This is a genomic window from Maritimibacter harenae, assembly GCF_009882975.1.
Classification (GTDB): domain Bacteria; phylum Pseudomonadota; class Alphaproteobacteria; order Rhodobacterales; family Rhodobacteraceae; genus Maritimibacter; species Maritimibacter harenae.
The window spans coordinates 1-57,671 of sequence record NZ_WTUX01000003.1; the positions used below are offsets into that span (position 1 = coordinate 1).

Below are 57,671 nucleotides of genomic sequence, written 5' to 3' on the forward strand. Positions count from 1 at the left end.
CTCATGAACTCTGACTCTATCTCAAAATCCTGTCTTAGCAAGTGATTGATAACAAATGCCCCAAAGTCCCAAAGACTCCAGCAGTCCGACACCCGCCCCGATCGGACGATGAATTCGCCCTGCCCGACCATGTCGCTGGCTCTGGCACGCTCGACCGGCTGGTGGACACGGCGCGGGATTATGCGCGAGCGGCGGTCGCGGACAGCACGCGTCGCGCCTACGCGACGGACTGGGCCCATTACACGCGCTGGTGCCGTATGAAGGGCGCGGAGCCCCTGCCCCCGTCACCGGAGCTGGTCGGTCTCTACATCGCCGACCTGGCCTTGCCTGCGGGAAAGTCCCCTGCCCTCTCGGTCGCTTCCATCGAACGCCGTCTGTCCGGCCTTGCCTGGAACGCGGCGCAGCGCGGCTTCACAATCGACCGCAGCGATCGGCACATCGCCGCCGTGCTCGCCGGCATTCGACGCAGGCACTCGCGGCCGCCGGTTCAGAAAGAGGCGATCCTGGCCGAGGACATCTGCGGGATGGTCGCCACCCTGCCCTTCGACCTGCGCGGCTTGCGGGACCGCGCGATCCTGCTTCTCGGCTACGCCGGCGGGCTGCGCCGGAGCGAAATCGTGAGCCTCGACGTGCACCGTGATGACACACCGGACTCCGGCGGCTGGGTCGAGATCTTCGACGAGGGCGCGCTGCTCACCCTGAACGCCAAGACCGGCTGGCGCGAGGTCGAGATCGGGCGCGGCAGCTCGGACCAGACTTGCCCGGTGCGCGCGCTCGAACGCTGGCTCGAGTTCACACGGATCGACTTCGGCCCGGTGTTCGTGCGGACCTCTCGGGACGGGTCGCAGGCGCTCGAGGCCCGGCTGAGCGACCGGCACGTGGCGCGTCTGATCAAGCGCGCGGTACTCGACGCCGGCATCCGCGCCGACCTGCCGGAGGCCGAGCGGTTGAAGCTCTTCTCGGGCCACTCCCTGCGCGCGGGCCTTGCCAGCTCAGCCGAGGTCGACGAGCGCTTCGTTCAGAAGCATCTGGGCCATGCCTCTGCCGAGATGACACGCCGCTACCAGCGCCGCCGGGACAGGTTCCGGGTGAACCTCACCAAGGCGGCCGGGCTTTGAAACGGCAAAGGGGGCGCAAGATGCGCCCCCTCTTTTTTCGGTTTCGCGGCGAAACCTTCCCATTACTCGCTTGTGAGCATCCTTTCGATTTCCGTCGCAATGTCACGCATCAACTCCTGATCGAGTCGTGAGCCATTCATGCGGATGATCCAGTCGCGACCCTCCTGTTCCACGTGGATGCGCACCCCAGTATCGGCAATGCGCGTTCGGCTGGCGGAGCTTCGTTTGGGACGCCCGCCGCGCGCCGGATTTTCCGGTGCTGGCGCCAGCTTATCCAACGCAGCATTGAGTGCAGCCAACTCCGCCTCGGGGGTCTCCGGAGTCTGCTCAGCCAGAGCGGACCGCAGCCGTGCCTCAGCACCGGCACGCAGCGCAGAGGCAACTTTCAGCCCGTCCTTTTCGCGCAGAAACTCCGGGAAGATGAGCATGTCGCCCAACTCTTCGAAGATGAGCGCGAAGGATCGGATCTTTGAGCGCTTGCCCTTGGAAGCCGTAGCAAAGAGAGCATCGACCGCCGCCTCCGTGTTCACGAAAGCACCCTCTTTTGCCGCGAGCACCGCGATACGCCCGCGCTCGAAGTGACTGAGGTCCGCACGGACTTCGTTCTCCTCAACCATTGCGACGAACGTGCCGCCCATCGCTTCCGGATCACGGATCACCGCCTTGACAGTGTCGTAACGTTCGCCGTTCCAGAGCTCGTGGAGTGCAGCGATGGCGCGAAGACGACGATAGCCGGAAAGCAATCCGTAGCGTTTTTCACTGTCCGCGCCGCTGCGCTCGAACACTTCAATCGGGAGACGGAGTCCGTGAGCGGCGATGGAGCGTTTAAGCTCCTCAAGCTCTTCATCATCCAGCGACATCCGATCACGGATCAGCGCTGTGTCATCGATTTCCTTGATCGGGATCTCGGCGATCAGCAACCCATTTTTTTCGGCTGCTTGAAGCCGTGCCGCGTCGTCGCGATTGCGCGCGATCTCGGCCTTCTCCTCGGCCGACCGGAGGTCGGCCGCTTGCGCAGTATCTGCGGCTACCTGCGCGATTGGAGCAGTGAGCGGTCCCCTGGGCGTGGTTTCGCGGCGAAACTCTTCTTCAAAGGCGTTCATATCTTCGGGGCTCGGCGGCTGGGGCCCAAGTCTTTTTTTGGCCATTTGTTACGCCTCCTCTTTCCCGGCGTCTTCCATTTTCAGATCCCTCCACCACGATCCGAGGATCAGCGATTTGACTTCGGCCCAGGTGCCGTCGAATGTCTCGCGCCCGCGCACGTAAGTCTCACGATTAAAGTCGCGGTAATCCGTCTCGTAGATCCCCGAGACCTGCTCGCCGGCCTGGCCCACCATTGCGGTCAACTCCTGCCGGTAGGCGGTCATGAAATCCCCGAAGTAGGCTTGGATCACGTTAGCCAGGTCCGCCTGCTGCGCCGCGTCGAAGCGGGTAATGATCGCACGCACGGCATCCCATTCAAAACGCATCTCGGGCAACCCGTCCCGCCGCCTGACCCGGTTTTCGCCTTCCTCGATCGAGGCGAAGGTTGAGTAGATCATGTCGAAGAAGCGCCCCGTCGAGTCGAATTCGAGGAAGGACGCGCCGAGCGGAACGAGCAGGATGTCCGCGGCGGCGAGCGCATTGATCGTGAGGTAACCGAGGGCAGGGGGCGTATCGAGGAGAACGATGTCGTATTCGTCCAGCGTACCGCCGTCCTCCAGCGCATTCTGAAGCGCATCCCACAGCGGCCAGGACCGAAGCTGCATACGCCAGACCGGCACCTGGAACTCGGCCCAGTAGAGATTGAGCTGCGCGCCGATGAGGTCGATGTTCGGCCAGTGCGTTTCCTGGATCAGGTTTCGCGGCGAAACCTCCAGTGCTTCGGTCAGGGTTTCGTCGAAAGGGTAGGGGGCCTGACCCGCAGACTCGCGCACCTCGTTTTCCGACTTCAGCGATTTGGCGTAGTCACGGGCAATCAGGGGGAAAGCGGTCATCCATTCATCCTCGACCTGCCCCCCGAGAATCGAGGTCATCGAGCCCTGACTATCGAGGTCGATCACCAAGACTTTGTAACCGTCGAGCGCGGCGCTCATCGCCAGATGCGCCGCGGTCGAAGTCTTGCCGACGCCACCCTTGAAGTTCGCCACCGCCACGACCTTGGCCGGCAGCCCCTTGGGCCGCCAGGATTTGTAGGCTTTGCCGGCGGCCCCTTCGGTCGCGAAATGTTCGCGGATGGCGAGGACCTCTTCCAGGGTGAACCACTTGGCACCGGCTTCGCCGTCTCCCTGTGGCAGATCGGGGTTCGCTTTCAGGACCCGCCGGAAATGCGCCGGTGCCACAGGAATCAGATAGCGCGTGATCTCCCATATCGAAAATTTGCGCAGCCGCTTGTTGCCGTCCGGTGCATAGCCACGGCGGGCCAGATCATCACGCCCGCGGGTCGCGAATGCTGCTGCTTTGGCGAATCGGGCGGTTTCGATAGGGTCCGAGAGACGTTTCGCCGCGAAACCCGGATCGATGTTGAAATATGGTGGAAGGTCCTGCTTTCCGTTTCCCTTGGATGCCATGTCTGTGCCTCTTCATGTCCGCTGTTCTTCGCGATATCGCGGAAACTATCGCACATGGTGGGGCGCAAGGGAATCAATTTGGGCAGGGGGCCAGAAACCCCCAATATATTGAAAGTACACGACGTCCCCGTTTAGGTTTTCTTTAGATTCTTTAGAGTCTTTAGCACAAGAAAATCACTCTATTACAGTCGCTTACAGGATACGTGGAACCCGTTCACGGGACATCGAGGCACCGTTTACGGGAAGAAAGGCACCCGGATTCGGGATGAGCGGCCCCGATTCGCGGGTCAGGAGCCGCCTGTCGCACGAAAACAAGGGATTTTCGCCGGTTTAGGGCCTGACGCTCGACTCCGCGTCACCAGGTGGGCGTCTGTCATCCCGTATCCGGGTCCCCTTGGGCGGACCGGCGAAGTCACAGGCACCCGTCTACGGGATCACGGCAAAGGTGCCAAATGAATTCTTGATCACGGGTGCCTTATGGCGGAGACTTACGCAAAAAGAGCGAGCAGGTGACACATGGACCAGATCGAGCGGGAGCGGTTGACCGGATCGCTACGTCGTGGGGCAGTGAAGAAGCATGTGGCGGCGATCCACGTTTCTGGAAAACTGTCTCTATTACAGCGGAAATTGAGCAACGTTCTGCTGCTCAATGCCTATGACACGCTGACCACCAGCCGCCGTCACCAGATCGACGCGCGCACGCTGTGCATGATGATCGGCTACAACTCGAATGACTTCGAGACGCTCAAGGACAGCTTGCGGGGGCTGGCCGAGACGGTCGCGGAATGGCACATGCTGGACGAGGAAGGGCGCCAGGAGTGGGGCGTGTCGAGCCTTCTGTCCTATGCCAAGCTGAAGGGCGGGATCTGCGAATACGCCTATTCCGATGCGCTTGCCGAGAAGCTGCACGACCCGAAGGTCTTCGCGCTGATCAATCTCAACATACAGCGCCGGTTCACGAGCGGGCATGCGCTGGCGCTTTACGAGAATTGCTACCGCTTCGTGCGCACGGGGAGCACGGGGTGGTGGTCGCTCGACCTGTTCCGTCGTTTGATGGGTGTAGCCGACAGCGCCTATTACGAGAGCTACAAGCATCTGAACGCCAAGATCATCAAGCCGGCGGTTGCGGAGGTGAACAAGACCTCGAACATCATCGTGACCCCTGAGGTGAAGAAGATGGGCCGGCAAGTGACCGACATCCGGTTCCGGATCGAGGAGAACCCGCAACTGGCGATCCTCGACCTCGACGACGGCGAGGGACTGCGCAATGGCGCCGTCTATGCGCGGCTGCGCAAGTTGGGGGTGAGCGACCGGCTCGCCCGCCAGTGGATCACCGAGCACGGCGAGGCCTATGTCTCCCGCAAGGTCGACTATGTCTCGGGCCAGGATGGCGTGCGCAATCCGGTGAGTTACCTGACGGCTGCAATCAAGGCCGACTACGGTGGGGCAGGGCAGGGCGAAGCCGCGCCCGCGCCGTCGAGCGACCGGGCCCGCCGTCTGGCCCGGATCAAGTCGCTGGTCGACGCGCGCACGCCTACGCAGCGTGACGCCGACCGCCGGATGTTCTTGTCCCGACTGGACGGCGCCGCGCGTGACGACTTCGAGCGGCACGGCTGGATGTCCGCGCTGAATGCCGAGAGGATCGCGGAGTTCTGGGAGGAACTGGTGCCGGGGGCCTTCCAAGAGGACGAAGAGTGATCACCTGGTTGGGATTCGTGGCACGCTGATGCGCGATGAGACCAAAAGCTGCACGGGTTAGGTGCTTTCGGAATTCCCGAAAGAACCAGAACCATCCGTGTCGATAATGCAACATTATTGGACATAAGGAGGCGCAGCAGAGTGGGGCGGTTTACACATCATATTGTGGACGAAAGCGCCGTCTTGGGATAGCCTTGTGGAATGACATATGGCCGCCATGAACTCCCCGACGACCTCGTGAACCTACCCCGGATGCCGTCCTAGGTCACCTCGGCGCGGTCTGATGTCCCTGAAGATGTGGCGTTTTTGTCCGGGGCAGCGTTGAGCCACCTACATCTCGTGTTAAGCCGGGACAAACTGCCCCACACCTTGATGCGCGAGCGTCTGGCCCGTCGGGCGGCGGAGGCTTGTGTCGCCTTCTCCGGGCGTCCGGAAAAAGTCGGAGAGCTGCGTGATGCGGTGGCGGTCCTGCAGCTGGACTACAGCCCGGGGCCCGCGGGCGAAGTTTACCTGTTATGGCAGCGCGCGCCGGTCCGGCGGGCTGCAACCGCGCTGCAGGCGGTTGTGAAGGATCGGCCCGCGCGACCATGTCACGGCGCTGATCCTAGTCGAGGCGGCCTTTGGCGCAGGCGCTCGGGTGGAGCCATGTCGTGCCCCTTCTGGTGAACGGCCTGAAGCGCGGCGATTTGCCGATGGCAGGCGCGGACCTGTGGTTCGCCTGTCATCGGGCGATTGCGTCCGCAGCCTCGAGGTCACGCGCTAGTCCGCCGACTTGGCTCGTCGCGCGGCGCAGTTGAGAGAGGTCGCACCGAAGCTTCGGGCCACAGACGCCGACTAGGCCGTGTCTATGTTTCTAAACCGCGATTCCGTCGCGCCGACCGTGCTTGCGCCGCTTCGGTCCGATCGGGCGGCGCGGCGGTTCTGCGACCGGCTGGTGGAGCTTGGCGCGGTGCGCGAGCTGACCGGGCGTGACACATTCCGGCTCTACGGGGTTTGAGCGCATGAGTATGGCCAGCGAAAGTGGGAACCGGGCTCAAAGTTCCGACATGCGACCAAAAAAGCAGCCGAAGGATACAGCCGACACCGACCTGGATCGAGAGGTGGAAGACCTGCCCGCCGAGCTGCGCTGGCGCGAATGGATGCGCCGGATCGATGCCGTACTGTTCGCCTCCGCCTCGCCCGTGCCGCGCGATGACCTAGCCCGCGTGGTGGGAAACGTATCGGTCGATCTTTTGATCGAGGATCTTGTGGTTTAGCTGTCGGATCGGTCCTATTAGATTCCCTGCGTCGGTGACGCCTGGATGCTGCGGACCCGTCCGGCCTATGCGCCGGCGATCCGGGCGGCGGCCGATTTCGGCGATCCGGACCTCGGCCTGGGTGTGTACGATGTCGCGGTGCTGGCAGCTATCGCCTACCACCAGCCGGTCACGCGCGACGGGTTGAAAGAAATTTTTGGCAAGGAAATCAGTCGCGACCTGATCGGCCGCCTTCATGCGCGCGGGCTGATCGGGACCGGCTGAGGTCGCCGCGGCGCGGGGCGCCCTACACCTACGTGACGACCGATCAGTTCCTGGTCGCCTTCGATCCCAATTCGCCGCAAGACTTGCCGGATCGGGAGCAGCTCGAGGATGCCGGTTGTGCCTCGCATGAGCAGTTTACGGCTGACGCTGTTCCCGATGAAGCAGTGTCCGGCATCTAGTCGTTCAATCCAACACCCTTGTTCTTGTAGATGCGCCAAAGTCCCAAGCGCTTGATGCGATACTCGACAAGTTCAGGGGAGGTTCCAAACCATGCCGCGATTTCAGCGGCAGACTTTCCCGCGGTGACCTGCGATCTCACCTCGACCTCCGGGAGCATGGTTGCGGAAGCGAGGTAGAACGCATCGTGCTCTTCAGTACTATCGTATGTCCGGCCGAAAGCGTCGGCGACCTTTGCAATCCGGGTTAGTTTGTGTCCAAGCAGGATGTGCCAACATTCTTCCAAATACGTCACTTTCTGACGTTCAAGGGTGTGGCTGTCATTTCGGAGGATTGCCCACCGGTCCTCTGTGATGTCGAGGGGAACGCTCATTGCTGACCATTCGCGGCCGCCCGGTCCAAGCAAGAATCTGGCGCAGTTGGCATCGAGACCACGCACGTCCGAGACTGTGTAAACATCCACGCCATCTATTCGAAAATTCAGCGCGTCAAGGGGCGCATTCAGGGCAACCTCAAGGTCTCCACGCAGCCCCGTTGCCATCTCTTCCATTTCGGATTTCGCAAGTGCAATCGACCCAGCCAACTCGGAGTCTGTTTCGGCGAAGTCCTCACTGACCGGAAACCCTTTGTTGCTGTTTCGCACGAGTTGTTCAGCTGCCTGCAAGAGGCAGTGTACGGTTTTCGACTGGACGTTTTTCGCTGCGCGGAAGTGAACGAGAGCCACGCTTTCGAAAGATAGACCCGCATTTTGGGCGTCTGGGCCGAGCCACTCGATGATCCGAATCGTCGAATTGTTGTCCGGCTCACCTTCGCCACGCTCAATCCGCGCGAGTGTGGAGAAGCTAATGCCGACACGCTCCGAGAGTGCCCGAATGCTAAGCCCTTCGGATTCGCGCTTTTTCTTCAGCGCTCTGATCAAAGCCTGTTTGTCTGTCTTCATAATTTTCCGTGCTAATAGCACGCCTTGACACGGCGCACAGTCCTCCCATAGTGTGCTTCTAACACAGGTTCGCACAACATCAAGTGCCCGGTCGGCGATCGGGGCATATCGAGCAAAGGCGGTCATGATGAGAAAGAGTGTCGAGGACGACCTGAAGGCCATCGGTCTGGCTCTCGACAACGATGTCATGCCGTCAGTATTCGACCGGGGGGTCGTCAGGCCCGTAGTCTCTCCGGATGATCTGAAACTCGCGGGCCAGGAGAAAGCCGATGCACGGCAACGACCGACACGATCCGCAACCCGACCGTGGGAAAGGCCCGCCGGATGGCAAGGGACGACCGGACAACCCCGGTCGCCCCATTCCGGAACACCGCTCGTCCAGCCAGGACTACGGTCTCGCTACACGGAAGGCGTAGGGGCATGCCGGGATGCCTATCCGGGTCTCCTCGCGTTTCCTCAAGAACGGCAGATGTGGCTCTTCGCTGAGAGCGATCTGATCGAAGGCCTCGGTAGGAGAGCTGCATTTGCCATTCAACTTCCCTACACCACCAACCAGCCCGTTCGAGCATGGGGCTTTTGGACCACTGCTGTCAGCAAAACATGGATCGGGCCGAGGCATACAAATTTCCCAGATGGATCGGTTTGCGCGTTCGAGCCTCGAGACCAGACATGGCTTCCTGGCGGCTCGGTGACTGCACTTCTCGACCTTTATTGCCTTTGGGCCGTGCGGCATCTCTACCTTGAGAAGTACGGAAAATGGCCTGGCCGTCAGTCGGTGCCAATTGCCGCTGAGAGACTGCTCGAGCTCGGTGACGAAGAATTTTGCGGATGTGAACATCCGCTTGGGACCTTCGCCCGTTGCTGCAAGGCATCGGATCAAACGAAGACTTCCGGTGCTGATCTTCTGGACTTCGCAATGAAGACGCGAATGCCTCCAGACGAAGTCGTTCGCTTTGCATGGAATCCAACCAGCCCTCCAGGACTGAGAGGCCAGAACACACGCCAGACTTGAGAAGGAGAATCCAGATGGCAGGCAAGGGGAAGGCGGAAGCTACCGCAGCGCGAGATCGGGCCGCTACGTGACAAAGTCCTATGGGAAGTCCCATCCGCGGACGACGGTTAAGGAAGCGCCTGGCAAGAGCGGATTGACTGGCGGGAGCTATCGTAGCGCTAACAGCGGGCGGTTTGTCACCGCAAGGCATGAGAAGGCAATTCCTAAAACGACCCTTCGGGAGAAGTGGCCGGATCGGCAGAAAGAGGTAACTGCGTGAGCTGGGCCCTTCCATGCAAAGGGTTCTCTGGCTGACTTCGAAGTTGCGTTTTGAGCAGCAAACCATTATGTATCAAAATTAGGTCATTAAAGCGCTCTATAAAGTTAGCGACCTAATTTTGGAACACAAAACCTGATTTTATTACAGTCCCGAAATTGACACCTTAACTTTCGTGCGGCATATAGGGTCTCGGAAGTGGAACACTAAGCAATGCCAAAGAAACCTGTTGCGGTGCTCGCCAAAGAGTTGGGAGAGCGCCTCTCCGTCTACCGTCTCGCGAGAAATCTGCGACAGCAAGATGTGGCGAAGCGCAGTGGTCTATCTCGTGGTGTTATCGCCCGCATTGAAGCGGGGGATGGCGGTACGATCGACAGCTTCTTGCGGATTATGCAGGCACTCGAAGTCGAAGACCGCGTCGAGTTGCTGCTTCCGGACGCCAGCCTCAGCCCGCTTGATCCGCGAAGTGAAACAGGCCCGCGACAGCGGGCGCGTAGCAGCGGCTCCGACACGCCTACCGAAAAACCGTGGAGCTGGGGTGAGTAAGAATGGCAACTCGTGCAGATGTGCGCCTTTGGGGTCGTCGGATCGGGGCTGTGTTGTGGGACGACCGTCGCTCCATCGGCACGTTCGAATATGAGCCGTCTTTTTTGTCCTCCGGCATCGAGATAGCGCCTTTGACGATTCCACTTCGTGCTGGGCCATTTGACTTTCCGTCTCTGCCATCCGGAACGTTCCACGGATTGCCGGGGCTGCTTGCAGATAGCCTTCCGGATCGGTTTGGGAACGCGCTGATCAACCGCTGGCTTGCCGAACAGGGCCGCCCGGCGGACAGCATGGATCCCGTGGAGCGTCTTCTCTACACCGGCCGCCGCGGCATGGGCGCACTGGAGTTCGAACCCGCAACCGGGGTTCGCCGTGAAGATGGCACGCCCGTGGACATCGAACCCTTGGTGGAATTGGCAAACCGTGTTTTGAACGACCGTAAAGACCTATCCGGTGTCATGACGGGGAAGAATCAAGAGGAAGCTCTTGCGGAAATTCTTCGGGTCGGCACCTCGGCGGGTGGTGCCCGCGCCAAAGCGGTACTGGCCTGGAACGAAAAAACTGGGGAATTCCATTCCGGCCAACTCAAAGCTGGCCCGGGCTATACGCAATGGCTTTTCAAGTTCGATGGCGTCGCGAAAAGCGGCGACCATGGGCTCGCCGATCCCCAAGGGTTCGGCCGCCTAGAGTTTGCTTGCTACCGGCTTGCCACGGAGGCGGGCGTTCAGATGATGCGATGCCGTCTCCACCACGAAGGTGGTCGGGCGCACTTCATGACCCAGAGGTTCGACCGCGTCGGCGCAGCGGACGAGGGCCAGAGTGAAAAGCTTCATATGCTTTCGCTTGGCGCGCTGCGCCATTTCGACTTTAATATGCCTCGGGCTTATTCCTACGAGCAGGCACTGGAGACGATCCGGCGGCTTGGGTTAGGCAGGGAAACGCTAGAAGAGATGGTACGACGCGCATTCGTCAACGTGGTTATCCGCAACCAGGATGACCACGTGAAGAACATTGCATTTCTTATGGACAAGGCTGGGAAGTGGAGACTTGCGCCAGCCTACGACATCGTCTACGCGCACAACCCGTCCGGGAGCTGGACGAATGCCCACCAGATGACAATCAATGGAAAATCGGACGGCTTCGCCCTTGAAGACCTGCGCCACCTCGGAACGATGGCTGACCTGAAGCCACGCAAAACCGACGAGATTTTGCGCGAAGTCGAAGACGCCGCGACACGGTGGGGCGAGTTCGTTGCGGAGGCGGATGTGCCGCCAGTTCTAGCAAAGGGTGCGTGGGCCGGCTTCAGATTCTTCCACGAGTGAGGCTAGGGCGTAACCAGGGACCTTCCCCGATGTTTGACAACACCCCGAACACGCCATCGCCAGATACATCGACGGGTTCTATGACCCTGTCAGGCGGCACTTTTCGTTGGGCTACCTGAGCCCCATCGGCGTCGTCTCAGGGCGTGGTTCCAAACCTTCCCCATTTGGTCTTGACTCCTGAAATTGGTCCGAACTGAGTGCGAAATTTTGGATACATTTCTGGCGTGAGAGAAGTGTACGGATGCCGAAGAAACGATTCAGCGACGAACACATTGCCTTTTCGTTGAGGCAGGCGGAAGGGGGAACGGCGGTCGGCTAGATCTGTCGAAAGGTGGGCATTGCTGAAGTGAAGTTCTATCACTGAAAAATGGTCTATGCCCGAATGGGCGTGTCAGGGATCCGCCGTCTCAAACAGCTCGAAGATGAGAATGGTAAGCTGAAGCGCCTGGTCGCCGACCCGGCGCTGGACAAGACGATGCCTCAGGATGCGCTGCGAAAAACGTATGGTCCGCCCCGCGGTTGCAAGTTGTGTGATGAAGTGTTGGCTTGCGTAAAGGTATCCGGCTGACCTGCCCCTGAACTTTCATCCAGCCGCGACCGGAGCCCGGTTGGTGTTGGTCCGACCCGGAACCTTCTACCGCTCTTGGCGAGAGTTTTGGGACTACGATCAGGGTGACAGGCTGGTTGTGTCCCCCGATTTCGTCAGCGTGATCGGGACCTTGTTGCCGATCGCGCTGTGTGGCCGTTCCNCAGGAACCAGTGGGCATTCAGACACTCTGCCCGAAATTTGCCATTGAACGCTTCGATGTAGGCATTGTCGGTCGGCTTCCCCGGCCTGGAAAAATCGAGAGTGACCCCGCGCTGGTAAGCCCAGAGGTCCATGTCGCGGGAGACAAACTCGCTCCCCTGGTCGACCCGGATCGTCTTGGGATAACNGTCCGATCCAGCGTGGCAACCACGTCTTCGCCGCGGTAACTGAACCGAGCGCCGAGCACCGGCACGTAGCGCGAGAAGGTGTCTACCACGGTCAAGACCCGCAGCTTCTTACCGGTCGCCAACTGGTCATGCACGAAGTCCATCGCCCAAACGTCATTCGGGCCAACAGCCTCTGCGCGATCATCACGCAGCTTCGCCTTCACCCGTCGTTTGGGCGTCTTGTTCCTGAGCTGCATCCCCAACTCCCTGTAAATACGGTAAACCTTCTTGATGTTGATGTCCCATCCTTCGCGGTCCAGAAGCACATGAACGCGGCGATAACCGTAGCGCACACGCGTCTCGCAGATCTCCTTGATCCGCTTCTCGACGGCAGCCTGATCAGCGCGGCGGGATTTGTAGTGAAACGTCGAGCGATCAAACCCAATGGCCCCACAGGCCTTCCGGATCGAGANTTTTTCGCCGGATGACATCTTGCAGCATTTCCCGGTCCAGCGTCAGGTCGGCCACGATCTTCTTCAACCGGCCGTTCTCATCTTCCAACTGCTTCAACCGCGTCATCTCGGTCGGCAGCAAGCCGGCATACTTCTTCTTCCAGTTGAAGTAGGTTGCCTGGCTGATCCCAGCTTTGCGACAGATCTCAGCCACCGGCGTGCCTTCCTCGCCCTGCTTGATGATGAATGCCTTCTGCGCGTCCGAAAACTTCGATGCCTTCATGTGATTCCACTCCTCTCCCAGCCGGGAAATCGTAGCGGAAAACTCTACCTTCAAGCGGTCCAGTTTGCGGGGATCAGATCAGCCCATCCACATTGGCGCACATTACCGGATCGCTTCGAGGGCGCACTGCCACTCAATCTGACCCTTTGAGCGCAGCGCGTTGGCAGTCCATCCAGCTGGTGGACACGCGGATTTCCGCGAGTAGGGTTTTTCTGTTCTGGCGAGCTCCGTGCCTTTGTTGTTATGGTTCACTACGCGCCACGGGAGGGGCGCCCCAATGACAGACCTGAAAGAACGCCATGCACAGGTGATCAAGAGTTTGCTTCCGGTATTGGAGCGCAGAATCGAACGGGCACTTGAGAAATCGCAGCCCGAAGAGGCGAATGCGCTGCTTCGAGAGGTCAGGCACAACCAAGAAATACTCGCCGAGCTTGAGGCTGAAACCGCATTGGCAAGCTGACAAGTAGCCGTTGATGTGTGCCCCTGGCATGCCCCTCTGGCAGCATGTGTGCCCGCAGTCCCGGTAGCTCTCTGATTGCGGCCTGCACGCTACGAGGTCTCTCGCGAAACTACGAATTCCACCTTTCGATAGTGAGTAGGCCAACAATTGTTGCCGACGGGCGGGCCTGCGACGTGCAGACTCGGGGCGATTCTTACGCTCATTTTGGAGGTCCCGGAATTACAGAAGCTCGTCCCCGCGGCGCGCGCACCCGATGCGCTGCACAATTTCACCAGCTTGCTTTGAGCAATGCCAAATCTTCGGATCTACCGCACAACGTCGCGTGGTTCCCGTTCGGCAATCCCTTGCCCGGTGATGCCGTCGATGGGACCGCGTCATGAGTGATCTGAACCAACAACACGCGAGAGTTTTGGAGAACTTGATTCCGCAACTCGAACGCAGGATCGAGCAGGCGCGCGAAGAATCCAGGCACGCCGAGGCGGAAGAGCTCCGCCGAGAAGTGATGCACCATCGCCAAGTCTTGGCCAGCCTTCAGTCGAAGCCAGCACATGGCGACGATAATCTGGAAACCTGATCTCATCGGAACCGGCCTGAGGGTCACCGCATTGCCCTTCGGGAGGACATGGCTCCATATGTCCTCCGGTCCGCTCAATAGCACGCGTTTCCCTTCGCGTGGGAGCAGATGGCAACACTGCGCATCGGCCGCTTCCATGCGAATCGATGCTCTTTTTGCGCTAGGGAGCGCAACCATCGTCCCGCTGCGCTTGAGGGCGTCCTAAGTACAGGATAATTGCGCTGCTGACATAGCGGTTTCGCACATCCCAGTATTTTGTAGTGTTGGACTATGGATCGCTGACAGAGGCCGCCAATGCGATGCACCTGAGCCAGTCGGCACTGAGCTATACTCTCGGGCGCCTGCGCGAGTCATTCGGTGATGCGCTTTTCGTGCAGCAAGGTCGGGGTTTTGTGCCGACTGGGCGGTGTATCATGCTGGTGCCGCAAGTGCGCAGGCTCCTGGAAGATTTCGAGAAGCTGCTAAAACCGCGCGATTTCGATCCGGCGACGTCGGATCGGGTCATTCGGATCTGCTGCAATTACTACGAACGCGCCGTGCTGCTGCCCGCGTTGATCCAGCGCATTCGGCGCAGCGGCGCCAATCTCAGGATCGAGATTTCCACGGCAGACACGAACGGACATCTGACGCTACTGGACGGGCATGCAGACATCCTGTTGTCCCCGATTGTTGCGGATGAATCGGGGCTCATGGTGCGTCGTCTCTTCGCGGAAGAATTCGTCTGCTTCCTCAAGGCCGACGATCCGCGCCGAGATCGGCTTGATATGGCGTGCTATCTTCCCGCCGATCAGGTGGTCGTGGATTATGAAGGGTGGCAGTCGTTCTATCTCACGCGGCTTGCGCAAATGGGACACCAAACAACCCGGGTCGTGTCGCTGCCCTCATTCGGGGCGGTGCGCGAGCTGATTTCGATCGGTGGGTTCCTCATCACAGTGCCGTCACGCGCGGCCCACCTGTTCGAGCCGGAGTGTGCTTCCCGGCCATTGCCATTCGACGCGGCATTTGAGTTGCAGCTGTTCTGGCCTGAAAGGGATCAGGCGGACCCGTTCTCGATCTGGCTGCGCAACCTTGTCGTCGAAAGCTGCATGGCCATTGCGGCGTGAGCGAACCTAGCGGCCAAGGTCACCGCGCCGTCGATCGGTCTTGTAGGGGGCGGGTGCGACCGTCGCCGAAATCAGCCTTTGCGGCGTACCGGGGCTGCCCCAGAGGATATTAACCTTCGTGCCCGGCTGCGCCACTTCGGGCGCGACGAAGGCGAGCGAGAGCACCTTTCGGAAGTAGTAGCTGTAGCCCGGCGTCGAGGAGATACCGACGAAACGACCGTCGATCTGCACCTCGTCGGCCCACGTCACCCAGCGCGTCGGATGGGGAATTTCAATTTGGTCATAGGGCGTCGTTTCGCCAAAGAGCGAGTTGTAGATTTCGGTCACGTCGTGCGGGTCGAACTCCAGTGTCACGCGTTGCCGGTTCGGGTTCTCGGCCTCGTGTTCCAGCGCGGCACGGCCCGTGAAGTCGTGGTCGAAGCGGATGCTTTTGCCCCAGCCGAGATCATAGGGCGACATGAACAGGTCGCTGATGTCGTCGGGGTCGTAGCTGCCGCGCAGCACCGGCGGGATTTTCCATCCCGTGAACCGTTTGAGGAAGGCTTGGTAGCCCTCCATCCCCGGACCATGCGAGGCGGGGAGGTAATGCCAGCCGCCGGTTGGAAAGGCCGCTTCCAGATGGTTTATCATCGCGGTTCGGCGCCCGAGTTGGCGGATGCCGAACGCCTCACCGGCTTCGAGGATCGCGGCGCGCACCACCTCGGCGTCCTCGGCCGCGCCGTGGAATTCGAACCCAATCTCTCCAGCCATACCCTGTCGTACGGCAAAGGTCTGACGCCCCGCTATCCGGAATTCGCCAAAATGCATGAACTTGATGTCCGTCATTTCGGCCCCCGTCACCTTTTGGCACAGGGCCAGCGCGTTTGGTCCGGACACCTGAAATTGAAAGGTGTCGATGATGCGCGAGGTCGCATCGTAGTGGCCGCTTTCGAGGATGTAGGCAGTCCAGCGCGCGGGCGTCGACTGGACGCGGTATGTGTCTTCGGACATCCGCATCAGCACGCCCTCGGCGACCACTTTGCCTGCCTCCGTGCACTGAACGACATGCTTGGCCTGCCCGATCGCGAATTTGCCGAAGCCGTTGACCGAGGTATCCTGAAACACCTTGAGCGCGTCAGGCCCGGAAACTTCGAGGTCGACGAGAAAGGACCAGTCGCCCAGATAGCAGGTGGACTTCCACGACATCTGTTCATCGCGCCAGTCGGTATATTCCGGGCCGCCCCACCCCCGATGATAGTCCGGAGTAGCCGCGCGGAGTCGTTCGACGTCTTTACGTGTCATCTCATTGTTCCTTTGCCTGTGCGGTGCGGATCATGTCGGCCGCTTTTTCGGCTATCATAACCACGACGGCATTGGGTGGGCCGCTGACGATCTCGGGCATGATCGAGGCATCGACCACCCGTAGAGCCTGCGTGCCCCGTACCCGAAGTTCGCCGTCCACGACGCCATCGGGGTCGTCCGCTGGAGCCATCTTGCAGGTGCCGACGGGATGATGTGCCGTCGAGGCATGAGCGCGGATATGCGCGTCAATTTCTACGTCGGTCTGAACTTCGGTGCCGGGCAGTGTCTCGCGTTCGACAAACGGCGCGACGGCGGGGTGTTCAGTCAGGCGCCGGACCAGCCGGAAGCCCGAGCGAAGCGCCTTCCAGTCGCGTTCAGAGGTTAGGAAGTTCTGGAATATCTTTGGTGCCGTCTTCGGGTCGGGTGAGACCGTTTGGACGCGACCGCGGCTTTCGGGTTTCATCAGAAGGACGCGGTACCCGAAGCCATCCTTTTGCGGTTTCGCAAGATATTGCTGCGGCGCGAGCGGCGCTGCGCGAAACAGGATGGTCAGGTCGCAGCTTTCCCCGGACACTTCGGAGCGGACGAATGCCTTGGTTCCCATCGGCAGCGAGGTGGCCATTCCGGTGCCCTTGATCAGCGCCTCGCCGACCATTCTTACGAAGCGGTCGAAGCGCAGGGATTTCAGGAAGGGGCCGGTTTCCTTGCGGTCATATTCGAGACCGATCGTCATGTGGTCGTGCAGGTTCTTGCCTACACCCGGCACGTCGGCCACAGGGTCGATCCCGATGGCCTTCAATTCGGCGGGATCCCCGATGCCGGAGAGCGCCAGCAAATGCGGGGAGTTGATTGCACCGCCAGCCAGGATGACCTCACGCCGGGCGCGCGCCTCGGTCACGCTGCCGCGCCGGTCATAGCGCACGCCTATGGCGCGGGTGCCTTCAAACAGAACACGTTCGGCCAAAGCCCGTGTCACCACTTTCAGGTTGGGGCGTTTCATAGCGGGTTTCAGATAAGCGACCGAGGTGCTGCAGCGTAGACCGTTCTTGATCGTCCATTGGGGTATGGCGAAGCCTTCCTGACGCTCGCCATTGTAGTCTTCGTTGAAGGGGAATTGGAGCCCTTTGCCCGCTTCCATCCAACCCTCAACCAGCGGGTCTGTGAGGCCGTTGCGCCGGGTGATCAGCGGGCCTTCGCCTCCGCGCAGGTGGTTGGGGCCGTCTTCCCATGTCTCGGACTTTCGAAAGTAGGGCAACACATCCGCAAAGGACCATCCCGGCAAGCCAGCCTCGGCCCAATCGTCGTAGTCTTTCGGATGGCCACGACCATAGGCCATGCCGTTGGTCGAGGACGATCCGCCGATGACTTTACCTCGCGTGCATTCGATGCTGCGCCCGTTCAGCTCCGGCTCTGGCTCGGTGTCGTAGCCCCAGTCGAAATATCGGCGCGAGAAGATTCGGCCCCAGGCAAGAGGGATCTTGATATAGGGGCTGTTATCCCATCCCCCGGCTTCAAGAAGCAGCACCGAAACATCCGGATCCTCGGTCAGACGATTGGCGAGCACGCAACCCGCCGAACCGGCGCCCACCACAATATAGTCGAAAGTGTCTTCCATTCTCGTTCCTGTCTTCTGTCCCCATTTGAGGGCGAGGTGCCGTTGTTCGGCCGGTCCTTTGAAGGGTGGGTGAGGGCCTCCGGCCGGCCCCGTCTTATGTTTCTTGATCGCCGGCGCCGGATACTGCCTGTGTGCGCGTCACACGGAACATATCTTGGGCTCCGTGTGCGCGGGCGTTCATTCCTTTCACATGCGCGCCGCAGAACATGTTTGAGCCAATGCGCTCCATGGCCATTTCCCCATCTCCTCCACTTGGGAGTAATTCCGTTGAGTAGGCTTACATTCCGATGAGTGATTTGCAACCCTGTTTTGATCGCTAGCGGACAGGCGCGGCGAAGTGGATATGATTTCAGAAAGTGATTCCGTTCAATGGGATTGAGTGCGCCAGCAAAGACCCATAGTGTGGGGCAATGACACGGGCGAACCTCTAGTTCGCGCCGGGGCGGTGATCCGGCTCGCATAAGGTCGGCAACAGTGAAGGATAGGCGATGAAAGACGATTTGCTTGGACCGGTCGTGCGCGCGTTTCGCGTCGTGAATGCCATGGCTGAGGCCGGCGAGGATCTGTCGGGAAAACAGCTATCCGATCAGCTGGAGCTGCCGCCCAGCACCGTCCATCGACTATTGCAACTGCTCGCCAAGCTGGACATCGTCGAGCAGAATCCAGACGACCACAAGTATCGCCCCGGTTCGCAGCTTTTGCGGATCGCCTTTTCCATCGTCCGGCGCTCGGACGTGGCGAGTATGGGCGACAAGTACCTGCGTGGCATCGTCGATGAACTGAACGCGACCTGCGTCTTGTGGATGCTGATTCCTGAGGCCGATCTGGTCGTGACGGCGGGGGTTGCCCGGTCGAGTCATCCGCTCGATTTCGTCGACATCGCCTTTGCGCCGCGTGGATTGGCATGGGGCGCGGTGGGTCGGGCGGTGCTCGCCCATCTTCCTGACAGTGTCGTTGAGCGTGTAGCCCAGAATGCCGGACCGTCGCCGACCGGCAAGGCGCTGGAACCGCTCGACGAATTCAAGGCGAACCTCGCCCAGATCCGGGAACAGGGATATGCCTTTTCCGAGGGTCATACGATCTCGGAGGCCGTGGGCGTGGCGGTACCGATCTTTGGTCACAACGGCACGGTTGTTGCATGTTATGCCGCAACGCTGCCGATGAGCCGCTTCAAGCCGGCAATGAAAAAAAAGATGGTCGAGGTGGTAACTGCAGGGGCCAGGAAACTATCGCTCGATCTGGGGTACAGTGGGACGTCGGCCGCGGCAAAGTGATGCGCCCATGGCCAAACAGGCCGGGATGATCCCGGCCCGTTTTCCTTTAGCAGCCAGCGAAGGCGTCATTCCGCGGAAATCGTCCCGATCCTGTCAAACCGGGTAGTGCCGATCCAATATGCGTCGCCGACCTCAACGGCCGTTGTGCCGGAGCCGAAATCCTCGTCATCGTAGGAGATGACTTCGGTCATCTCCATGCTTTCGGGGTCGATACGCAGGACCTTGAAAGGCACGGGGCAGGCCGGTGCCGGGCTTCCCATGCATCCGGCATATTCGACCGTTTCCGCGACCCATTGGCCGGTAGCGAGGATTTCGCCGTTCTCAGCCCAGTGCAGGTTGTCGGTCAGAACCCCGGTGTCGATGACCATCGGCTCGACGCTCGACCCTTCGCCGCGCGGGATACGGTGCAAGCGGCGCGCGGCCCATTCCGCAACGTAGTATGCGTCACCCTCCGGCGAGACGAGCACGCCGTTGGGGCCCGACATGGTGGTGCCTTCGACCTCGGACCAACCGGCGTCGGCATGCCATTCATAGACGTATCCGGTGTCGTTCACGCCCAGCAGATCCTCGACCCATTTCTCGTTGCGCGTATCGGTGAACTTGGTCGTTGCGATGCCGCCTTCGGGCAGCACGGCCACGGCATTCAGGTTCGACCCTTCGGGCGCTACGATACAGCCCGCCCATGTCAGGGTCGGTGCGGCGCCGTCGGACAACGCGATGTCGATCACTTCGACCGTCTCGCGTCCACCATGGTTGATGGCGTAAAGCCGTGGTGTCTCGCCCGAGGTGTCCAGCGTCATGCCGTGACCCCGGAAGTCCGCCGAAGACGGCTTGCCCGGGCAATCCGAAAAGGTCGCGTCCGCGGCCGTTTCCATATCGTCAGGCCCGACCGGCTGCCACATTCTGTTGGCGCTGTTGATCAGGTAGAACATGCCCTCGGTATCGCCCGGTCCACCGATGCGGCTGGACAGGACCCAAGTGTCATCCAGTTTGACGAGGTCTTCGGCATTGGTCGGTCCGCACAGCAGGTGGGGATCGCCGCCGCAGGCGTCGGGCATCGCCTTCTGTGCCCAGAGGGGGGCGGAAATCAGCGTCGCCGCCCCAGCTAACACTGCATTGTGGAATATGATCTTGCGTTTCATATGAACCTCCCTGTGTATGAAACGAAGCGCGCCGCACTGTGCGCGGTCTTTCCCGCGACTTCAGGTCACGGCGAAATAGTCGAATATCGTGTGGTCCTCACGCCGATCGGCGGTGCCGATGACCACGGTCCGAGTTAGCCAGTCGTGCGGTCCCTCGGGCGCGTCGAAAATCGGATGCAGTCGGAAATAGTATTCGGAGGGATCTAACACCTCGTTGGCGCGCAGGCGTTCGTTCACATCGGCCGTGGCGTGGCGATACCCCATGTTGTTGATGTAGATATACGTCCCATCCTCGGCTTGAAGCACATAATGCGCGTTAAGATTTACCGTCTCGTCGCGGCGAAACAGCGGGTAGTCGCCGCCGGTTCCGCCCAGAACCCTGCCAGTCAGCCGTGGACCCGTGATCTCGCCATGGTCGATGCCTGTGAAGCCGCGGCCAACACCGGCGGGCCCCGGGCCGAACCGCTGCCGTTCCTTCATGAAGATCGTCATCCGGAAGATGAATTCGAGGCCGGGGGCTCGGAGGTCGTGGGGCATCGAGGTGGTCATGGAGTATCCTTTCGTTTCGGGTCCCGCCCGGCGAAACCGGGCGGAAAAATGCGGGTCACGACAGGGCTTGTGTGAGGGTCGCGACGTTATCCAGTGTTTCGAGCGTTTCGATCAGCCTGATGATTTCGTCGATATCGCGGGTCTCGGCGCCACGAGCCGCATAGGCGGCACAGGCGCGGAACTTGGTCTCCAGCGCGTCCAGTGACATCGGGTTCGAAGGGTGACCGAGAGGATTGACGACCTCGCCGGAGAGGGTGGTTCCGTCCGTCATCGTCAGCGTGACCGCGCCACGGGTCGATTGCCGATGAGTCCAGTCGTGGCGCACGTTGTAGCGTGTCGCTTCGGCCAGACGCAGGACCGACGGGTCGTTCAATGCGTCCTCGGCGAAATCTTCGAGGCCCACGCGCCCTTTGGTCAGAGCGACGCCCAGCGTGAAGGGGATCGAGAATTTGGCGGCAGGCCCGGCCTCGGGGCGGTTACGCTGGTCGCGAGGTTCAATGATCGTCACGAAAAAGGGGCTGACGTCGACATGAACTTCGTCGATGTCGTCGGCGCTGAATTGATGTTCGCTGTGTAGGGTCAGGGCAGCATCAACGAAGGCATGGCTGCCACGGCAGGAGGGCCAGGGTTTGAAGCTGACGCGGGTGCCTTCGAAGACCTCGCCCAATCCCTTGAGGATTGCCGCAGTGTCGAAACGTCCGCCCGCGAAGAGCGCGTAGTATCCGGCTGGCCCGTCGAAGACGTTTTCGAAGCCGTTGACGCCGTCGCGCGCGAGGATCGCCGCCGTAACGCCGGCCTGCGCGTTGTAGGCATCACGGGTCGCGCGGAAATGCGACTTGCGGAACAGCTGCACTGCGCCACTGCCGTTTACCTGATTGAAGGTCAGGGAGAACGCCTGCTCGACCTGCTCTGCCGTCAGGCCGAGCAGCCTCGCTGATGCGGCGGTCGCACCATAGGCGCCGATCAGCGGTGTCACCAGAAACCCATGCTCCGATTCCGGACTTTCGTCAAACCCGAGCGCGATGCGGCAGGTGATATCGGCGCCGAGGGCGACGGCGTTCAGCACCTCGGCCCCGGATGCGCCGATCATCTCGCCCACGGCCAATGCGGCGGGCACGACGGCCGCGTGCGGATGAACCAGCGTTTCGTCGTGGGTGTCTTCGTAGTCGAGCGCATGGGCCAGCGCACCATTGGCGAAAGCGGCCAGCGTGACGGGCGCCTTGAAGCCATGGCCGATGACGCTGGCATGATGCCCGCCGGCGGCGCGCGCCAGTTCGACGAAAGGCGTGGCATCCGTGGCCAGAGATCCGGCGGCGAGCATTACGCCGGTCTGATCGAGAATACTCTGCTTGGTATGCAGCGCGTCATCCGGGGAAATCGCGCCGCCGGATGCAACATGTTCGCTGAGGATTTTGGTGAGATCCAAGCTGCGTGTCCCTTCGCCAAAGGCTCGTTCATCCGAGCTGTCCGCTGAGTGAAATCAAATCCCATTCAGTAGGAACATGTCAACATTTGTTCGTTGTTCGCGTTCGAGAATCTCCTACAAACAACGGAGAATGCGGGGTGATAGAGGACAACGCCGCTGCGGCTGTCCGTGGCGGTTCAACCTTCAATTCGTCGATAGCCTTTCCGCGAAACGCCTAGCGCCGTGTCACGGGGCGCGCGGAGGGTGAGGTCGGGGATGCGCCCGTTGTCGGATGCGGATAGTGGAACGGCACCCAGATGCGCCCAAGCTGCGGGTCGATGGGATGCGACGGTTCGGTCGGTGGCATCGCGTCATCGACCGGGATGCTGTCGTACCAGATATCGCCCGTCGTCGGGATGACGGCGTAGAAGGTAGCGGCCCACCAGACGGACTTGAGTTTCCACACTCCGCCATCCTTGACGAAGGTGTTTTCGTATACGCCTTCGGCCCAGCGAAGCCGCTCGTGGTGATCGCCCTTGCTCATCTGGATCAGCGCGCGGGCCCGGCAGGCGGCCGTGCCATCCCCGGCGAGCGTGATCACCGGCTGCAATTGCAGGTGGTTGGCCACCTGGTTCTTCTCAAGCCCCCAGATGCCAGCACCCATTGAGTCCGCGAGGAATGCGCGCATCGCATCCTTGCCGACGTATTTCCCGCGCTGTCCGATTTCGATGCTGGGCGCTTCATCGGTGAACAGATCGATGATCTCGTCCCACATGCGATTGTCGAGGTAATAGCCGTAGATGTATTCAAGCTGCGTGATCGCGTCCTTGTCGCGAAGCGAAGTGACTTCGGCTTCGAGCGCCACGATACGGTCGAGCAGGTCTGCGGTGTCGATCATGGTCTGGCCACCCATCGCGCGATCAAAGCTTCTGGACAAAGGGTTGCGGCGCGTCTTCACCGTAGTTCATCCAGACCGCCTTTTTGTGAAGGTAGTCATAGACGTGGTCCTTTCCGTTCTCGCTCCCAAGGCCCGAGCGCTTGTAACCGCCGAGCGGGGTCATGTAGCTGGCCGCGCGATACATGTTGACCCAGACCTGCCCCGCCTGAAGCGCATGGGAGAAGCGGAAAGCCCGCTGCATGTTCTGGGTCCAGACCCCCGAGGCGAGGCCATAGAGCGTGTCGTTTGCGATCGAGAGCGCGTGATCGTCGTCATCGAAGGGTATAATGGACAAGAGCGGTCCGAAGATCTCTTCCTGTGCGATACGCATGTCGTTTTTTACGCCTGTATAGATGGTCGGCTGCACGAACTGGCCATCTCCGTCGAGCGGCGTGCCGCCCACGACGCATTCTGCGCCATCGGATCGAGCGATGTCGAAGTAACTAAGAACCCGTTCGTATTGAGGGCGCGTGGCGATTGGCCCCATGTGGGTATCGGGGGCCATTGGATCGCCCAGTTTGATGCTCTTGGCAAAATCTACGAGCCTTTCGACGACCTGATCGTGGATGGAACGCTGGACCAGAAGCCGTGAACCGGCCACGCAGCTTTGCCCGCTGGCCGCGAATATGCCCGAGACCGCACCGAGGATCGCATTGTCGAGGTCGGCATCCTCGAAAATGATGTTCGGGGACTTTCCGCCCAGTTCGAGCACGGTCTTCTTGAATGTCTTGGCGGCGACTTCGTTGATCCGCTGACCGGTCGATGTGCCGCCGGTGAAGGCGACGCAGCCCACGTCAGGGTGCCCGACGAAGTAGTCGCCGATCTCGTGTCCAAACCCGCTGATCACGTTCAGGACGCCCTTGGGAAAGCCAGCGCGCTCGAACAGTTCGGCCAGCGCGAGGGTCGAGGCTGAGGTGAATTCGGACGGCTTCACGACCACGGTGCACCCCGCGGCCAGCGCAGCGCCGATCTTGCCCGCCGCGATCAAAAGCGGAGAGTTCCACGGCGTGATCACCGCGACGACGCCGATTGGTTCAAGCCGCGTGTAATTGTGGATGTTCGGCTTTTCGACCGGGATCACGGCGCCCTCGATCTTATCCGCCATGCCGCCGTAGTAGTAATAGAACTGTGCAGTATAGCGGATTTGCAGGCTGGTCTCGTTCAAGAGCTTGCCGTTGTCGCGCGTTTCGATTTCGGCGAGCCGATCCGCCTCTTCCACGATGAGATCGCCGAGTTTGCGCAGGAGTGCGCCGCGCTGACTGGCCGACATCGCGGGCCAGTCGCCGGTCGTCAGAGCCGACTTCGCCGCAGCGACGGCAGCATCGACATCAGCGGTGGTGCCATGCGGGATAGAGGCCCAGGAGCGGCCAGTAAAAGGATTGTCCGAATCGAAGCGTTTGCCGCCGTCGGCCTCGACCCAGTTCCCGCCCACGAACATCTTGTAGTTCGCATTCATCCTTGGCCACTCCCGTTCTTCAGTTCTATTCACTGGGATTGTGTGCCATTCAATGGTATGGAGTGTCAACCTCCCGAAAGTGCCGCACCGCGTCGCGCCGAGCAGAAAGGAACGCCCATGAGAGGGACTAGCGACATAACCATAGATCGGCTGGGCGATGTGTGCCGTATCGCGATCAATCGCCCCTCGAGCCGGAACGCGCTGCGCCGGGAGACCTTTGAGGCCTTGCGCTCGGCGCTCGCGGACCTCGCCGAAGAAGGCGCTGCGCGGGCCCTCATACTGACGGGAACGGGCGATGCGTTCTGTGCTGGGGCGGATTTGTCCGACCCGATGATGGGCGCTGACCTTGCGCCCGAAGATCGGGCTGCCGCTTGTGAGGCGGCGCTTGGCGGGCTGATGAACGGACTTGTTCGCGATCTGCGCGATGCGCCATTTCCGATTATAGGCGCGGTGAACGGCATCGCGGCAGGTGGCGGGGTCGGATTGGCGCTGGCCGCCGATTTAACGATTGCCGCGACCGGGGCCGATTTCATCATGACCTTCACGCCCAAGCTCGGCCTCGTACCCGACCTTGGCCTTAGCTGGCACCTGGCCCATCGACTGGGACGCAGCCGCGCAATGGGTTTGGTTCTGACCGGCGCGCGCCTGTCTGCGACGGAAGCAAAAGATCTCGGGCTGATCTGGTCCGTAGTAGATGCCGATGGGCTGGAGGCGCAGGCGCTGGAGCTGGCTCAAACCCTCGCCGCCGGGCCGACAGGCGCGCAGGTCACCGCGCGGCGACTTCTGGATGGGGCCATCACCCGGGATCTGGATGCGCAACTGGATGCGGAGGCGGCGGCGCAGGCATCGCTGGTCGGGTCGGATGACGCAATCGAGGCGCTGACGGCCTTTGCCGAGCGGCGTCCCCCCAATTTCAGAAAATCTTCCCCCGGATAGGCCGCTGTGAAGTAGTTGACATTCTAGTAAATGGGAATGTATTCTATTGAGTGGAATAATTTCTGCGCCAGCTTTGATGGAGGCTCGTCGATGGAATTCCAGATTTCGCAAGGGCTGCGCCGCGCCGCGCAGGTGAATCCGGCAGGCATCGCAACGATCTGCGGCGACAGGCGCAAGACTTGGGCGGAAACCTATGATCGCGTGACGCGGTTGGCGGCGGGCTTTGTCGCCATGGGTGTGGCCCCCGGCGACCGTGTGGCGATCCTGTCGGAAAACACCGATCTGTTCTTCGAAGCCTATTACGCAATCTGGTGGTGCGGTGCCGTTGCGACGCCCATCAACATGCGCCTCGCCCCGGCTGAAGTGGCCTACCGGCTCGAAGATGCGGGGGTTCGGCTCCTGATGTTTGATGATGCCCATGTCGATCTGGTCGCCGAGCTTCCGTCGGACCTCATGACAGGCATTGCCACGATCCGGCTCGCCGCGGCGCCGATGGACGGGGTCGCGACTTCGGATTCGCTGATCGCGTCCCACGCGCCGGCACCGGATGCGGGGGCGGGTGGCGATGATCTGGCATTCATCGTGTACACCGGTGGAAGCACCGGGCGCGCCAAGGGCGTAATGCTGACCCACACGAATATCTGCGTAAACGGACTCTCGGCACAGCAGACCATCGGTTATGAGCGCAGCAGCGTGTTCCTGCATGCGGGGCCGATGTCGCACCTTGCAGATGGGATGTCCGTCTTCGGGGTCACGTTGGCGACGGGAACGCACGTCTTTTCCCCGCGGTTCACGGTCGACGGGTGCCTCGGTCTGATCGCTGAACACCGGGTGACGCACCTGTGCGTGGTGCCCACGATGGTCGCCATGCTGGTCGAAGGGGCCGAGAACAGTGCGCGAGACCTGTCCAGCCTGACGCAGATTCAGTTCGGCTCGTCGCCTATGCCGGACGGGACGCTCAAGCGGGCGGTGGCGCTTTGGCCGGACATACTGTTCCTGCACGGCTATGGCATGACGGAAACGTCACCGCTGATCACGATGCACCCGCTCGAGACCCGCCGCCCGGATGTGGCAGGAGATCTGTTGAGGTCCTGCGGGCAGGCAGTGCCACATCTCGACTTGCGGATCGTGGACGACACCGGGGCCGATCTGCCACCGGGCGAGATCGGCGAATTGGTCGTGCGCGGACCGACCGTGATGAAGGGCTACTGGAACTTGCCGGACGTGACGGCAAGAGCGCTGCGCGACGGTTGGATGCATACCGAGGATGCCGCCTACATGGACGAGAACGGGTACGTTTACGTGGTGGACCGGCTCAAGGACATGATCATCTCGGGTGGCGAGAACATCTATTCGACCGAGGTCGAGAATGCCCTGTCCGAGATCGAGGATGTCGCGCAAGTCGCGGTGATCGGCCTGCCGCATGACAAATGGGGCGAGGTCGTTCACGCCGTGATAACGCCCGCACCCGGTGCGACGCCGGATGAGGCGTCGGTGATCGCGGCCTGCAAGGCCCGCATCGCAAGCTACAAATGCCCCAAGTCGGTGACGTTCAGAACCGACCCGATGCCGCTCACCAACGCCGGTAAGATCGACAAGAAGGTGCTGCGTGAAGGCGCGAAGCGATGAGGGGGTCGTCCGACGCCCCGAAACCTCCAATACGTGCAGCCTGCCAGCCATGACCAGAAGGAGAAGGCCTTGAGCGACGCCTATATTTTCGATGCGGTGCGCACGCCGCGCGGCAAGGGGCGCCCCGATGGTGCATTGCACAGTCTGACGCCGATCGACCTCGGCGCGCAGGTTTTGCGCGCACTCGATGCGCGGACCGGATTTTCGAAGGCCGACCCAGAGGATGTGGTCTTCGGCTGCGGCGACGGGGTCAACGATCAGGGTGCGAATATTGCCCGCTCGTCGGTTCTGCTGGCCGGGTTGCCTGACAGCATTCCGGGGTCGACCGTAAGCCGCTTTTGTTCGTCGGGCCTCGATGCGGTGAACATCGCGGCATCGAAGGTGATGTCGGGTCAGGCCGACGTGATGGTCGCCGGCGGGGTCGAGATGATGTCGATCATCCCCATTGCCGGAACCGGAGGGCCGAATGGCTCTGACGCCTTTTTCAACAACCTGTCGTTCAACGCGCCACTTGGCATCGCTGCCGACTTGCTCGCGACCCTTCGCGGCCACACGCGTGAGGCGGTCGATGCCTATGCCGCCGAGTCTCAAGCGCGCGCAGCCCGTGCGTGGCAAGAGGATCGCTTTGCTAAATCGGTTTGTCCAGTCATCGACATTAACGATGACGTCGTGCTGGACCGAGACGAGTATATGCGCCCCGGCACATCGGCTCAGGATCTCGCCGTACTGCGCCCGGCCTTCGAGGCTTTCGGGCAAAAGGGTGGCTACGAGGCGATCGTGCGCCAGCGCTATCCGGAAGTGCTGAACCTGTCGCACATCCACACCGCTGGCAATTCGTCAGGTATCGTGGACGGCGCGGCAGCGATGCTGATCGGCACGCGGGAGGCGGGCGAAAAGCTTGGTCTTGCGCCGCGCGCTGTGATCCGCAGCCATGCATCGGTCGCGATGGACCCCTGCTTGATGCTTGCTTCGCCAGTGGATGCGACACAGCGCGCTCTCGCTCGAGTTGGTAAGACGCTGGCCGACGTGGACCTTTTCGAAGTGAACGAAGCCTTCGCCTCGGTTGTGCTCGATTTTCTCGCGCGAACGGGTGTCAGCCATGAGCGGGTGAACGTGAACGGTGGTGGCGTCGCGATGGGCCATCCCATTGGCGCGACCGGGGTCATCCTCGTGAACACATTGATCGACGAAATGGAAAGGTCCGGCGCGACCAGCGGTCTGGCCACCCTTTGCGTGGGACTGGGCATGGGCGTTGCGACCTATATCGAACGTGCGGAGCATTAACATGATCGAATGTGATATCGGAACAGACGGCATCGCCATCCTGACCGTCGCGACACCTGGCCCGGTCAATGCCCTGTCCAGAGCGTTCAACGTGGCGTTCGATGAGGCGGTGGAGGCGGTCCTGGCCGACGACTTGGTTCGGGCCGTCATCGTCACCTCGTCCAAGAACGACTTTGCCATCGGGGGCGATCTGGACGAGTTGCGAGCTGCGATGACGCCTGCCGCCGTGGCTCAAATCGTCGATCCGTTCAATGCCGCCCTGAGGCGGCTTGAGACTTGCGGGAAACCGGTCGTCGCGGCCATGACCGGTTCGGCGCTAGGCGGGGGCTATGAGCTCGCGCTGGCCTGTAATCACCGCATCGCCGCCGACCGCCCCCGCGCGGTCTTTGGCCTTCCCGAAGCGGGGCTCGGTCTCATGCCCGGCGCAGGTGGCACGCAAAGATTGCCGCGGCTGATCGGGATCGCGCCCGCGGCCGATCTGATGCTCCGCGGGCGGGTTTTGTCCGGGGCCGACGCGCTCAAGGCCGGTCTGATCGACGAGTTGGTTGCACCTGAGGACTTGATCCCGGCCGCGCGCCGCTGGCTGGACAGTGCGCCCGAGCCGACCCAGCCGTGGGATCGGCACGGCTTTTCCGCCCCCGGCGACGATCCGAATTCCCGGCCCGGCCGCATGTTCTTTGCCGCGCAATGGGCCAAGGTCCGGGCGAGGTCCGCCGGAACCAACGCGGCTGCCATGGCCATCCTGCATGTGTTGCATCACGGTATGGAACGGCGGCTCGACCCCGCGCTGATCGTCGAACGTCGGCAGTTCTTGCGGATTGCCGCATCGCTGGAGGCCAAGAATACGGTTCGGTCCCTGTTCTACGGCTTGCGCGCTGCTGCGCCGAAACCCGAAACCGCGGTTGGGCACGATCTGCGCAAGCTCGGTGTGGTTGGTGGCGGTGCGATGGGGTGCGGCATTGCATTTTCGGCGGCGCGTGCCGGGTACGACGTGGCTCTGATCGATGTTTCGGACGAGCAGGCGCGGGCTGCTCTTGCGCGCATCGGCAAGATCGGTGCGCGACAGGTGGAACGCGGACACCTGACGCATGGAGAGTGCGACACGTTGCTTGCCAGGATCAGCACGGGCGTTGACTACGCCGCGTTGAGCGACGCCGATCTCGCGGTCGAAGCGGTGTTCGAGCAGCCCGCGCTGAAACGCGACGTTATCGCGCGGATGGCTGCTGCGCTACCTGCAGGGGCAACGATTGCCTCCAACACCTCGACCATTCCGATTGCGCAACTGGCTCGTGATCTGGACGACCCCGGACGCATGGTGGGCATGCACTTCTTCGCACCGGTCGAAACCATGAAGCTGCTCGAAATCATTCATGGCCCCGACAGCACCGCCCGTGCCCGAGCGGATGCGCAGACACTGGCCAAGGACCTGCGCAAAGCGGTAATCGTGGTAAACGATGGCCTCGGGTTCTACACCAGCCGGCTCGTGTCGAGCCTATCGAGCGAGGCGATGACGATGGTCGCGGAAGGTATCGCGCCGCAGATCGCGGATCGAATGATGACCAACGCGGGCTTTGCCATCGGGCCGATGTCGCTGGCCGATCTGACCACCCTTCCGCTGCTGCGCGACATCATGCTGTCGATGAGCGGCGAAGGTCGCCCGGTGTCGATGACCGGCTCTCGCGCCGTCGAGGCGCTGGAGGCTATGGTCGCCGCCGGTCGCATCGGCAAGGCAAGCGGCGCGGGGATTTATGACTACGACCCCGCCAACGGCCAGCGGCTCTGGCCCGGGCTTGGTGGCCTGTTTGTGCCCGCGACGCTCGCCCCCGAGTTGATTGCGCAGCGGCTCTTGAACACCCAGACGCTGGAAGCGGTGCGCGCCCTTGAGGATGGGACGGTCACCGATCCGTTGACGGCGGATATGGCTGCGGTGACAGGCTGGGCCTATCCTGCACATCTGGGCGGCCCGTTTGCATATGTCGACACGGTTGGCGCAGCGACCTTTGTTCGGGAGTGCGACACGCTCGCGGATCGGTTCGGCGAACGCTTTGCCGTGCCCGGGACGCTACGCGACATGGCGCGGTCCTCGGCACGGTTTCACACGATCTGAGCGCTGGTCGCCGGATCGGCGGCCAGCAAATACCGAAGTTGAGAGGAGACGGGAAATGAAAGCTGCAATCGTCGATCCGATGGGATTGGAGAACCTTCACATCGTGGATCTGCCGGAACCACAGGCGGGGCCGGGAGAAGTCGTCGTTGCGATGAAGGCGGCGAGCCTGAACTTCCGCGACCTGCTTGCAGTCAAGGGCGGCTACGGTTCAATGCAAAAGCAGGAAAAGCTGATCCCGCTCTCGGACGGCGCGGGCGAAGTGATCGCGGTTGGCCCCGGCGTCAGTGCGTGGAAGGCCGGAGACCGGGTCTTGGGCTGCTTTTTCCCTGACTGGCAGGCCGGTCCGCTGCGCCGAGAGGCGGTGGGCACCGATCTGGGAGGCGGCTATGACGGGGTTGCGGTCGAGAAGCGGGTGTTTCGGTCAGATGCGCTCGTGCCGCTGCCCGACGATCTGAGCTTTGTCGAAGGGGCCGCGCTGCCGTGCGCGGCGGCGACAGCCTGGAATGCCGTCATCGAAAAAGGCGGTGTGGGTCCGGGCGACAGGGTCCTCATCCAAGGCACGGGCGGGGTGTCGCTTTTTGCGCTTCAATTCGCCAAGATGGCGGGGGCCGAGGTGTTTGCAATTTCCTCCAGCGCCGAAAAGCTCGCCCTGATGCAGGCGCAGGGCGCTCAGCATCTGGTGAACTACAAGGACGAACCGGAGTGGGGCAAAGCTGTCATGAAACTGAGCCGCGGGCGCGGCATGACACATGCCATCGAAATCGGTGGAGCGGAAACGCTGAAGCAAACGATGCGTTCGATGGCGCCTGGCGGTTTCATCGCCATGATCGGTATGGTGACAGGACCCAAGGCCGAGATGAACCTGCCGATCATCGCGATGCAGGAATTCAAGCTGGAAGGCGCGACCGCAGGGAGCCGGCTTTCCCTTCAGCGTCTCGTGGATGCGATGGCCGCGAACGGGGTCAAGCCGGTGATCGAGGACAAACGGTTCGGTCTCGACGATCTGAAGGCCGGATTGGAGTACCTTGCTCGCGGCGAACATGTGGGCAAGGTCTGCATAGATATTGGATGAATGATGTCCAGCGACACGCCACAGCCTGACAATCCCGATCACGCGTTGGTTCTCAACTTTATCGCCGGGTCGGGTGAGCCAGTGCCACTGGACACGAGTCCCCTGCTCCAAGCGCTGAACGGGGTCCTTCTGGTGCATGATCCCGACACGCTCAGCCTCACTTTCGAGTTCGCGCCCGGCCCGTTGTTTCGTCAAGGGGCGGGGTTCGTGCAAGGGGGGGCGATTGCCGCGATGCTGGACTTTGCGATGGCCTTTGCCGGAATGGCGGTTATCCCGCCGGACAAAAGCGTGACGACTACCGCGATGACTTCCAGCTTTCATGCAGGGGCACGCGCGGAGCGTTACATCGTCATCGGGCGGATCGACAAGCCGGGGCGGCGCTTCCTGTTCGCCTCGGCGACAATTGAGGCGGAGGGGCGCGTCATCGCGCAGGCCACGTCGGGGCTGCTTGTAATTTAGGGCAGGTTGCTGAAATCGGGCCGCTTCTTGGCAAAGAAAGCGCGCAGGCCCTCGGCGGCTTCAGGGGAGTCGCCAATCGCGATCGCTGACTTGAGTGCTTGTGCGGTCGCCTCGGTTTCCGGAATGTGAAGTGCGGCACGCATTTCGTTCTTGATCGTGGCGAGCGTCGCCTTCGGCCCCATGGCAAGTTTGCGCGCCAGTGCGCGCGCCGCGTCCAGCGCTTCGCCCTGCGCTGTGCGACGGGACAGAAGGCCCCAGTTCATCGCCGTCTCGGCATCAATCTCGCGCCCCGTGAGGATCAGGTCCAAGGCCCGGTCATAGCCGATCCTGCGCGGCAAGCGGACGGTGCCGCCCAAGGCCGGGAACACGCCGAGGCGTACCTCGGGAAAGGAAAAGCGGGCACTTTCCGAGGCCACAATGAAATCGCAGCACAGAACCAGCTCGGCCCCGCCGCCCATCGCTAGCCCTTCAACCGCCGCGATGGTCGGTATCGCCTGCGCGGCCAAGCGTTCGAACGCCACCGACTGCGCGGAGAGCAGCGCGCCCGGCCCATTGCTCGCGCCGCGTAGCTCCGCCAGTTCCGCAACATCCGACCCGGCGGAAAAGCCACCATTTGCCCCTGTCACGATGATGACTCGGCAGTCTGCGAGTGCGGCGTCGCCAAGTTTTTCTGCAAGAGCGCGTGCCATGTCGCTGTCGATCGCGTTCATCGGCGGACGGTTCAATTCAAGGGTCATGACGCCCTCGTCAATCGTCGTTTCAATCATTCGGGTCAGCCTCTCCTGACGTGCCCTTTGCCAGGGTGATTTTTTGAGTGTTCCGTTGAACGGAATGTGTTGCCACTGAGCGGATTATTATGCAAGACTTCCGTCGAAGCAAGACAGATACTGGGCGACTCGCTGCCCGGGCGAGGGAGAGATACATGTCGAAATCGACCATCATCACATGCGCTGTCACCGGAGCGGGCGACACGCCGGGAAAGAACCCGGCGGTGCCAGTGACGCCTGAGGAAATCGCGACCTCCTCCATCGACGCGGCCAAGGCTGGGGCCGCGATCCTGCATATCCATGTGCGTGATCCCGAGACCGGCCGGGCCACGGGCGATCCGGCGCTGTTTCGCGAGGTGGTCGAACGGATTCGCGACAGCGGATGCGACGCGATCCTGAACCTCACCACGGGCGAGGGCGGGATGCTGGAGATCGGTGTACGGACCTTTGGCGGCAATATCCTTGCCGAGGAGGTGAGCACGCCCGAACAACGCTTTGCCCATGTGGCCGACACCCAGCCCGAGATGTGTACCATCGACATGGGGACGATGAATGTGGGCCACAACATATTTGTAAACACCACCGCCGATGTGACCCGGCTGGCCGAGTTGAGCCTCGAGGCCGGGGTCATGCCGGAGCTTGAGGTCTTTGACGCGGGCCAGATACAATTTTCGAAAGAGCTTCTTGCCGCGGGAAAGGTAAAGGGGCCGGCCTTTTTTCAGTTGTGTCTTGGCGTGCCAGGCGGTAGCCCGGCGACGGCTGAAACGCTGGTCTACATGAAGTCGCTTTTGCCGCCGGACAGCGAATGGGCGGCCTTCGGCCTCGGGCCGCAGCAGTTCCCGATGGTGGCGCAATGCGTCATCTCTGGCGGTCACGCGCGGGTCGGGTTGGAGGACAACCTGTATCTGGAAAGCGGCAAGCTGGCCCCATCGAACGCGGCCATGGTCGAGAAGGCCGGTCAGATCATCACGCTTTTGGGCAACAATGTCGCGTCGCCCGAAGAGGCCCGCGCCATCTTGTCCATGACGGCCGTCTAGGGGCAGGCGATGTCGTCCACGGCACAGACTGCCATTGGGCCCGAGCGCAAGGCGGTGATCGTCGGCGGGGCGGGCGGGATCGGTTTCGCCTTTGCCCGCTTGCTCTATGCATCCGGGGCGACCGTCGCGCTACTGGATCTTGATGCCCAGCGGCTTGAGCAGGCCGCGTCCGACCTTGGCTCGGTCGGCGACGGTCAGATCTTGATGCGTGCGCTCGACATTTCGGACCCCGAGGCGGTTCAGGCGGCGCGGGACGCAATAACGGCGCAAATCGGCCCGCCCGATCTGCTGGTAAACGCAGCCGGGCTTCTGATCCGCGGCGTTCCCGTGGCCGAGATCCCGCATGAGGCATGGCGCCGTGTTCTGGACGTCAATCTGCTTGGGGTCGTGAACGCGGTGCGGAGCTTCTTGCCGGACCTGAAGCAGGCAGAAGGGCCGGCGCATATCATAACCGTCGCTTCGATTTCCGGGTTCTTTGCAGGGGACCGCCGAATCGGTGCCTATGCCACCTCGAAATTCGCGGTCGTCGGCTACAGTGAGGCGCTCGCCGAAGAACTGACCGGGTCGAACGTCACCATCACCCTCGTGGCGCCAGGTCAGGTCGCGACCGATTTCTACCGGAACTCGGCCCCGGCGACCCAAAGATTCGGTATGGCGGGCCGTATGACGGAAACGCCGGAAGACATACGCAACGGTATGGACCCCGCGCGCGTCGCATCGCTGGCGCTGGACGCTGCCAGTCGTGGTCAGCTCTACGCCATGACCCACGCGGACCTGCGTCCCCTCGTCGAAGCGCGACAGGCAAGAGTGCTCTCGGGGTTCGAGGGGCGTTCATGATCGGCTCCACCCACCAAATCACCAGGCCCTTACCGGATAATGATTGCACGAACAGGTCCGCCCGGATACTGTTTAGTAGAATTAAATTCCATTTAATGGAAGTTCGCAGAGGGGGAGCTTTGTGACGCGAGAGTCAGCGAAAGGTGGGCATCCCGCCGCCGTCTTGTACGAGAGGCTGTCGGCGAGCCTGTATTGGATTGCCGGCGTCGTCCTCGTCGTGATGGTCTTGCATATCTTTGCGAATGCCATTTCGCGCTGGGTCCTAGGGTCGGAATTGCCGGGTACGCTTGAAATCACAAGGTATTTCTACATGGTCGCGCTGATCTTTCTGCCGCTGCCTCTCGTCACCCTGATGAACCGGCACCTTGAAGCCGACGTGGTCGCAAGCATGATGTCGCCGCGGGTCAACCGTATGCTCACGATCTGTGCCAACTTCATTATGGCTGTGTTTTGCGCGATGCTTGCTTGGTTCATGTTGCTTCAGGCGATCGACAAGACGGCTGATGGTGCGACAGCGATGATTGCGCGTGGGTTCATGGCTGTCTGGCCCGGCTACTGGCCGCTTCCCATCGCCCTGTCGCTTATGTCGATCCAGTCCCTCGTGATCGGGTTCGTCCGGATCGCGCGCCCGGCGCCGACCGACGAGAGCCAAAACGACGCACATAAGGACCGTTCCAAATGACTGCCGTTGCAATTGGCTTCATCTGCGTCGCGGCGGCGATTTTCCTGATGCTCCTGCGGGTGCCGATTGGCGTCGCGCTTGGTGCGCCTTCGATTCTCGGCATTTATTTTGCCGCAGGGTGGCGCCCACTGGTCGCGACCTTGTCCTCGGCCCCATATGAATTCGCGGCGAGCTGGGAGCTGTCGGCGGTGCCGATGTTCATCCTGATGGGCTCTACCGCGTTCGCCACGGGCATGACGGACTCGCTGTTTCAGGCCGCTCGTATGTGGTTCGGGCGGCTTCCCGGTGGTCTTGCCATCGCGTCGAACTGGGCCTGCGCGGGGTTTTCGGCGGCGTCGGGCTCCAGCCTTGCAACGACGCTGACCATGGGGCAGATCGCCATCCCGGTGATGCGCCGTTACGGCTATGATCCGGGTCTGGCAACCGGCGTCGTCGCGGCGGCGGGTACGCTCGGATCGCTAATCCCGCCCAGTATCCTGCTCGTCATCTATGGCATCTTCGCGGGGGTCTCGATTCCCAAGTTGTTCCTGGCCGCCATCATACCGGGCCTTTTGACCGCAGGAGTTTATACCGCGACGATCCTTATGCGGTGCAAGCTGAAGCCCTCGCTCGCGCCGGTGCCGGAAGAGACCTATACGATGGGGGAAAAGCTGCGCGCCCTTGCTGGCGTCTGGCCGCTGCCCCTGATCGTGGTCCTCGTAATTGGCAGCATGTATGCCGGGATCGCCACCGCGACGGAAGCCGGTGCAATGGGCGTATTTATCACCGCCGTTATCGCGCTCGTCCGGCGCCAGATGAACCTGCGGGTGGTGAAAGAGGCGATCATCGCGACGCTGAACGCGAGCACATCGATCTTTTTCGTGGCCATCGGCGCGGTCCTCATGACCCGGCTCATGGCCTATACGGGGGTGCCGAATTTCCTGGCCTCGTCGCTGGGAACGAACGTGTCGCCCGCGACATTGCTTATCGCGACGCTAGTGCTTTACCTCGTGCTCGGCATGTTCATCGACAGTATCGGCATGGTGCTGTTGACGCTCCCCGTGCTTCTTCCGATCTTCAATGCTGCGGGGCTGGACTTGATCTGGTTCGGTATCCTGTTGGTCAAGTTTGTCGAGATCGGGCTGATCACGCCCCCCGTCGGCATGAACGTGTTTGCGGTCAGATCCATCACCCCGGATCTTCCCGTTCTAACGATTTTCAAAGGCGCAGGCTGGTTCTTTTTGGCCGAGCTGTTCGTGTTGGTCATCCTGATGATCTTCCCGTCCATCTCCCTGTTCCTTGTACAGTGAATCCAAACCAGAGGAGGAAAAACAATGCTTAAACAGTCACTTACAGTCCTGACCTTAACGGCGGCTTTGGGAACCGCTGCATCCGCATCCGCCCAGGAGATCACGTTCAACTCTTGGCTGCCGCCGCAGGAGCCGATCAACTCTGTTGGAATGGTGCCCTTCTGGGAGCGCGTCTCTGAGGCCACAAATGGCGAGGTGACCGGCAAAATGTTCTTTGCGGGTCAGCTCATGGGCCAAGGCGAGACCTTTGATGGAGTGAGCGATCAGGCCGTCGGCGGCGGACAGGTCATCGCGGCCTTTGCGCCGAACAAGGTGCCACACCTAGCAACCATCGAACAATTCCGCGCGATCAGCCCCGATCCACGCGCAACCGCGGCGGCGATGACGGAAACTGCGCTGCTCGACTGCCCCGAATGCCTTGAAGAGGCAGCCGAGAATGATCTCGTACCGTTGGGGGGCCATTCGAACCCGACGTATTACCTGATGTGTTCGACCGAAGTGGAATCGGTCGAGGATCTCAACGGGTTGCGCCTCCGTGCGCCGAGCCGCTTCGACCAGCAGGTCGCGACCAGCTTTGGAATGTCGCCAGTGAGCATTCCCTTCCCGGAGCTTGCGACTGGATTCCAGCGCGGCGTGGTTGATTGCGCGATGCTGTCGCGTCTCTGGCTCGACGTTTTCAAGTTCGGCGAAGTAGTCAAGACCATCGTCGACGGCACATTTGGCGCCTCGGCCTATCCGATGATGGTCAGTTTCAACAAGGAAGTGTGGGATGGCCTGTCTGACGACGCCCGAGCGGCGATAAAGGGTAACATGCCTCAGGTCATCGCGGCCGCGACGATCACAATGATGCAAGCCGACGCACCGGCTGTAGAGAATGCCAAAGCCAATGGCATGAAGATCGTCGATCTCGGGGGCGAGTTCCAGACCGCGTTTGACGCTTATGTCGGGAGCGAAGAGGAAAGCATCCGCAACGCATTCGAACCGTTGGGGGTTGAAAACTTCGACGCGCTGCTGGCCAGCTATCAAGAGAACTACAGCAAATGGGAAGGTCTGCTTGCAGACGTCGGTGAAGACATCGACGCGTTTGCCGGGCTTCTTAAATCCGAGATCTACGACAACCTATCGTACTGATCTCTCCTCCCGGTGCGGTGCGGCCCTAGGCTGCGCCGCACCAAATTATTCTCGCATCGGACCCGTGACATGGACGACCAGACCTTATTGAACCATGCCGCCTGTGAACAGGTGCTGCATCGGTTCGTGGACCGGCTCGACGCTCGCGATGTCGAGGGCGTGATCTCGCTGACCCAACCCGATATGATCTGGATTGCGGAAGCGCGATTCGAAGGACACGACGCCATCCGTGCCAGACTGCATGGGCGGCCCGAAGCGCTGCGGACATTTCATATCCTGAGCAGTATCGTAATCGACTTTCCAGAATCGCACGTCGCAGTGTCACGTTCGCATTTGACAGTCTACGCCAACGATCCTGATGAAGGCGAGCAAAGTGCCATGCAGTTGCGGGTTGGCGCGATTTATCACGATCGCCTCACGCGCCGCGGCGGGCTTTGGCGCATCTCGGAAAAGAGCATCGAACTCGTCGGCAACTGGCCTTGAGCCGGGCCAGCCGCGTACCGCTCCCTATGACCTGAGGATTTCCACAAGCTCCCGCAGCAGGGCCCGGCGGCGTGTAGCCTCGCGCCAGACGACATAGACGCCGAGCGCCGGCACGGGTGGCGACAGCGCGATCTGGCGAAGTCCCGCGGTTTGCCCCGTTTCGGACACCGTTGCTTCAAACATGCAGACAAAGCCGGTATTGCGGGACGCGCTGCTGAGGATCAATCCGAACTCGTCCGTTTCTAGCGCTATTGGTCCGGGAGCAACGCCGATCTCGATCAGGGCGATGTCGATTTCGCGACGCAAGGGATGCTCCTGCGTCAGGTGTATTGCGGGCGTCTGAACGAGGTCTTGGGGGCGAACGATGCCAGGGGCCGCGAGTGGGTGCGACTGACCCACGAAGATGGCCAAAGGCTCGGTCGCGATCCGTTCTAATAGCGGATGGTCGACCGGCCGGGCGCCGTAGAAGAACGCCATATCCGCCTGCCGCGATTCGACTTGTTCGATCAGCCCTGAAATCGTGTGGTTCGCGGTGTCGATCATTAGCGTGCGATCCGGGTGGCGCGCGCGCAGGTCTTCGATGGCGTTCGCCGCGCCGCGCAGTAGAAACGGCGGCGCGATCACGCGAAGGAGACGCTCTGGTCCCTCGGAAAACGTGCTTTCGAAATCATGATACTCACCCAGCAGACTTCGCCCGCGCACAAAGGCTTCGCGGCCGGCTTCAGTCAGAACCGGGCGACTGCCAGCGCGGCGTTCGAAAAGTAGCACGCCGAGACGATCTTCCATCGCGCGGATATGCTCGCTCACCACGACCTGCGATAATCCCATCGCTTGTGCACATGCGCGAAAGCTGCCGTGTTCGACGGCCCCGACGAATATTTCAAGCTGGCGTAGCGTCGTCTTCATGCGTCACCGATAGGGCTTAACCTATCGGTTGATAGTCAATTGCTGCCTTCCGAACAAGGGGGCCGACTTCTTACCTTCCGAGCCACGAATGGGAGGATCAACGATGCCAACAATGCGAAACACCGAACTTTGCTGTGCCCAAGGAGGCCTCGCATGAGTTTCGATCAGACCAAGTCAAAGCTTGTCGGGCTCGATGCCGGTGCGAACGGGGCCGCGCCCGACGCGCTGCACATCGGGACGGACAATCGCCCGTTCGCGGATGATTTCGGAGCCGAGGGGATCAGCCTTCAGCTTCTCCAAGCGGACGTCGAGGCGGGCACCTTCGCCGTGCGCATCCGATTTCAGCCGGGCGTTCAGTTACCGCCACATCACCACACGGGGCTCGTCTACGCGGTCACCCTCTCGGGCGAATGGTCCTATCTCGAATATCCGGAGTCACCTGCCAGCACCGCAGGTTCGTTCCTGTACGAGCCGCCCGGCTCGATCCACACGCTTAAGGTTGCCGACCACAACGAGGGCATCACAGATGTGGTCTTCGTGGTGCATGGCGCGATGCTGATCCTGGATGAGGCCGGGAACGTCGAAGCCGTGCTCGACGCGGCCAGTCACCTGCGGGACTGGCCCGTAGCGCTGCGAGAGCAGGGCAAGACCGTTCCGGCCGTCATCGGCGGAAGCCAAATCGGCTATATCGAGCCGAATTGAGCGCGCCCGACATGACGGATTCGATTAACGCAAGCATGGCGGCGCTGGAAGAGCGACTCGCCCGTGTCGAGGACATCGGCGAGATCGAGCGGCTCCACTACCAGTATGGCTACTACCTCGACAATCGCATGTGGGGCGAGGTGGCGGAAACGTTCTGCGACGATTCCCCTTCGATCGAGATCGGTCAGCGCGGGCTTTATGTCGGCAAGGACAGAGTGCGCCGTTTCCTGACCGAGGTGCTGGGCGGCGGGCGTTGGGGCCTGCTGCAAGACGAGATCATCAACCACATCCAATTGCAGCTTGTCACCACGCTAGCAGACGACCGGATGAGCGCCGAGGTGCGATCCCGTGCGCTGGTCCAAGGCAATTCGCCTCCGGGATCTGGCAAGATGCTGCTGGCCGAGGGTATCTATGAGAACCGGTTCGTCCGCGAAAGCGGGCACTGGAAGATCAAGCATGTCGGTTGGGTGCCCACCTATTACTTCGAAGTCGCAGGCTTCGACGGCGCCGTGTTCGACAGCGGCCCGGAAAGCACAGCCTTTCCGCCTGATCGTTCCGCACCGCCCCGGGACGCCGGGCTCGGACGTCGCTTCAAGCCGTTCCATTACCGCCACCCGTTGACTGGGGATGTGGTGCCGTCGCCGTCTGGCGAGATGCCCGGGGGCGATGAGCCATGACAAACTATGATTTCGTGATCTTGGGCGCGGGTACGGCAGGGTGCGTCCTCGCGAACCGTTTAAGCGAAGATCCTACCGTGAATGTCCTCTTGCTAGAGGCCGGCGGTTCCGATCGGTCCCTCATGGTTCGGGTACCCGTCGCATGGCACCCGGCGTCCGAGACGCCGCGCTTTGGCTGGGGGTACGAGAGCGAACCGGAAAAGGACACGGCCAACCGGAAACTGGACCAGCCACGCGGTCGGCTGCTCGGCGGCACATCGTCCATAAACGGTATGATGTATTCGCGCGGCAACCGGGCGGATTACGACGATTGGGCAGCGATGGGGCTTGCAGGATGGTCCTACGACGACGTGTTGCCCTACTTTTGCCGGTCCGAGACGAACTGGCGCGGCGAGGGCAGGTTTCACGGCGGCTCCGGTCCCTTAGGTGTCGACCGGAATCCGCGCGACCCCATGATTTATCCCAAAATGATCTCGACGGCGCGGGCCCTGGGCTACGACGAGGTGGAAGATTTCCACGGGCCGCGCCAGGCCGGATTCGGCATGCCCGACTTCACCGTTCGTGGCGGGGCCCGTGAGAGCAGTGCGACAGCCTATCTTTCGCCCGCGCGGGGGCGCCGGAACCTGACGATCAAAACCGGGGCCCATGCCTTGCGTGTCAAGATAGAGAACGGGTGCGCGGTCTCCGTCGAGTATCTCCAGAATGGCACGCGCCGGAGCACCAAGGGGGGCGAGGTGATCCTGTGCGGCGGAGCCTTCAATTCACCGCAACTGCTCAACCTCTCTGGAGTCGGCCACGAGGACGATCTTGCACGTGTTGGTGTCGAGACGCTTCATCATTTGCCGACCGTGGGGCGTGACCTTCAGGACCATCCCCTTGTGGCCGCCGTCTTCCGCGCGGCGCAGCCTTTAGGCTTCGATGCCATGCTGCGGCTCGATCGTCTGGCGACCCATGCGATGCGCTGGGGCCTGACCAAATCGGGGCCGTTGGGTGAAGCGCCCTTGTCCGTGCAAGCCTATCTGAACACGCATTCCGGGGGCGACCGGCCGGACACGCAGTTTCAGGTGAGCCATGTGTCCTTCATGGCGCGGCCGTGGTTTCCTGGCTGGCGCCCCGGCGCGGGGCATGAGTTCACCGCCGCCGCCATGCAGCTTCGCCCGGAAGGTCGCGGGAGCGTGACGCTTCGGTCTTCGGACCCGTTGGACAAGCCCATGATCCGGCTCGGTCTCTTGACCCATGAGGCAGATCGGCATGCAGCGCATGAGATGCTTGCCTTCATACGCAGGTTCTTTGCGACAGCGCCACTGAGCGAAATGATCGCCGAGGAACTGATGCCGGGACCGCGGGCGAAAGATCTGGATGCGCATCTGAGTCAAACGATCCAGACCGGGATGCACCCGACATCGACCTGCGCCATGGGCGTGGACCCCGAAACCTCGGTGGTCGATGCAGACCTTCGGGTTCACGGGATCGACGGCCTGCGGGTGGTCGATGCCTCGGTGATGCCGCGGATCGTCAGCGGCAACACCTCCGCCCCCACGATGATGATCGCCGAAAAGGCGTCGGACCTGATCCTCGGGCAAACGCCGGAACAGGCCATTCACACACAAGAAACAGAGGATGTGACATGAACGCACAGGCCGACATTAGCATCGCCCAGCCGCACCAGCTTTACATCGGTGGGGTCTGGCAAGATGCAGCAAAAGGTGGCCGGATCGAGGTGATCTCGGCCCATTCCGAAGAAGTGGTCGCGACCGTGGCCGAGGCGGGCGAGGCCGATATGAACGCCGCCGTAGCGGCCGCCCGCCGCGCCTTCGACGCAGGGCCCTGGCCGCGTATGACACCAGCAGAGCGTGCGGGTTACCTTACAAGAATGTCCGAAGTTCTCGAGCGGCGCCTCGCTGAGATCGAGCGCGCCTGGGTCGAACAGATCGGGGCGCTCGCGAAAGAAGCGCCTTTCGTGATCGGGGGCGGTAAGGGCTGGTTCGATTACTATGCGGGACTGGCGGAAACGTTCGCTTTCGAGAAGCGTCAACCGCTGACCGATGGCCCCGGCGAGGCGGTCGTGGTACGCGAACCGGTGGGCGTTGCCGCCCTGATTGCGCCTTGGAACAACCCTTTCGGGATCATGGCGGGCAAGCTGGCGCCGGCTCTGCTGGCGGGTTGCACGACCATCCTTAAACCCGCTCCGGAAACCCCGCTCGAGGCCTACATAATCGCCGAGGTCGCCGAGGAGGTCGGGCTGCCTAAGGGGGTCGTGAATCTTGTCACCGCCGGTCGGCAGGCGTCAGACTACCTCGTACGCCACGGGGGCGTCGACAAGGTCAGCTTCACAGGCTCGGTCCAGGCAGGCAAGCGGATCGCTTCGGTCTGCGGCGAGCGGCTGGCGCGCTGCACACTTGAGCTGGGCGGCAAATCGGCGGCTATCGTGCTGGACGATTGCGACATCGACATGGTGTCCAAAACGCTGGCGCGCGTGATCTCGATCTCGGCGGGTCAGGTCTGCGCAACCCTGAGCCGGGCAATCGTTCCGGCGCATATGCATGACAAACTTGCCGAGGCCATTGCAGCCGAAATGGCCACGATCCGTGTCGGCCATCCCGATGACCCCGAGGCCGAAATGGGACCGCTTGCGATGGACCGGCAGCGGGCGCGGGTCGAGGAATACATCGCGCTCGGCCGGAGCGAAGGCGCGCAGATCCTGCACGGCGGTGCCCGACCCGCCGCGTTGGAGCGTGGCTACTATATCGAGCCGACGCTGTTTTCGGGCGTCGCGCCGGGGATGCGCATCGCGCAGGAAGAAATCTTCGGCCCGGTCCTCGGCCTCATGACCTACGAGTCCGAGGAGGAAGCGCTGGCCATCGCGAATGACAGCCCGTTTGGCCTCTATGGTGCCGTGTTTACCGGCGACAGCGACCGCGCCTATCGGATCGCTCGTGGCGTGAGAACGGGGACCGTCGCGCATAATGGCTTCCGGTTTGATCCGGCGCTGCCCTTTGGCGGGTTCAAGCAGTCCGGTGTTGGGCGCGAAGGCGGTGAGTCAGGGCTTCTGAGCTTCACGGAAACCAAGTCGATCATTCTGCCTGTGTAAACCGGATTTTCGTGCCGATTGACGGCGCGGGGCTTATGCCCCGCCCCTTTTCTATCTCTCGGACTGCGTTAGTTTCTGGATCAACCGCCGCATAATCCGGTTCGACATCGCACGTTCGGAATAGGCCCGGTAGACTGCCAGCCTTGGCAGTTCGAATGTTGTTTCCAGTCGAACGAGACCATGCGACTTCGCCACCTTCTCGGCCTCGTCCGCGAACATGCAGGTGACCGCATCGGACCCGGCGGTCGTGCTGAGAATGAAGGCGTAGTCGTCGGTTTCGACCAGAACATCCGAAAACCGAATGCCTGCGTGATCGAGCGCGCCCCGGATCAGGGCCTGCAGGTAATTGTCATGGGCCAGATGCAGGGTCGGGTAGGGCGCGAGCATGTCCCTTTCGACCGGCTGCTGATCGACCAGCGGGTGATCCGACCGGACGAACAAAGCCAATAGCTGATCGCCGGTGAAATCCCCCGGCGGCACCTCGAACCCCTGACCCCAGTACGTATAGCCGATGTCGATTGACCCGTTGGCGAGCCCTTGACGTAGCTGACTGGGTGTCTGAAGCCGCAGGTCGCGGTCGACTTGGGTATGCGGCACTCCGGAGAGGAATGCATCGATCGCGCGCTGGAGTTTCGACGCGATATATGAATACACGGCCATTCGGATCACCAGCGGCGCGTCGCTTGAGGGCCGATCGCCGCTTTCGGCAAGAATGGCGCGCGAGAGGGCCTCAATCTTCATCGCGCGTTCATGGACACGCTGACCCATCGGGGTGAGCATGGCGGGCTTACCCGGTGCGCGGTCAAACAACTTGCCGCCAACGGCTTCTTCCAACGCCTTCATCTGGTCGCTGATCGCGGCCTGACTGACGCCGAGCCGCATGGCACAGGCGTTGAAACTGCCTGCCTCCACGACTTCGACGAACACTTCGAGCTGGCGAAGCGAAAGCGCAGTCATAACGATGTCCTCCCTACTGAAAGGTATAAGCCAAAACTTGTGCCATTCAAAGCCTCAGCTTGTTTCCCAGCGGGCTTAAGCCGGCGTTACTCTCTCAGGTGTGATGCAGGAGGGCATGGCCGAAGCGCCCCAACCGGTCGCGAGGGAGGACAAGATGAAAACTCTGATTACCGGGGCCTCGGGCCCCTACGGGTCCAGCGTTGCGCAGGGCCTGATCGATGGTGGCATGCCTGCCGCGAACCTGATCCTGACGACGCGTTCGCCAGAAAAGCTCGCCAATTTCGCGGCTCTCGGTGCTGACGTGCGGCACGCAGACTTCGATGACCGGGCCAGCCTCGATACCGCCTTTGCAGGTGCCGAGCGGGCGCTCTTTATTTCGACCAATCGCGTAGGCCAGCGGGAACGTCAGCACGGCAATGCTGTCGCCGCTCTCGCGGCCGCCGGAGTGCGGCATATCGTTTACACGTCCTTCGTCGGGCGTGAGGGGGCGCAATCACTCGCCATGGCCGACCACCGAATGACCGAGGCGCTCATTCGCGAGACGGGCATCGAATTCACCTTCATGCGTAATTCGCAATACGCCGACGCCATGCGCGATGCCGCAGCACCAGGTGCGGCGCGCTCCGGTCGCTGGATCACAGCCGCGGCGGACGGGCGCATCGCGCTGGTGACCAAGGCCGATTGTATCGCGGCTTGCGTTGCAGTGATGGGTGGTGAGGGGTTCGAGAACAAGGTCTATCACCTCACCGGGCCGGACCTTTTGAGCTACCGCGACCTTGCCGGATACACCGCGATGCTGTCGGGGCGCGACATCTCGTACGAGATCGTTGACGAGGAGGGCCTTTACCAGTTCTTCGACAGTCTAGGCATTCCCCGCACGGCGCAGGACGACCTCGTGGTCGATGGCTTCGGCTGGTGTTCGGAAGACATGGTGTCCTTCGACTTCACCGTTGCGGCCGGCGACTTCGCGATCCTGACCGATGACGTGCAGACGCTGACGGGCCGTCCGCCCCGTGACGTCAAAAGCTTCTTTGCCGAGCGCGCCGACGTGCTGCGCGGCCTTGCCCAAGAGGCCATGGAGAACACCTGACTTCGTCGCGCCACATGGCCGACACCACACCGCGCCTCCGGGCGTGAACCATGGCGCATGCGCGCCTGTCTCAAATGGGAGGAGACGAGAATGTCCAAGGAAGTTATTCAGTTTCTGCGTATGACCCCGCCGGGCTATCATCCCGGTTTTGGCGGCCCGGAATTCACCGATTGGATGGACGAACAGATGTCGTGGAAGACCACCGCCTACATCGGCGACTGGTCGTTCCTGTGGGATGTCGAACTGTCCGGCCCCGATGCCGAAAAGCTTCTGAAATCCATCTGCACCAACTCGTTCGAGAACTTCACCCCCGGCAAGGCGAAGCACGCCATCATGTGCAACGACGCGGGTCAGGTTGCGGGCGAAGGCGTGCTCATGCGCATGTCTGATGACACGTTCCGCACGCAATCCGCCTCGGCGTTCTGGGCGGCCTATCAGGCCGAGGAAAGCGGGCTCGACGTGAAATGGCGCGAGATCAAGACTTTCCAGCTTCAGGTCTCCGGGCCCGCAGCACTTTCGATCTGTCAGAAGGTCACGGGCGAGACGCTGGACGACATCAAGTTCATGCATTTCCGCGAGATGAAGATTGCGGGCTGCACCGTCTATGCGCTGCGTCAGGGCATGGCGGGCGAGCCGGGGTTCGAGTTCCACGGCGACGAGGCCGATATCGAAACCGTGCGCGCCGCCATTCTTGAGGCGGGCGAAGAATTCGGCATCCGCCGCCTTGGCCGCCGCACGGCGATGATAAACCACCTCGAAGCAGCCTTTCCGACCGGCGCGTGGCACTACCTGATGGCGCATTTCCTGCCGCAGGATCAGGGCTTTTTCCCCTTCCTCGGCGCGAATTTCGACACCGGTGGCGTGTTGCCTGTGCTGCGCGGCTCACTCGAGCCCGAGGACGTGAATGAAATCCTCTTCACGCCCTATGAGCTTGGCTGGGGCAAGATGGTGAAGTTCGACCATGACTTCAAAGGTCGGGACGCGCTGGAAAAAGCCGTGAACGAACCGTCGCGCTGCCGCGTGACGCTGGAGTTCAACAGCGAGGATGTCGTCGACATCTATGCCTCGCTGTTCCAAGAGGGCGAGCACTATGACTACCTCGACATCCCGACCCCCCATCGCTGGATGGTCTGGGCGGACGAGGTGCAGAAGGACGGGGCCAAGGTCGGCATCTCCTCCACCCCCGGCTACAGCTACTACTTCCGCAAAGTGCTCGCCCTCGCTTTCCTCGACGAAACGCAGGCGGGGATCGGCAACGAGGTCGAGATTGTCTGGGGGGCGCCGGGTCATCCGAAGAAGCTGATCCGCGCCAAAGTCTGCCCTGCGCCCTACAAGCAGGACAACCGCCGTGCCGAGATGAAAACGCTCGAGACCGCCTGAACCGACCTCGGCGCCAATGCAGAAGCGCGAGCAATGACATGAATGAGCACAGCACTCTTGCTCACATCGATTATGGCGCGTTGGCGTCGGAGCTAGAGGGGGGCGACCCGCCCCCTCTTCATCGGCGGACGCTTTGTCGAGGCTGCAGACGGCGCAAGCTTCGAGGTTGAAAATCCGGCGACGGGCGAGTTTTTTGCCCGCGCCGCCCAAGGCAGTGCCACGGATATCGACCGGGCTCTTCGCGCTGCACGCTGTGCATTCGACGAAGGGCCGTGGCCAAATATGTCCCCCGTCGAGCGCGAGCGGGTGCTGCACCGTCTCGCGGATCTGGTTGAGGCGAATGCCGAGCGGCTTGCCGCCGTCGAGACGCTGGACAACGGCATGCCACAGGGGCTTGCCCGCGACGGTGCGCTCCCGATGGGGATCCAGGCGCTTCGGCACTACGCGGGCTGGCCGACCAAGCTCACCGGCGACACGGTGCCGCTGTCCGCCGAGGGCAAATGGCACGCCTACACCATGCGCGAACCCGGGGGTGTCGTGGGCGCGATCTGTGCGTGGAACTTCCCGGTCTCGATGGCCTGTGGCAAGCTCGCCCCTGCACTCGCCGCCGGATGTACCGTCGTCCTGAAACCCGCCGAACAGACGCCGCTGTCCGCGATCCTTCTGGCCGAGCTTGTCGCCGAGGCGGGTGTGCCTGAAGGCGTGGTGAACATCGTGACCGGCTTCGGGCGCGAAGCGGGACAGGCGCTTGTGTATCATCCTATGGCCGACAAGATCAGCTTTACGGGCTCGACAGCCACGGGGCGCCATATCCTTGAAACCAAGACGAAATCCCTGAAGCGGGTGACGCTGGAGCTTGGCGGCGAGTCGCCCAACATGATCTTCGCCGATGCCGATCTCGAGGCGGCGATCCCTGCTGCCGCGATGGCCTTCATCGGTGCGTCCGGACAGGTCTGCGTCGCCCGCTCGCGCCTGTTCATCGAACGCAGCGTGTTCGAAGAGGTCTCGAAAGGCATCGCCGAGTTCGCCGCCGGGCTGAAAGTCGGCAATGGCGCGGACCCTGAAACGGTCATCGGCCCACTGGTCAGCCAGACACAGTTCGACCGGGTGAAAGGTTTTCTCGATCTCGGGAGCACAGAAGGCGCACGCAGGCTGGGCGGCGGCACACAAGGTGGCTACTTCGTGAAACCCACAGTGCTCGCCGATGTGGACGGCCAGTCGCGCCTTATGCGCGAGGAAATCTTCGGCCCCGTGGTGGTTGCGACACCTTTCGATGTGGATGACCTGTCCGCCGCCGCCGCGCTTGCCAATGACACTTTCCGTTCACGACCCGCGCACAGCTTCACGGCTGCTGGGTGTCGCGGGCGGAGTTCGACATGAGAAAGAGCGTCGCAGCAGGCGCAGGAGGAAAATGACCATGGACGCGGATCTTCTTATCGGTGGCGCGGGGCAATCCGCGCAGTCGGGCCTGACGTTCGACAGGGCCAATCCGGTTTCGGGCGCGGCGGTCACGGTGGCCGCTGCCGCCCGTCGCGAGGATGTTGAGCGCGTCGTGAGCGCCGCGGAGGAGGCGTTCGCGACGTGCGCCACAGCAGCCCGGGGGACCGGCGTTCGATCTTCACCAAGGCGGCCGCACTGATGCGCGCGCGCAACGATGAGTTTATCGCCGTCGGGATGGCCGAGACCGGAGCGACGGCGCCGTGGCTCGGGTTCAAAGTGGAGACGGCGGCCCAGTTCTTCGAGGAGGCGACGGCCTGCTTGACCTTCCTCACTGGTGAGACGTTTCCGGTGAACAAGCCGGGCACCTACGCCATCGGGTGTCGCGAACCGGTCGGCGTGCTCGTCGGCATGGCGACGTGGAATGCGTCGGTCATACTCGCCGCCCGCGCCGTGGCCGTGCCCATTGCCTGCGGCAACACCATGGTCCTGAATTCCTCCGAGGGCTGCCCCAGACTGCACCATATGGTTGCGCAGGTTCTGGTCGATGCCGACTTGCCCGATGGCGTGATCAACTTGGTCAGTCGCGCGCGCGAAGATGCTTCTGATGTGGTGAGCGCCCTCATCGAGCACCCCTCGGTGCGCCGCATAAACTTCACCGGCTCCACACATGTGGGTGTTATCGCCGAAACCGAGGCGCGAGACGGATCACGCAATCTCACTCGCCAATCAGAGCGAGTTCGGCCTCGCCGCCTCGGTCTATGGCAGCGACGTCGGGCGGGCGATGCAGATCGCGCGCCAGATTGACGCTGGGATGTGCCGGATCAACGGACCAACCGTCTACGATGGGCCGCAGTTGCCCTTTGGAGGCGTGAAATCGAGCGGCTATGGCCGCTTTGGTTGACGCCGTGGGATCGAAGAGATCACGGAACTGCGGCTCGTGACCGTCGAGGACCCGCAACAGCACTTTCCGTTCTAGGCCGGTCTGCCGGGCCTATTCACCCGACAGCAATAGGGAGAAGAATTGGGCGGCGGTGGATATGCCAAGTTTGCGAAATGCTCTTTGCCGGAACGTCCTGATCGTCGTGAAGGCGAGACCGGTCTCCTGAGCGATAGCAGCCGAGGACAGGCCCGCGGCGATCAGGTCACAGACCTCTGCCTCGCGCTCGGACAGATCTGCGAAGCCCGGAATTCCCTTGCGTTTGAGGGAAAGCACGCGTTGTCGACGTGGCATTGCCTGGTGTGGCGTCAGAGCGGGTAGCTTGTGCCGCACCATGACCAATTCAAGTAGGAGCGGCATCACCGCCTCAAGCCGTGACTCTTCGGCGTCCAAGATGGGTCCATCCTCGCCCGAGCGAAAGAAACTGACGAGGTAGCTTCCGTCATCCCGATAACGAAGACAGGTTACGCGCTCGACGAAGTTCTGTTGTTGGTACATGCGCCAGCGCGGATCGGCCGGGGTAAGCTTGGTCCGCAGGAACCGCAGATCGCTCCCGCTGGATACCGCCGCGTCCAGCATCCTCCGATAATCGGGAGCATGGCCAGTTGTCGAAAGCGCTTGTTGAACGTTGTTACGCATGACGTATTCGCTCCCCTCTGTTTCCAACAATGTCAGGATGGGGCGGTCGATATCGTTGCCCGGCAGGATGAAGACGCAGACCGTTCGGAAACGGCAGGCGAGGGACGCCACCTCGAGCAGTTTACGGCCATACTCTACCGTTTCGATCCGCGCGAGCGCTCCAGCCACCGAGCGCGCCAGATCGGACATTTCCGCCGCTTGTATTTCGCTTGCCAAGTCGGCCTCCTGGTCACTGCAGATTTGTCCTCTATTTGTATTACAGACAGCATGCCCGCGCTAGGAATATGGTCGGGGTGCACCTGCGCCGAAAATGGCGCGGATAGCCTGACGATCCGGTAGAGCCCCGGCAGGCGATGCAGAAAACTAGCGAATGTCCCGGAAGAGGGCGGTTGGCATGGCGTGCCAGCCGACGAGACAAGTGTGTTCGCATGAGGGAGGAATAAACAAGATGGCAACGTCGCCATTCGCACAGGCTGTGGCTTTTGACTATGACCCAGGCCACGGCCTGCACATGATTTCCGGCGCGTTCGTGCGGCCTTGGGAGTTCGCGGGCTGGAAGTCCGAAAGCCTGTCGTGGAAACGCGGTTGCTACATCCATGCAGGTCTGTCCGGCGAAGGAGCGCGGCTGCGCTATCACGGTCCGCAAGCGGCGGAATTTCTTGCCTCGATCTGCACGAATAGCATGGCGACCTTCCGGGTCGGGCGAGCCAAGCATGTCGTGATGTGCACCAGCGACGGCCTGATCGCCGCGCACGGCATCTTGCAAAGGTTGGCTGAAGACGATTTCAGGCTGTTTGCATCGGGTCCCTGGGCCGCTTTCCAACATTCGAAGACGGCTTTCGACGTGCAGCAAACCATCGAAACGCCGTTCCTATTTCAAGTGGCCGGTCCGAAATCGCTCGACGTGTTGAACGATGTGAGCGGGGACGATCTGGGTGACATCGGCTTCTTGCGGTTCCGGGACACGACAATCGCGGGACACCGGGTTCAGGTCATGCGCGCGGGCATGGCCGGGACGCTCGCCTATGAGCTTCACGGACCCATCGAAGCTGGTCCTGAGATCTTTCGCAGGGTCGTCGCGGCAGGCGAACCCCACGGCATTCAACGCCTCGGATGGAAGACCTACCCGGTCAACCACGTTGAAGGCGGCTTTCCGCAGGCGACATGGACTTTTGCATCCGCTGCGCCAGAAGAACCGGGGTTCCTTGACTACGTCTCCGGGTCGCAGGGCACGCGTTGGCGCGACCCCGCCGTGTCGGGAAGCGCGGATCACGCGGACATGCGCGCCAGATACCGCACGCCGAGCGAGGTCGGATGGGAAAACTCCGTCCGCTTCGACCACGATTTCCTTGGCCGGGCGGCAGTCGAGCTCGATCTGGCAGATGCAAGGCGCACCATCGTCACGCTCGAATGGAATCCACAGGATATTATCGACATCTACGCCTCTCTGTTCGAAGAGGGCGAAGAGTACGAATATGTAGAATTGCCAAGCTCACCTCACTTTCGGCTGGCGCTAGCGCATGCCGACCGCGTTCTCGTCGGCGGTCGTGATGTCGGCGTCGCCTCCGGCCTCGCCTACAGCTATTGGTATCGCAAAATGCTGTCGCACTGCACGATCGACCGCGCCTGTGCCGAGATCGGGACCGATGTGACGGTTCTGTGGGGGAATCCGGGCGGTCGGATCAAGGAGGTCCGCGCCCGCGTCGCCCGCTTCCCATACCTCGATAAAGACAGAAATCAGTCTGTTCAAACCGCGTCGGACGGCGCTCGCTAAAAATTACGCACAGGAGGAGAGACATGGACAACGAACTGGAAGCTCTGAAGCGGGAGGTCGCTGAACTGCGCGACACGACGAACGACTTGATGCGCTTGAAGGATCACAACGAGATCTGCGAACTGACGTCTTACTACACGCACATTTATCACATGCTGAAGAACGAGGAGTGCCCAGAGCTGTGGGCGCAGAAGGTCGATGATGTGAGCATCGAGATCTTCGACGGTGGTGTTTACGAGGGCATCGAGCAGGTTCGGGCCTTCTTCAAGGCCATGTCCAACAACATCGTTCGTCCCGGCTGGATGCAGCAACACCTCGCCCTGAACCCCGTCGTCAAGATCAGCGAAGATCGGCAGCGTGCCAAGGGCCTGTTCCATTCGCCAGGTATCGTCAGCCGCTTCCGTAAGGAGAAACTGACCGCATACTGGAACTGGTGCAAGTACGACATCAGTTATGTCCGCGAAGACGATGCCTGGAAATTCCACAAGCTTCGTGCCCGCCTGACTTTCCAGTCGCCCTACCACAAAGGCTGGGTGAAGGAGCCCGTGGCGTCAAGCTCGGCGGGTTTCTCGGGGATAACGCCGACCCACCCGACCACGTATCACATGCCGTACAACCCGTACCGCATCAATGTGTTCGAGCCGTCACCGCCCATGCAAGAGGACGTCGAATAGGTTCGAACCGATCGGGGCGGCAGCCTGGCCGTCCCACAACTTGGAGGAGGAAAAGAATGAATACGAATAGTCTGAAAGGAATTCTGGGCGGGGCTACGGCTCTCGTGCTTTCGCTCAACGGCGCCGCACACGCGACCGATATGACCATGTCGACGTGGCTGCCGCCGGCCCACATTCTGAGTACCGAGCTAGAAGGATGGGCCGCCAGCCTGGAGGAGGCGAGCGACGGCTCGCTAAACGTCGACATCTATCCGTCTCAGCAACTTGGCGCTGCGCCTGACCATTACGACATGGCCCGCGATGGTATTGTCGACATGGCTTTGGTCTCTCCGGCTTACAATGCGGGCCGGTTCCCGATCTTCGCCTATGTCGAGATCCCGTTCAGCTTCGGCAACAGCACCACCGGCACACGCGCCTTTCACGAATGGTTTCTGGACTATGCCGGCGCAGAAATGGGCGATGTAAAAGTGTGCCTCATCACGCTTCATGCCCCAGGCCTGATGCATTTCGCCAAGGAGGGGGTGGAGACTCCAGAGGACCTGTCGGGTTTGCGTATGCGCCCGGCCGGGCCGACTGTCGCAGAATGGCTCACGCAGCAGGGCGCGAATATCGTTCCCTCGTCGCTGCCGGAAGTTCGGGAACTCGCAGATCGGAATGTCATCGACGGGACGACGCTGCCGTGGGACATGGCCGACTTCGGTATTCACGAGGCGCTGAGCTTCCACCTCGACATGCCGATGTATGTCGGCGCTCAGGTACATGTGATCAATCCGAGCTTCTACGACAGCCTGTCCGACGACGAAAGGGCAGCGGTCGACAGCCATTGCACGCCGGAGTGGTCCGAGCGGATTTCGACCGCTTGGTTCGACGAAGCGGAACGGTTCCGCGTTCAACTATCTGAAGATGACTCGCAGACGATCTACGCCATTTCGGCGGATCAGAAGGCCGCGTGGCGTGCCACGTCCGATCCGGTGCGCGATGCCGGATACGCGGCAGTTAGCGCGAAGTATGCCGACATAGACGGCGCTGAGATTGGCGCGATGCTCCAGGAAAAACTGGAGGCTGCCGGCGCGGCCTATGACAGTGTCGAGTGAAAAGTGCACGGACCCGGCCTATGCCGGGTCCGCCTGATTGGAGGATGTCATGGCACGGGTCATTCGTTGGATTGAAGTATTTGCCGGATACTCGATCGGTGTGGTTGCGCTGCTGACCTTTTTTGAAGCCCTTCTGCGCTATGTGTTCCGGGTCCAAATTCCCGACGCCTACTCCTTTGCCGGGTTGCTTCAAGCTGTCGCTGTGTTCTGGGGCATCTCGACGGCGACCTACGCAGGCAGGCATATTACCGTCGACATCCTGTGGGAGGCGCTTCCAAAATCGCTCGCACGCTGGATCGACGTTTTCGCGGGGCTCGTGTCGCTGCTGTTTTTCGGACTGCTCAGCGTGATGTTGTTCCGCAAGATCCTGATCTCGGCAGGGAGCAGCGAGGCGACCAACCAACTTCATGTGCCGCTGTGGATTTTCATAGCCGCAGCTGCAATCGGCGTCTTTGCTGCGACTTTTCTCAATCTCGTTCGAATATTCGAACACCTCCGAAGCGCCACCAGAGTCAAGGAAAGCTAAGTCATGGAAGGCGAACTCGTCGCGATCCTCGGTTTCTCGGCACTGTTCGTGCTGATGATCCTTCGCGTTCCCGTCGGCATCGCGATGGGTTTGGTGGGGGTGTTCGGTTTCATGGCGATGCGCGGGGTCGGTCCCGGACTGAATCTCCTGCTGAACTCGCCGTTCAGAACTGCGAGCGATTACACGCTATCCGTCGTGCCCATGTTCGTCCTCATGGGAGTGTTCGCATCACGCTCCGGAATGAGCAGCGAGCTATTTCGGGTGAGCCGTGCATTCGTCGGACATCGGCGCGGAGGGCTCGCGGTTTCGACTATTCTTGCCTGCGCAGGGTTCGCCGCCATAAATGGTTCATCCCTCGCGACTGCGGCGACCATGACGAAAATAGCCATGCCAGAGATGCGCAGAGAAGGATACGAAGCGAGTTTCGCCGCGGGCAGCATCGCCGCTGGCGGCACCCTCGGGATCATCATTCCGCCGTCCGTCGCAATGCTGGTCTACGCAATCTTGACTGAGCAGGACGTCGCCTCGCTCTTCATTGCGGGGATTCTTCCGGGCCTGCTTGCGGTTGCGCTCTACAGTGGCGCGATCTGGATCGTGTCGTTTCGCCGACCCGAGGCATTTCCCGTTGCGCAGCGCACCGATCGGCGAGAGCGGATCATCGCGCTTCGAGACGTGTGGGCGACGCTCTTGCTGTTTTCGCTCGTCTTCGGGTCGATGTATCTCGGGGTCGTCACCGTAGCCGAGGCCGCGGCCCTTGGAGCGGTCGGAACCATGATCATCGGCGTACTGCGCGGACGTCTGGACTTTCCTGCTATTCGCGAATGTCTGATCGAAGCCTTGCGCACGACGGCGTCGATTTTCACAATCGCAATCGGTGCATTCCTTTTCGGCTATTTCCTGGCAATCACTCGTACCACGCAAAACCTGACCGGCTTCATAACCGCGCTCGACATGGCGCCAGCGATGATCATGGCGTTGCTCCTGCTGGGTTACCTGCTGTTGGGCGCCTTCGTGGACGAAATCGCAATCGTCATCCTGACCATCCCGATCGTATACCCTGCGGTCATCGCGATGGGGTTCGATCCGATCTGGTTTGGGGTCATTATCGTCATGACGGTCTCGATCGGTCTCATCTCACCGCCGGTTGGTATGAACGTGTACGTCATCAACTCCATAGACCGAGAGATCGGTTTGGTCGGGATCTTCAAAGGTGTGATGCCTTTCCTTGCCGCCGACCTCGTCAGATTGCTTCTGCTCAGCATTTTTCCTGCAATTTCACTGCTCTTACCCAGCCTTATGCCCTGAGCGGTGCCAAGGTCAGAACGTATACGTAATGTACGCCATATCGCCATGATTGGCTCAATAATGGCAAAAACGTATACGTTCTGACTTGAACTATCTTCTGTATGCTTTAAGAAAAAGGATATGGAGGAAACCGCCTTGAGCGAATCGGAAAGCACAAAGTCCCAGACACTCACGGCCTTTCTCGGGCTGCGCGGGCTGATCGTGGATGGAACGCTCGCGCCTGGGTCTCGGGTGTCAGAGCCGCTGATCGTGGAGCGGTTCGGCGTGTCGCGCACCCCGGCGCGCGCCGCCTTGGCGCAGCTTGCCGAAGAGGGCCTGCTCGCCAAGCGCGAGCGAAGCGGCTACGAGGTCAAATCGTATACGGAGCAAGATGTCTTTCAGGCGATCGAGATCCGCGGGATGCTGGAAGGCATGGCCGCCCGTCTCGCTGCCGAAGCCAATGTTTCCGCCTCGCACCTTCAGGCGATGGAGAGCGTCGTGACTGAGCTCGATGATGTCGTGGGGCGTCTTACGACCGACAGCGAGCAGACCGAGTACGTCCACCTCAATAATGAATTTCACCGGCTTTTGCTGGAAGCGTCGGAAAGCGAGATGCTGGCCATGTCGCTGGAGCGGATAAAAGCGCTGCCATTCGGTTCGCCGAACGCTTTCGTTGAATCGCTTTCGCTTAACCATGCGGCGGTGAAGAAGGTGCTCATCATGGCGCAGGAGCAGCACCGCGCGATCGTGGAGTGCATCCGGAAAGGCGAAGCCACGCGGGCCGAACGGCTGGCACATGAACATTCCTTCTGCGCGGCGCGATATCTTCAGCTGTTGCGCGCGAAGGACGAACCCATTCCTTGGATTGCCGAGAAGGCGAAGAGAGCCAACAGGAAATAATAACCCGAAATCGCCGGCGCGCCCCACCGCTTTGACCTCGTCGAAAGCGAACGGAGATTCTGTGCCTGCTGTCAACTGGAGGAAGAAGAGATGAACCAAGTAGATACATTGAGGCGCACGCCGGAAGGCTATTTCACGACGCGATGGGGCCAGCCCGAGTACACCGACTGGCAGGATGAAAGCATGTCCTGGAAGGAAGGGTGCTACATAGGCGACTGGTCGTTCCTTTGGGAGCGCCGGTTCCGGGGCCCGGACGCGCTCAAGCTGTTCGCGGACACCTCGGTTAACAACTTCGAGAAGTTCGAGCTCAATCAGTCCAAGCACGTCATTCACACCGACGAGAATGGCAAGCTGATCGCCGAGGGCATCCTGACGCGGCTGGGCGAGGACGAGTTCATGCATTTCGGCCGGGGCACTTTCTGGGTCGACTACAAGATGCGCCACGGCGACTACAACGCGACGTCTGAAGCCGACGACTGGTTCAATTTTCAGGTTCAGGGGCCCGACGCGATCCACGTCGTCGAAAAGGCCTGCGGACAGAAGCTGCGCGACGTGAAGTTCATGTATAACGGCCACATCAAGATCGCTGGCTGCGACGTAGTGGCACTGCGTCAGGGCATGGCCGGTGAACTCGGGTTCGAGCTTCAAGGCGACATCAACAAAAGCCAGGAAGTTTACGACGCGATCCTCGAGGCCGGCCAGGAATTCGGCATCCGCAAACTTGGCGGGCGTGCGGCTTTCATCAACCACCTCGAAGCCTGCTTCCCGACCATCGTGACCGATTACCTCCCAGCGATCTTTGAACCGGAGATGGCCGGGTATCTTGAAGAGTTCCGTTCGGCGATGCCTGCCTTCGCCTCGACTTTCAACGTCGCGGGCAGCTTTGAGGGTCAGAAGGTTTCGGACTGGTATCGCAGCCCCGTTGAACTGGGCTGGGCCAATCGCATCCACCTTGGTCACGATTTCATCGGTCGCGACGCGCTGGCCGAAGAAAAAGCCAACCCACGCAGGGTGATCCGCACCCTGGTTTGGAACCCTGAGGACGTGATTAAGGTCTTCGCCTCGCTTTTCGGCAAGGAAACGCCCTACGACTGGATGGAAATCCCGCGGGATCAGCGCGGCTTCATGTACTGCGACCGGGTTCTGAAGAACGGCAAAGACGTCGGCACGACCACCTCGCGCGGCTACTCGTATTTCTTTCGGGAAATGCTCTCGCTTTGCACGATCGATGTGGCCGAGGCCGAGATTGGCAATGAGGTGGAAGTCGTATGGGGCAACCCGGGACACCCGCAGATCAACATCC

Annotated in this window: 51 protein-coding genes and 4 pseudogenes (1 of these 55 running past the window's edge); 39 read left to right on the forward strand and 16 right to left on the reverse strand. The window is 61.4% G+C overall.

What is annotated here, in order from left to right:
* Positions 1-119 precede the first annotated feature (119 nt).
* Complete coding sequence (locus GQE99_RS01285) at positions 120-1,118, forward strand: tyrosine-type recombinase/integrase (RefSeq protein ID WP_202530542.1); 999 nt, start codon at positions 120-122, stop codon at positions 1,116-1,118.
* A 62-nt stretch (positions 1,119-1,180) separates the two neighbouring features.
* Here GQE99_RS01285 and GQE99_RS01290 read toward each other — a convergent pair whose 3' ends face one another.
* Together GQE99_RS01290 and GQE99_RS01295 are read right to left on the reverse strand one after the other, a co-directional pair.
* Complete coding sequence (locus GQE99_RS01290; RefSeq protein ID WP_161349786.1) at positions 1,181-2,266, reverse strand: ParB/RepB/Spo0J family partition protein; 1,086 nt, start codon at positions 2,264-2,266, stop codon at positions 1,181-1,183.
* 3 nt (positions 2,267-2,269) lie between these two features.
* Complete coding sequence (locus GQE99_RS01295) at positions 2,270-3,667, reverse strand: AAA family ATPase (RefSeq protein ID WP_161349787.1); 1,398 nt, start codon at positions 3,665-3,667, stop codon at positions 2,270-2,272.
* Positions 3,668-4,183: 516 nt separating this feature from the next.
* Here GQE99_RS01295 and GQE99_RS01300 point away from each other — a divergent pair.
* From GQE99_RS01300 to scpB, 3 genes and pseudogenes are all read left to right on the forward strand, one after another.
* On the forward strand, positions 4,184-5,365 hold the full coding sequence (locus tag GQE99_RS01300; RefSeq protein WP_161349788.1) for a replication initiation protein: 1,182 nt from the start codon (positions 4,184-4,186) through the stop codon (positions 5,363-5,365).
* Positions 5,366-5,662: 297 nt separating this feature from the next.
* Positions 5,663-6,362, forward strand: a pseudogene (locus tag GQE99_RS01305) (DUF1403 family protein).
* A 49-nt stretch (positions 6,363-6,411) separates the two neighbouring features.
* A pseudogene (scpB, locus tag GQE99_RS01310) lies at positions 6,412-7,064 on the forward strand (SMC-Scp complex subunit ScpB).
* Here the strand turns inward: scpB and GQE99_RS01315 are convergent.
* The gene (locus GQE99_RS01315; protein ID WP_161349789.1) at positions 7,061-8,128 is read right to left on the reverse strand and encodes an ImmA/IrrE family metallo-endopeptidase; all 1,068 of its coding nucleotides are present in this window, start codon (positions 8,126-8,128) and stop codon (positions 7,061-7,063) included. The pseudogene scpB and the gene GQE99_RS01315 overlap by 4 nt on opposite strands.
* Before the next feature lie 1,355 nt (positions 8,129-9,483).
* On the opposite strand from GQE99_RS01315, the gene GQE99_RS01320 reads away from it, so the two are divergent.
* The 3 genes and pseudogenes from GQE99_RS01320 to GQE99_RS21405 form a co-directional block, all read left to right on the forward strand.
* A complete protein-coding gene (locus GQE99_RS01320; RefSeq protein ID WP_202530539.1) occupies positions 9,484-9,816 on the forward strand; it encodes a helix-turn-helix transcriptional regulator in 333 nt (110 codons plus the stop codon).
* A 2-nt stretch (positions 9,817-9,818) separates the two neighbouring features.
* Entirely contained in the window at positions 9,819-11,138 is a 1,320-nt protein-coding gene (locus tag GQE99_RS01325) for a type II toxin-antitoxin system HipA family toxin (RefSeq protein WP_161349790.1), read from the forward strand.
* Positions 11,139-11,379: 241 nt separating this feature from the next.
* Positions 11,380-11,659 (forward strand): annotated as a pseudogene (locus tag GQE99_RS21405) (transposase); the annotation flags it as partial.
* 146 nt (positions 11,660-11,805) lie between these two features.
* Here GQE99_RS21405 and GQE99_RS01335 read toward each other — a convergent pair.
* Positions 11,806-12,788: pseudogene (locus tag GQE99_RS01335) on the reverse strand (IS3 family transposase).
* Positions 12,789-13,065: 277 nt separating this feature from the next.
* Here GQE99_RS01335 and GQE99_RS01340 point away from each other — a divergent pair.
* From GQE99_RS01340 to GQE99_RS01350, 3 genes are all read left to right on the forward strand, one after another.
* Entirely contained in the window at positions 13,066-13,248 is a 183-nt protein-coding gene (locus GQE99_RS01340) for a hypothetical protein (protein WP_161349792.1), read from the forward strand.
* Between the two features lie 376 nt (positions 13,249-13,624).
* On the forward strand, positions 13,625-13,822 hold the full coding sequence (locus GQE99_RS01345; protein WP_161349793.1) for a hypothetical protein: 198 nt from the start codon (positions 13,625-13,627) through the stop codon (positions 13,820-13,822).
* Between the two features lie 263 nt (positions 13,823-14,085).
* On the forward strand, positions 14,086-14,925 hold the full coding sequence (locus GQE99_RS01350; protein ID WP_161349794.1) for a LysR family transcriptional regulator: 840 nt from the start codon (positions 14,086-14,088) through the stop codon (positions 14,923-14,925).
* A 6-nt stretch (positions 14,926-14,931) separates the two neighbouring features.
* Here the strand turns inward: GQE99_RS01350 and GQE99_RS01355 are convergent, their stop codons facing one another.
* The 3 genes from GQE99_RS01355 to GQE99_RS01365 all read right to left on the reverse strand — a co-directional run bounded on the left by GQE99_RS01355 (position 14,932) and on the right by GQE99_RS01365 (position 18,056).
* The gene (locus tag GQE99_RS01355; RefSeq protein ID WP_161349795.1) at positions 14,932-16,206 is read right to left on the reverse strand and encodes an aminomethyl transferase family protein; all 1,275 of its coding nucleotides are present in this window, start codon (positions 16,204-16,206) and stop codon (positions 14,932-14,934) included.
* Position 16,207: 1 nt separating this feature from the next.
* Complete coding sequence (locus GQE99_RS01360) at positions 16,208-17,821, reverse strand: GMC family oxidoreductase (protein ID WP_161349796.1); 1,614 nt, start codon at positions 17,819-17,821, stop codon at positions 16,208-16,210.
* Positions 17,822-17,915: 94 nt separating this feature from the next.
* Positions 17,916-18,056 carry a hypothetical protein gene (locus GQE99_RS01365; RefSeq protein WP_161349797.1) on the reverse strand — a complete coding sequence of 47 codons (141 nt, stop codon included), beginning with the start codon at positions 18,054-18,056 and terminating at the stop codon, positions 17,916-17,918.
* 253 nt (positions 18,057-18,309) lie between these two features.
* Here GQE99_RS01365 and GQE99_RS01370 point away from each other — a divergent pair, with 253 nt between their 5' ends.
* Positions 18,310-19,095 carry an IclR family transcriptional regulator gene (locus tag GQE99_RS01370; protein ID WP_161349798.1) on the forward strand — a complete coding sequence of 262 codons (786 nt, stop codon included), beginning with the start codon at positions 18,310-18,312 and terminating at the stop codon, positions 19,093-19,095.
* 65 nt (positions 19,096-19,160) lie between these two features.
* Here GQE99_RS01370 and GQE99_RS01375 read toward each other — a convergent pair whose 3' ends face one another.
* The 5 genes from GQE99_RS01375 to GQE99_RS01395 all read right to left on the reverse strand — a co-directional run bounded on the left by GQE99_RS01375 (position 19,161) and on the right by GQE99_RS01395 (position 24,653).
* Positions 19,161-20,237 (reverse strand): SMP-30/gluconolactonase/LRE family protein, encoded by a 1,077-nt coding sequence (locus GQE99_RS01375; protein WP_161349799.1) that lies wholly within the window; start codon positions 20,235-20,237, stop codon positions 19,161-19,163.
* A gap of 60 nt (positions 20,238-20,297) precedes the next feature.
* Complete coding sequence (locus GQE99_RS01380) at positions 20,298-20,786, reverse strand: DUF3237 domain-containing protein (protein ID WP_161349800.1); 489 nt, start codon at positions 20,784-20,786, stop codon at positions 20,298-20,300.
* 55 nt (positions 20,787-20,841) lie between these two features.
* Positions 20,842-22,212: an MmgE/PrpD family protein gene (locus GQE99_RS01385; protein WP_161349801.1), complete on the reverse strand. Its 1,371-nt coding sequence runs from the start codon at positions 22,210-22,212 to the stop codon at positions 20,842-20,844.
* Positions 22,213-22,426: 214 nt separating this feature from the next.
* Positions 22,427-23,089, reverse strand: coding sequence for a nuclear transport factor 2 family protein (locus tag GQE99_RS01390; protein ID WP_161349802.1), 663 nt, complete (start codon positions 23,087-23,089; stop codon positions 22,427-22,429).
* Between the two features lie 22 nt (positions 23,090-23,111).
* Positions 23,112-24,653: an aldehyde dehydrogenase gene (locus GQE99_RS01395; protein WP_235917069.1), complete on the reverse strand. Its 1,542-nt coding sequence runs from the start codon at positions 24,651-24,653 to the stop codon at positions 23,112-23,114.
* 48 nt (positions 24,654-24,701) lie between these two features.
* Between GQE99_RS01395 and GQE99_RS01400 the strand changes: the two genes are divergently transcribed.
* The 6 genes from GQE99_RS01400 (at position 24,702) to GQE99_RS01425 (ending at position 32,071) form a co-directional block, all read left to right on the forward strand.
* Positions 24,702-25,520 (forward strand): enoyl-CoA hydratase/isomerase family protein, encoded by an 819-nt coding sequence (locus GQE99_RS01400; protein ID WP_161349803.1) that lies wholly within the window; start codon positions 24,702-24,704, stop codon positions 25,518-25,520.
* 90 nt (positions 25,521-25,610) lie between these two features.
* Entirely contained in the window at positions 25,611-27,149 is a 1,539-nt protein-coding gene (locus GQE99_RS01405) for a class I adenylate-forming enzyme family protein (protein WP_161349804.1), read from the forward strand.
* Positions 27,150-27,218: 69 nt separating this feature from the next.
* Positions 27,219-28,433, forward strand: a complete 1,215-nt coding sequence (locus tag GQE99_RS01410) for an acetyl-CoA C-acetyltransferase (protein WP_161349805.1) — start codon at positions 27,219-27,221, stop codon at positions 28,431-28,433.
* Position 28,434: 1 nt separating this feature from the next.
* Complete coding sequence (locus tag GQE99_RS01415) at positions 28,435-30,540, forward strand: 3-hydroxyacyl-CoA dehydrogenase NAD-binding domain-containing protein (protein WP_161349806.1); 2,106 nt, start codon at positions 28,435-28,437, stop codon at positions 30,538-30,540.
* Positions 30,541-30,595: 55 nt separating this feature from the next.
* Entirely contained in the window at positions 30,596-31,612 is a 1,017-nt protein-coding gene (locus GQE99_RS01420; RefSeq protein WP_202530540.1) for a zinc-dependent alcohol dehydrogenase family protein, read from the forward strand.
* Positions 31,613-31,615: 3 nt separating this feature from the next.
* Positions 31,616-32,071: a PaaI family thioesterase gene (locus GQE99_RS01425; protein ID WP_161349807.1), complete on the forward strand. Its 456-nt coding sequence runs from the start codon at positions 31,616-31,618 to the stop codon at positions 32,069-32,071.
* Here GQE99_RS01425 and GQE99_RS01430 read toward each other — a convergent pair.
* Positions 32,068-32,838: an enoyl-CoA hydratase/isomerase family protein gene (locus GQE99_RS01430; protein ID WP_161349808.1), complete on the reverse strand. Its 771-nt coding sequence runs from the start codon at positions 32,836-32,838 to the stop codon at positions 32,068-32,070. The two genes, GQE99_RS01425 and GQE99_RS01430, sit on opposite strands and share 4 nt — an antisense overlap.
* A gap of 155 nt (positions 32,839-32,993) precedes the next feature.
* On the opposite strand from GQE99_RS01430, the gene GQE99_RS01435 reads away from it, so the two are divergent.
* The 6 genes from GQE99_RS01435 (at position 32,994) to GQE99_RS01460 (ending at position 38,297) form a co-directional block, all read left to right on the forward strand.
* Entirely contained in the window at positions 32,994-33,875 is an 882-nt protein-coding gene (locus tag GQE99_RS01435; protein WP_161349809.1) for a BKACE family enzyme, read from the forward strand.
* A gap of 9 nt (positions 33,876-33,884) precedes the next feature.
* Complete coding sequence (locus GQE99_RS01440) at positions 33,885-34,712, forward strand: SDR family NAD(P)-dependent oxidoreductase (protein WP_161349810.1); 828 nt, start codon at positions 33,885-33,887, stop codon at positions 34,710-34,712.
* Between the two features lie 220 nt (positions 34,713-34,932).
* A complete protein-coding gene (locus tag GQE99_RS01445) occupies positions 34,933-35,394 on the forward strand; it encodes a TRAP transporter small permease (RefSeq protein WP_235917076.1) in 462 nt (153 codons plus the stop codon).
* Positions 35,391-36,683: a TRAP transporter large permease gene (locus GQE99_RS01450; RefSeq protein WP_161349812.1), complete on the forward strand. Its 1,293-nt coding sequence runs from the start codon at positions 35,391-35,393 to the stop codon at positions 36,681-36,683. Before GQE99_RS01445 ends, GQE99_RS01450 begins: the two co-directional genes overlap by 4 nt.
* Before the next feature lie 24 nt (positions 36,684-36,707).
* Positions 36,708-37,814 (forward strand): TRAP transporter substrate-binding protein DctP, encoded by a 1,107-nt coding sequence (dctP, locus tag GQE99_RS01455; RefSeq protein WP_161349813.1) that lies wholly within the window; start codon positions 36,708-36,710, stop codon positions 37,812-37,814.
* Positions 37,815-37,883: 69 nt separating this feature from the next.
* On the forward strand, positions 37,884-38,297 hold the full coding sequence (locus GQE99_RS01460) for a nuclear transport factor 2 family protein (protein ID WP_161349814.1): 414 nt from the start codon (positions 37,884-37,886) through the stop codon (positions 38,295-38,297).
* Between the two features lie 24 nt (positions 38,298-38,321).
* On the opposite strand, the gene GQE99_RS01465 is transcribed toward GQE99_RS01460, so the two are convergent.
* On the reverse strand, positions 38,322-39,203 hold the full coding sequence (locus tag GQE99_RS01465) for a LysR family transcriptional regulator (protein ID WP_161349815.1): 882 nt from the start codon (positions 39,201-39,203) through the stop codon (positions 38,322-38,324).
* Between the two features lie 153 nt (positions 39,204-39,356).
* Between GQE99_RS01465 and GQE99_RS01470 the strand changes: the two genes are divergently transcribed.
* Genes GQE99_RS01470 through GQE99_RS01485 form a run of 4 tightly spaced genes read left to right on the forward strand, consistent with a single transcriptional unit; the run spans position 39,357 to position 43,673 of the window.
* Positions 39,357-39,905: a 2,4'-dihydroxyacetophenone dioxygenase family protein gene (locus tag GQE99_RS01470; RefSeq protein ID WP_161349816.1), complete on the forward strand. Its 549-nt coding sequence runs from the start codon at positions 39,357-39,359 to the stop codon at positions 39,903-39,905.
* A gap of 11 nt (positions 39,906-39,916) precedes the next feature.
* On the forward strand, positions 39,917-40,582 hold the full coding sequence (locus GQE99_RS01475) for a nuclear transport factor 2 family protein (RefSeq protein WP_161349817.1): 666 nt from the start codon (positions 39,917-39,919) through the stop codon (positions 40,580-40,582).
* Positions 40,579-42,213: a GMC family oxidoreductase gene (locus tag GQE99_RS01480; RefSeq protein WP_161349818.1), complete on the forward strand. Its 1,635-nt coding sequence runs from the start codon at positions 40,579-40,581 to the stop codon at positions 42,211-42,213. The genes GQE99_RS01475 and GQE99_RS01480 overlap by 4 nt, the downstream gene beginning before the upstream one ends.
* Positions 42,210-43,673 (forward strand): aldehyde dehydrogenase, encoded by a 1,464-nt coding sequence (locus GQE99_RS01485; protein WP_161349819.1) that lies wholly within the window; start codon positions 42,210-42,212, stop codon positions 43,671-43,673. The genes GQE99_RS01480 and GQE99_RS01485 overlap by 4 nt, the downstream gene beginning before the upstream one ends.
* Before the next feature lie 51 nt (positions 43,674-43,724).
* On the opposite strand, the gene GQE99_RS01490 is transcribed toward GQE99_RS01485, so the two are convergent.
* Positions 43,725-44,630, reverse strand: coding sequence for a LysR family transcriptional regulator (locus GQE99_RS01490; RefSeq protein WP_161349820.1), 906 nt, complete (start codon positions 44,628-44,630; stop codon positions 43,725-43,727).
* A 154-nt stretch (positions 44,631-44,784) separates the two neighbouring features.
* Between GQE99_RS01490 and GQE99_RS01495 the strand changes: the two genes are divergently transcribed.
* The 5 genes from GQE99_RS01495 to GQE99_RS21415 all read left to right on the forward strand — a co-directional run bounded on the left by GQE99_RS01495 (position 44,785) and on the right by GQE99_RS21415 (position 49,441).
* A complete protein-coding gene (locus GQE99_RS01495) occupies positions 44,785-45,720 on the forward strand; it encodes an NmrA family NAD(P)-binding protein (RefSeq protein WP_161349821.1) in 936 nt (311 codons plus the stop codon).
* A gap of 90 nt (positions 45,721-45,810) precedes the next feature.
* Entirely contained in the window at positions 45,811-47,100 is a 1,290-nt protein-coding gene (locus GQE99_RS01500; RefSeq protein ID WP_161349822.1) for an aminomethyl transferase family protein, read from the forward strand.
* A 120-nt stretch (positions 47,101-47,220) separates the two neighbouring features.
* Positions 47,221-48,480 (forward strand): aldehyde dehydrogenase family protein, encoded by a 1,260-nt coding sequence (locus tag GQE99_RS01505; protein WP_161349843.1) that lies wholly within the window; start codon positions 47,221-47,223, stop codon positions 48,478-48,480.
* 201 nt (positions 48,481-48,681) lie between these two features.
* Positions 48,682-49,344: an aldehyde dehydrogenase family protein gene (locus GQE99_RS21820; RefSeq protein ID WP_328794016.1), complete on the forward strand. Its 663-nt coding sequence runs from the start codon at positions 48,682-48,684 to the stop codon at positions 49,342-49,344.
* Positions 49,253-49,441 (forward strand): aldehyde dehydrogenase family protein, encoded by a 189-nt coding sequence (locus tag GQE99_RS21415; protein WP_328794019.1) that lies wholly within the window; start codon positions 49,253-49,255, stop codon positions 49,439-49,441. The genes GQE99_RS21820 and GQE99_RS21415 overlap by 92 nt, the downstream gene beginning before the upstream one ends.
* 90 nt (positions 49,442-49,531) lie before the next feature.
* Here GQE99_RS21415 and GQE99_RS01515 read toward each other — a convergent pair whose 3' ends face one another.
* A complete protein-coding gene (locus GQE99_RS01515) occupies positions 49,532-50,332 on the reverse strand; it encodes a helix-turn-helix transcriptional regulator (RefSeq protein ID WP_161349823.1) in 801 nt (266 codons plus the stop codon).
* 232 nt (positions 50,333-50,564) lie between these two features.
* Here GQE99_RS01515 and GQE99_RS01520 point away from each other — a divergent pair, with 232 nt between their 5' ends.
* From GQE99_RS01520 to GQE99_RS01550, 7 genes are all read left to right on the forward strand, one after another.
* Positions 50,565-51,890, forward strand: a complete 1,326-nt coding sequence (locus GQE99_RS01520; protein ID WP_161349824.1) for an aminomethyl transferase family protein — start codon at positions 50,565-50,567, stop codon at positions 51,888-51,890.
* A gap of 23 nt (positions 51,891-51,913) precedes the next feature.
* Positions 51,914-52,564, forward strand: coding sequence for a nuclear transport factor 2 family protein (locus tag GQE99_RS01525; protein WP_161349825.1), 651 nt, complete (start codon positions 51,914-51,916; stop codon positions 52,562-52,564).
* 56 nt (positions 52,565-52,620) lie between these two features.
* Entirely contained in the window at positions 52,621-53,658 is a 1,038-nt protein-coding gene (locus GQE99_RS01530; protein WP_161349826.1) for a TRAP transporter substrate-binding protein, read from the forward strand.
* A gap of 49 nt (positions 53,659-53,707) precedes the next feature.
* Positions 53,708-54,184 (forward strand): TRAP transporter small permease, encoded by a 477-nt coding sequence (locus GQE99_RS01535; protein WP_161349827.1) that lies wholly within the window; start codon positions 53,708-53,710, stop codon positions 54,182-54,184.
* Between the two features lie 3 nt (positions 54,185-54,187).
* Entirely contained in the window at positions 54,188-55,489 is a 1,302-nt protein-coding gene (locus GQE99_RS01540; RefSeq protein WP_161349828.1) for a TRAP transporter large permease, read from the forward strand.
* Positions 55,490-55,609: 120 nt separating this feature from the next.
* Positions 55,610-56,368: a GntR family transcriptional regulator gene (locus GQE99_RS01545; protein ID WP_161349829.1), complete on the forward strand. Its 759-nt coding sequence runs from the start codon at positions 55,610-55,612 to the stop codon at positions 56,366-56,368.
* Positions 56,369-56,458: 90 nt separating this feature from the next.
* Positions 56,459-57,671 carry the 5' portion of an aminomethyl transferase family protein gene (locus GQE99_RS01550; RefSeq protein WP_161349830.1) on the forward strand. It continues 56 nt past the right edge of the window, so 1,213 of the gene's 1,269 nt are visible here — the first part of the coding sequence; it begins with the start codon at positions 56,459-56,461; the stop codon falls past the right edge of the window.

Coding starts and splice junctions, on each gene's coding strand:
- GQE99_RS01345 (WP_161349793.1), top strand. CDS start 13,625: ATGAGTGATCTGAACCAACAACACGCGAGAGTTTTGGAGAACTTGATT.
- GQE99_RS01375 (WP_161349799.1), bottom strand. CDS start 20,237: ATGAAACGCAAGATCATATTCCACAATGCAGTGTTAGCTGGGGCGGCG.
- GQE99_RS01320 (WP_202530539.1), top strand. CDS start 9,484: ATGCCAAAGAAACCTGTTGCGGTGCTCGCCAAAGAGTTGGGAGAGCGC.
- GQE99_RS01495 (WP_161349821.1), top strand. CDS start 44,785: ATGAAAACTCTGATTACCGGGGCCTCGGGCCCCTACGGGTCCAGCGTT.
- GQE99_RS01365 (WP_161349797.1), bottom strand. CDS start 18,056: ATGGCCATGGAGCGCATTGGCTCAAACATGTTCTGCGGCGCGCATGTG.
- GQE99_RS01490 (WP_161349820.1), bottom strand. CDS start 44,630: ATGACTGCGCTTTCGCTTCGCCAGCTCGAAGTGTTCGTCGAAGTCGTG.
- GQE99_RS01370 (WP_161349798.1), top strand. CDS start 18,310: ATGAAAGACGATTTGCTTGGACCGGTCGTGCGCGCGTTTCGCGTCGTG.
- GQE99_RS01420 (WP_202530540.1), top strand. CDS start 30,596: ATGAAAGCTGCAATCGTCGATCCGATGGGATTGGAGAACCTTCACATC.
- GQE99_RS01540 (WP_161349828.1), top strand. CDS start 54,188: ATGGAAGGCGAACTCGTCGCGATCCTCGGTTTCTCGGCACTGTTCGTG.
- dctP (WP_161349813.1), top strand. CDS start 36,708: ATGCTTAAACAGTCACTTACAGTCCTGACCTTAACGGCGGCTTTGGGA.
- GQE99_RS01450 (WP_161349812.1), top strand. CDS start 35,391: ATGACTGCCGTTGCAATTGGCTTCATCTGCGTCGCGGCGGCGATTTTC.
- GQE99_RS01340 (WP_161349792.1), top strand. CDS start 13,066: ATGACAGACCTGAAAGAACGCCATGCACAGGTGATCAAGAGTTTGCTT.
- GQE99_RS01405 (WP_161349804.1), top strand. CDS start 25,611: ATGGAATTCCAGATTTCGCAAGGGCTGCGCCGCGCCGCGCAGGTGAAT.
- GQE99_RS01290 (WP_161349786.1), bottom strand. CDS start 2,266: ATGGCCAAAAAAAGACTTGGGCCCCAGCCGCCGAGCCCCGAAGATATG.
- GQE99_RS01475 (WP_161349817.1), top strand. CDS start 39,917: ATGACGGATTCGATTAACGCAAGCATGGCGGCGCTGGAAGAGCGACTC.
- GQE99_RS01380 (WP_161349800.1), bottom strand. CDS start 20,786: ATGACCACCTCGATGCCCCACGACCTCCGAGCCCCCGGCCTCGAATTC.
- GQE99_RS01530 (WP_161349826.1), top strand. CDS start 52,621: ATGAATACGAATAGTCTGAAAGGAATTCTGGGCGGGGCTACGGCTCTC.
- GQE99_RS01520 (WP_161349824.1), top strand. CDS start 50,565: ATGGCAACGTCGCCATTCGCACAGGCTGTGGCTTTTGACTATGACCCA.
- GQE99_RS01460 (WP_161349814.1), top strand. CDS start 37,884: ATGGACGACCAGACCTTATTGAACCATGCCGCCTGTGAACAGGTGCTG.
- GQE99_RS01445 (WP_235917076.1), top strand. CDS start 34,933: ATGGTCTTGCATATCTTTGCGAATGCCATTTCGCGCTGGGTCCTAGGG.
- GQE99_RS01415 (WP_161349806.1), top strand. CDS start 28,435: ATGATCGAATGTGATATCGGAACAGACGGCATCGCCATCCTGACCGTC.
- GQE99_RS01400 (WP_161349803.1), top strand. CDS start 24,702: ATGAGAGGGACTAGCGACATAACCATAGATCGGCTGGGCGATGTGTGC.
- GQE99_RS01315 (WP_161349789.1), bottom strand. CDS start 8,128: ATGACCGCCTTTGCTCGATATGCCCCGATCGCCGACCGGGCACTTGAT.
- GQE99_RS01425 (WP_161349807.1), top strand. CDS start 31,616: ATGTCCAGCGACACGCCACAGCCTGACAATCCCGATCACGCGTTGGTT.
- GQE99_RS01360 (WP_161349796.1), bottom strand. CDS start 17,821: ATGGAAGACACTTTCGACTATATTGTGGTGGGCGCCGGTTCGGCGGGT.
- GQE99_RS01485 (WP_161349819.1), top strand. CDS start 42,210: ATGAACGCACAGGCCGACATTAGCATCGCCCAGCCGCACCAGCTTTAC.
- GQE99_RS01435 (WP_161349809.1), top strand. CDS start 32,994: ATGTCGAAATCGACCATCATCACATGCGCTGTCACCGGAGCGGGCGAC.
- GQE99_RS01500 (WP_161349822.1), top strand. CDS start 45,811: ATGTCCAAGGAAGTTATTCAGTTTCTGCGTATGACCCCGCCGGGCTAT.
- GQE99_RS01470 (WP_161349816.1), top strand. CDS start 39,357: ATGAGTTTCGATCAGACCAAGTCAAAGCTTGTCGGGCTCGATGCCGGT.
- GQE99_RS01465 (WP_161349815.1), bottom strand. CDS start 39,203: ATGAAGACGACGCTACGCCAGCTTGAAATATTCGTCGGGGCCGTCGAA.
- GQE99_RS01430 (WP_161349808.1), bottom strand. CDS start 32,838: ATGATTGAAACGACGATTGACGAGGGCGTCATGACCCTTGAATTGAAC.
- GQE99_RS01295 (WP_161349787.1), bottom strand. CDS start 3,667: ATGGCATCCAAGGGAAACGGAAAGCAGGACCTTCCACCATATTTCAAC.
- GQE99_RS01390 (WP_161349802.1), bottom strand. CDS start 23,089: ATGATCGACACCGCAGACCTGCTCGACCGTATCGTGGCGCTCGAAGCC.
- GQE99_RS01535 (WP_161349827.1), top strand. CDS start 53,708: ATGGCACGGGTCATTCGTTGGATTGAAGTATTTGCCGGATACTCGATC.
- GQE99_RS01440 (WP_161349810.1), top strand. CDS start 33,885: ATGTCGTCCACGGCACAGACTGCCATTGGGCCCGAGCGCAAGGCGGTG.
- GQE99_RS01300 (WP_161349788.1), top strand. CDS start 4,184: ATGGACCAGATCGAGCGGGAGCGGTTGACCGGATCGCTACGTCGTGGG.
- GQE99_RS01545 (WP_161349829.1), top strand. CDS start 55,610: ATGGAGGAAACCGCCTTGAGCGAATCGGAAAGCACAAAGTCCCAGACA.
- GQE99_RS01325 (WP_161349790.1), top strand. CDS start 9,819: ATGGCAACTCGTGCAGATGTGCGCCTTTGGGGTCGTCGGATCGGGGCT.
- GQE99_RS01525 (WP_161349825.1), top strand. CDS start 51,914: ATGGACAACGAACTGGAAGCTCTGAAGCGGGAGGTCGCTGAACTGCGC.
- GQE99_RS01480 (WP_161349818.1), top strand. CDS start 40,579: ATGACAAACTATGATTTCGTGATCTTGGGCGCGGGTACGGCAGGGTGC.
- GQE99_RS01355 (WP_161349795.1), bottom strand. CDS start 16,206: ATGACACGTAAAGACGTCGAACGACTCCGCGCGGCTACTCCGGACTAT.